Below are 51,012 nucleotides of genomic sequence, written 5' to 3' on the forward strand. Positions count from 1 at the left end.
GGGTACCCGGATCACGCGCAGGCCGAGCGCGACATCGGGGCCTACATCGACAACTTTTATAACTACAGGCGCATCCATTCGGCGGCAGGCGGTCTGCCACCGGCACGGTGCGAAGCTTCGCTTTTTTAAAAATTCGCCTTTGGGGTGTCCAGGTTTGCTTGACCACTACAGTGCCGCCCCGCACAGGGGCAACGCTAATAGACCACTAACAAATCAGGCAAAGGCCAAAGGCAGCAAAGGCACAGGCACGCAGCCAATTCTAATTCCGCCAATTAGCCTCATAAAACCTCACATACCCACTCCGCAACACAAGACACTGCGCCCGAGTCTCCGACAACAACCGCCGCGTAGCGGCCTCGATCCTGGCCCGATGCGTATCGAACGCCCCAACCATATCCTCCAGCCGCGGCGACGCCGCACCGAAATGATCTTCCAGCGCCTCCGCCGTGATCATGCATTCCACCCTCTCTCCATCGACCATCGCCGGGAAGGCCAACGTGAGTTCGCGACCTGAATATTCAGGAGTTTCATTCGGGAAAAGGATCTGCATGGGGTTCACCTGGAAGGTTGATGCTGCGCATGAAGTCGCCGGGTAACGCGCACCCGGGTTGCGTCTGTCGCGCCGGCAGCTCCATCCTCCTTGTCCAATGCTGGTGGCGCGGGCTCGTCACTTCACTGCGACGGCGCCGTCGTTCGCGCTCCGCGGAAGTGATTTGATTCACTTTAGACGAGTTCGGCCGCTCCGCAAGTTTTCCTTTCGTTTGCTTGATCTCAATGCAAGGCGCGGCCCGTCGGACGTCATCGCGAGCGCCGCGACTCCGTTCTTTCCCTGCCATGCGCTTCCCGCCCGGTCCTGTAATATCGGTGTTCGGCCGCGCGCCTATGTTGCGCTGCGGCATGCAACGGCGGGCAATGTACCCGCCGCATCCGAACACCGGAGACATGCCTTGACCCTTCGTCCTGCCACGCCGCCCGCCATCGGTCGGCCAGATGTCATCGCGCAAGCTCATGCCCGTTCGCTTCAGATCGGCCTGCGCGCGTCGGAAACGCCGGACTTTCATCCGCTGCGCCGGCCCGCGCTGCGCGAACTGGTCGATCGCAATCAGTCGCTCTATACGCATGCGCTGCCCGTCATGGAAACGCTGCATGCGCAGATCGTCGACACCCAAAGCATGGTGCTGCTCACCGACAATCGCGGGCTGATCCTGCACAGTCTCGGCGACAGCGACTTCGTCGAAAAAGCCAATCGCGTCGCGTTGTGCCCGGGCGTTTCATGGGCGGAAGCGGATCGCGGGACGAACGCGATCGGCACCGCGCTGGTCGACGGGCAGCCGACCGTCGTGCACGCCGACGAACACTTTCTGCACGCGAACCGGATTCTCACCTGCTCGTGCGCGCCCATCGCGGACCCGTTCGGGCGCACCATCGGCGCACTCGACGTGAGCGGCGACACGCGCGGCTTTCATAAGCACACGCTCGCGCTCGTCAGAATGTCGGCGCAGATGATCGAAAATCATCTTTTCTCCAATCAGTTCGCCGACGCGATTCGCGTGCGTTTTCATGCGCGCGCGGAATTCATCGGCACGCTGTTTGAAGGACTCGCGGCGTTCGCGCCGGACGGCACCTTTCTGTCCGCGAATCGCAGCGCTTTGTTCCAGTTCGGGCAACCGCTCGCCGATCTGCAACGGCAATCGTTCGAGGCGCTGTTCGGCGTCGCCTTCCCCAAGCTGTTGCAGCAGCTCACTCGCGCGCCAGGCGAAAGCATCGTGCTGACGCTGCCGAGCGGCGTGCGCGTGCTCGCGCGCGGCGAGTATTCGGCGCCGCGTCATGTCGCGTCGGCTGATGGGGTGGCTCCTGCATTGGCGTCCGCCGGGGCGCGCCGCGCGGCACGGCTGGGTGAGCCGGCGCCGCTCGCCACGCTCGAAACGCTCGATACCAGCGACGCGCAGATGTCAGCGGTTCTGCGGCGCGTCGCGAAACTGCGCGGACGCGACATTCCGATTCTCGTCCTCGGCAAAACCGGCACCGGCAAGGAGTGGCTCGCGCGCGCGATCCACCAAGACTCGCCGCGGCGCAACGCGCCCTTCGTCGCGCTGAATTGCGCGTCGTTGCCGGAGACGTTGATCGAAGCGGAATTGTTCGGCTATGAAGACGGCGCGTTTACCGGCGCGAAGAAGCGCGGCAGCGTCGGCAAGATCGTGCAGGCGGATGGCGGCACGCTGTTTCTCGACGAAATCGGCGACATGCCGCTCGCCCAGCAAGTGCGCTTGATGCGCGTGCTCCAGGAGCGCAGCGTCGTGCCGCTCGGCGGGACGGGAACGGTTCCCGTGGATCTGCGCATTGTCTGCGCGACCCACCGCAATCTGCGCGAGATGATCGAGGCGGGCACCTTCCGCGAGGACCTCTATTACCGGATCAACGGACTCGTCGTGACCTTGCCGCCGCTGCGCGAGCGCACCGATCTCGCGGCGCTCGTCACGCGCATGCTGGCCTTGCAGCCCGACGGCGAGCGCCTGCCGCGCCGCGTCTCCGACGCCGTGCTGGAGCGATTCACGCAATGCCGCTGGCCGGGCAATCTGCGGCAACTGGCGAACGTGCTGCGCACCGCGAGCATCATGGCCGAAGGCGCGGAGCAGATCGAACTGGAGGATTTGCCGGACGACTTCCTGCAGGATTGTGTCGAGGCTCCGGCTAACGAACCTGCGCGATTGCCTGCGGCGTCAGCGTCAGCGTCAGCGAACGATGATGGCGCAAGCGTGGCCATTGAGCCGCCCGCTCAGGCATCGCCCGCCCGGATGGAGGAGTGGCAAGCCACGTTGATCGCGCAAACGCTCGCGCGACTCGACGGAAACGTCTCGGCGGCGGCCCGCGAGTTGGGGTTGGCGCGCAATACGGTGTACCGGTATTTGCGGCGCGGCGGCACGACGCATTGAAGCGGCGGACGGCTGAGGCGTACAGGTGCCGTGTGCATGCTTGCGCGTTCGCATGACATGAAGCGCTGCGACGCTCCAGACGCCGGAACGTCCGCGCATTCCACGCGCCGTGTAAAGTGACGCACTCCGTCACCGATTCACACGATGTCCGACTCCACTCGCCCGCCTCTCGTTCGCGTCGAGCCGCTCGGCACGAGTTTCGAAGCGCCCGATTCGCTCACGATTCTCGAAGCCGCCGGCTTTGCCAATCTGCGTCTGCCGCGTTCGTGCCGTAACGGCACGTGCCGCACGTGTCTATGCAAGATGACAACCGGACGCGTGCGTTACACGATCGAGTGGCCGGGTTTGAGCCGGGAAGAAAAAACGGAAGGCTATATTCTGCCGTGCGTGGCGATCGCGGAAACCGACGTGGTGATCGAAACGCCGGAGGCGGTCGAATTGCCGCCCCGGTAAATCCGCTCGCCGCAAGTCAGCGAACGCCATCAGCCCACCTATTGCGCGCTTTAACGCCCGCCCATCGCCCGGGCGATTTTCTTATCGGTGTTGTACTGGCTCAGCGCATAGACCGACCAGATCGCGGCCGGAATCCAGCCGATCAGCGTGATCTGCAAGATCAGGCAAATGATGCCGGCAAACGGACGCCCGATCGTGAAGAACTGGAACCACGGCAAAATGATGGCAAGCAATAAACGCATGCGGATTTCCTGTTTGTAATGACCCGTTAGTTGATCGGTGCGAAGCGCGGCACCTTCACGCCGTCCTGTTCGACCAACTCGAAAAACACCGAAGCCGGACGCGTCCAGATCGTACCATTGCTGGCTTTATAGACGATCATCGTGACGCTCGGATCGGACTCCAGCGTCGCCTCGCAAACCAGTTCGTAAATGCCGCCTTTGTAGTGCCGGTAGCGCACCATACGCATCTCCTTGAATTGATAACCACTGCGCGCTGGCGCCGCGGTTAAAACGTTCAACCGCCCTCTTTCATCTGCTTCAGAATCTTGTAGACGGTGGCGCGTCCCATCGTCAGCACGGCGGCCACGTAGTTCGCGGAACTGCGGCCGCGAAACGCGCCTTGCGCATGCAGCGCCTCGACGATTTCCCGCTTGTGTTCGCGCGTGAGCGCGTTGATGCCGATTTGCCGCTCGCGCAGCCACGTGTGCAGATACGTGTTGATGCGGTCCTGCCAGTCGTCGCGGAACAGATCTTCCGCCGGCGCGTCCGTCAGATTGCCGCCCTTAATGAACAGATCGAGCGTGGAGCGCACGTCCTCGAACACAGCGATATTGAAGTTGATGCACAGCATGCCGGCCGGCTTGCCGTCGTCGTCGAACAGGATGTTGCTCACGCAGCGCATGCGCCGGCCGTCCCAGTTGAGCTTCTCGTAGGGACCGATGGTCCGCCCGCGCGCCGCATAGTGGACCTCGTCGAGCACGGACGGCCCGCCCACTTCGAGCTTCGACAGATTGTTGACGAGATAGGCGATGGTCTGATCGCGCAGGTCGTGAATCACCACTTCGGCGCAGGGATAAAAGAGCGCCGCGATGCCGTCGGCGATGGGTGCGTAGCGGTCCAGCAGCAGGTCTTTCACAGGCGGCACGGTTGTCTTGCGCATTGGAAAATCGCAGTGTTCTGGAGATGCCGCGCCGCCTTTCCGCCAGCGAGGCGACGGCGAAGCGCGACGATTGAGCCGGCGACCCGGCCACGCGCGGAGCTTGTCCCAAGGCGACCTGCTTCGCGCGACGACTCGCCATTGTAGCGACCCCGCTTAAGGTGCGGCGACCGCGGCATCGGTCACGTCCTCAAAACCAGCAAGCCGCGCGGACCCGCCTGCTCATGACGATTTTTGTCCGCTTGGCGAGCGATTTTTTTTCGTGCGATAAAAGAACCCTCTATTTCACGGAGCAACAGATGGCCACGCTCGAAGCGTTTCGCGCCGTGCTCGACGACGAAGGCACGCCTGAGATCATCCGCAATCACATCATCGATTCGCTGCAATACGCGTTGCGCAATCACGGGCAAATCTTCACGTCGAAGGAAGTCGAATGGCTGGCCGTGTGGGACGACGCGCGCATTCCGCTCGCGGCCTCACGTGAGTTGCAAAAGCGCGTCGCCGAAACTTCCCGCTGAGCCATCGGGCCCCCGCCGGTTCTCGCCGCCACGGCGAGAACCCGCACCCGGCGCACCGCTCATGCGCCCCGCCATTCAGCGCGCCGCCCTCTCGCACTCAAAGCCCCGCCACATGGGCGGCTTGCCGGTGCGCGGAACATTTCGCTATCCAATCAGGCCCATTTAGTGCATCATATTGGAATAGCTGTATCCGCATTCGCAGCACTGGCAGCACCAGGCAGTCTCAAACCGGCATCTCCGCACTACCCCCGACTGTTCGACCGCCGCCCGTCGGCGATCCCGTCACTCCGGCAATGCGCCGCATGCATTCGCCGCCGCGAGTTGTGCAGCTGAGTCGTTCAGCTTTACGCGTCCGGTGTCCGCGCGACATCAGCGTGTTTCTTCTCCATCGAATCCGCGCTCAAGCCCTTGCCATCGGGCCTGCTGCGCCAATCTTTTTCCATGGCGGCGCGCCCCTAGGCGCTGCGCCGCCGGCCTGTCGTGCCGCGCGTAACACGCGTGACACGCCGGCCACGTAATACAGGACACATGCTTCATGAATTCAGTTGTCAAGACGTACAAGGGTTACGAAATTCATCCGCTCGTCTATCCGCGCCGCCCGGCGGACGGTCAAACGAGCCGCAATGCCGACGCAGGCTACGACGCGTCGGTGCGCATCTGCCGCGTGGGCGCCAATCCGGCTGCCGACGGGCGCGTGTTCCGTCTGCAATACCTGTTTCCGTTCGACGGCACGGGCAAGGCGCGCATCGCGTGCATGGCGCATGCTGAACAATTGATCGACGGTCGCGTGGACGGCCAGTCCGTCGCCGATCTTTGAGCGGTTTACTATCAGCGCATGGGCTGATGCCGCACAAACAGCGGGCCCAGGAGGGTCTACTGTCAACCGTATCCGATGTTGCGCCGCGCGGCTTCGCCGGCGGTCAACACCCCTTATCCCATCGACCAGGAGTTATGCATGGCGAAAGAAGAACTGCTTGAACTTGACGGTATCGTCGACGAAGTGCTTCCGGACAGCCGTTACCGCGTCACGCTCGACAACGGCGTCGTGGTTGGCGCTTACGCGTCCGGACGCATGCGCAAGAACCACATCCGTATTCTCGCGGGCGACCGCGTCACGCTGGAACTGTCGGTCTACGACCTGACCAAAGGCCGGATCAATTTCCGCCACAAAGACGAGCGCGCCACCGGTGGCGGCGGCGCCCGCAATTCGCAGTTCCGTCGCCGTTAAGGCCGACGGCACGCTGAGCGCGTCCCGCGCGTTCCTTGCGTGACCCATGCAGCTCGTTGCAGCTGTGCTGTTCGCGAAGCCTTTCGCGCGCCTTCTCCGGCTTGACTCGTTGACTCGAGCCTGAGCGGCGCGCTGCGGCGGCGCCGCGTTTCGTCCAGATGTGGTGCTCGATGGTGCATCGGCTTCGCGCCGCTGGCCGACTAGCGCTCCACTCTCTCTCGTTTCCCCTACTGTCCGAACACCGCTCCGAGCTTCTTCCCGGCGGCGCCTTCGCGCGCCTGCTCGAATCTGCCGAGCCGATCGGCAAGCGGCCACACGATGCGCCGCTTCGGTGCATCGCTCGTACATGCCCCGCTTCGGTGCGGCGGCGTCTGCCGGCATCGTGGATAAGTCCGTGATTGCGTTGCTTTCGATGCATCACGACCCCGATGGCACGCTTCTCGCTTAATTGATGTTCAGCCGTCGACGATTCCTACCCCATGCTGCGCGTTCTCCTCGTAACCGATACCGACAAGCCCATCGGCGATCTCCGTGACGCCCTCGCCCGCCTCGGCTACGAGATGCTGGCCGGCACCGCCACGCCGCAAGCGCTGCATCGCGTGGTCCAGAGCGAACGGCCCGACGTGATCATCATCGACACGGAATCGCCCTCGCGCGATACGCTCGAGCAACTCGCGGTGATGAACGCCACCGCGCCGCGCCCGGTGCTCATGTTCAGCCACGACGACAACCAGCAGTTGATCCGCGACGCGGTCGGCGCGGGCGTGACCGCGTATCTCGTCGAGGGTCTCGCCACGGAACGGCTTGCACCGATCCTCGAAGTCGCGCTCGCGCGTTTCGCGCAGGAGTCGCAGTTGCGCGAACGCCTCGCGCAGGCCGAGAGCGAACTCGCCGAACGCAAGCTGATCGATCGCGCCAAACGCCTGCTGATGGATCAGCAGAAAATCACCGAACACGCCGCCTACGCCAGTCTGCGCAAGCGCGCCATGAACCAGGGCGTCAAACTCGCCGAGGTCGCGCGCGCCATCGTGGCGGCGGCCGACCCGCCCAAATGAAGCGCCGCCCATGAACGCTCCCACTTCCCTCGCCTCGCCGCTCGCCTCGGGGCCGCTCGAAAAAACCCATCTGCGGCTCGGCTTCGTCGCGCTCTCCGACGCCGCGCCGCTCGTCGCCGCGAAGCTGCTCGAATTCGGCCACGCGCATGGCCTGACGCTGGAGCTTTCCCGTCAGCCGTCGTGGGCCGCCGTGCGCGACAAGCTGCTGTCGGGCGATCTCGATGCGGCGCACGCGCTCTACGGGCTCGTCTACGGCGTGCAACTCGGCCTGGGCGGTCCGCAAACGGACATGGCCGTGCTGATGGTGCTCAACCGCAACGGCCAGGGCATCACGCTGTCGAACCGACTCGCCGACGCGCTCGCCGAGCAGCGCACGCTGCCCAAGGCGCTCGCGACGCTCGGCCGCAAGCCCGTGTTCGCGCAGACCTTCCCCACCGGCACGCATGCGATGTGGCTGTACTACTGGCTCGCGTCGCAAGGCGTGGATCCGTTGCGCGACATCGAAAGCGTGGTGATTCCGCCGCCGCAGATGGTCGCCGCGCTCGCCGACGACAAGCTCGACGGCCTGTGCGTGGGCGAGCCGTGGAACGCGATGGCCGAAGCCGAAGGCGTCGGCAGGACGATCGCGTATACGAGCGAGGTGTGGCCCGATCATCCCGAGAAAGTGCTGGCCTGCCGGCGCGATTTCGTCAGCGCGAATCCGAACGCCGCGCGCGCGCTCGTGCAGACGATGCTCGAAGCCTGCCGCTGGCTCGACGGCGCGGGACATCGCGAGGAAATCGCGCGCTGGCTCGCGCGGCCCGAGTACATCGGCATCGACGAAGCCCTGATTGCCGCACGCCTCGGCGACGAGATCGCCGCCTCCACGCCGCGCGGCCTGCCCGTACGTTTCTTCGACGACGGCGCCGTGAACTATCCGCATGCGTTCGAGGGCGCGTGGTTCGTCACGCAGTTCGAGCGCTGGGGCATGATCGACGCGCGCGCGGATTACGCGCAGATCGCGGCGCGGGTCAATCAGACGCAGTTGTATCGCGAGGCGGCCGCAGGCGTGGGCGTGGCGGTGCCCGCCGGTCACACCGCGCAGGTATTCATCGACGGCAAGGTGTGGGGCGACAGCACGCCCTCCGCGGGATACGCGCAAAGCTTCACGATCCGCCGGTAAGGCGCGGGAAACGTCACGCCGGCTCTAATGCCGGAAACAGCACGCTCACCACCAGCCCGCCACCGGGCGCATCGCTCAACGCGATCAGCGCGCCGTGAACGCGCGCGATTTCCCGCACGATCGACAAGCCCAGCCCGCTGCCCTCGACCGTCTGCGTCGCCTCGCTGCGATAGAAGCGTTCAAAGACCGCCTCGCGTTCACCAACAGGAATGCCGGGGCCGTTGTCGATCACTTGCAGCAGCGGCTGCCCGTTCTCGCTCGCGACGCGCACGGTGATCACCGCGCCGTCGCCCGAATAACGGATCGCGTTGTCGATCAGATTGCCGACCAGCTCCGCGAGCAGATCGGTCTGACCCATGACCTCGATGCGCTCGTCCTGTTCGAAGCCGAGATCGATGCCGCGCGAGCGCGCCACCGGCGACCAGTCGAGCGTCACGCTGCGCGCCACCTTATGCAGCGGCACCGCGGCATGCTTGACCGTATAGCCGCTGTCCGCGTCGAGCCGCGAGAGCGACAGCAACTGCTGCACGATGCGCACCGCCTGCTGCACCGCGCGATTCAACCGCCGCAAATGGACGCCTTGCCGGCGATTGCCGCTCGGGTTGTCCTCGCCGCAAGAAGCGGAACCCACACCGACGCCAGCACCCACGCCGTCGCTGTCGCGCAGCGCCAGTTCCGCTTCCGCCTGAATCACCGCCAGCGGCGTTTTCAACTGATGCGCGGCGTCGTTGAAAAAGCGCCGGCGCGACAACTGCATCAACTGCGTGCGGCCAATGTACTGATTGATCGAATCGACGAGCGGCGCCACTTCGCTCGGCAAGCCCACGGTATCGAGCGGCGTGGGGTCGTCCTCGGCGCGCGCGGCGACTTTCGCCGACAAGCGGTTCAACGGCCGCAAGCCACGCGCGACCCCCAGCCATACGATGCCGAGCGCGAGCACCACCAGCAGAAATTCCTGTTGCAGCGAGCCGGTGAGAATCTCGCGCGCCAACGCCTGGCGCTGCTCGATCGTTTCGCCGACCCTCACGAGCACCACGCGCGTCTGCGCGCTCGGCACGTCGTGCACGGGCAGCCTCAGCATCGCGATGCGCAGCGGCCGGCCGCGAAACACGCCGTCATAGAACCGCACGCTGTAGGGCTCGGCCGGCGCTTTTTTCGCGTCCGGCAGATCGGGATAGCCCGTCACCACGGCGCCGCCCTCTTCACGAATCTGATAGTAGATATTGCCGCCGCCGTTCGACTCGAACATCTCGAGAGCAAGGTACGGCAGATCGACTTCGATCCTGCCGTCGCGCAAGCGGATGCCGTCGCGTATCGAACGCAACGAAAATTCCAGCGTGCGATCGAAGGCCGCGTGCGCCGCGTTCATCGCGCGCTGATACGTGAGCCATGCGTCGAACGCGAGCAATAACAGCAGCGGCAACAGCAGCCATAGCGCCACCCGCACGCGCAGATTCGGCCGCGTCATGGGCCTTTGGCTTCCAGCAGATAGCCGAGCCCGCGCAGCGTCACGATGCCGACCGAACTGTGTTCGAGTTTCTTGCGCAAGCGGTGCACGTAAATCTCGATGGCGTCCGCATTCACCGATTCGTCGAGCCCGAAAATTTTCTCCGACAACGTGTCCTTGTTGATCGCGCGACCGTTGCGCAGGATCAGCACTTCGAGCACCGAACGCTCGCGCGGCGTCAACGCGAGCGGTTCGCCGTCGAGCGTGAAGCCGCGATCCACGCTGTCGTAAAGCAGCGTGCCGCATTGCGCATGCAAGGGCTCCTGCCCATGACTGCGGCGCAACAATGCACGTGCGCGCGCTTCCAGTTCGGTGAGCGCGAAAGGCTTGGCGAGATAGTCGTCGGCGCCCAGATCGAGACCGCGCACGCGCTCTTCCACCGAACCGTGCGCGGTGAGGATCAGCACCGGCACCGCGTTGCGGCGCGCGCGCAGACGGCGCAGCACTTCGAGCCCGTCGAGCTTCGGCAAGCCGATATCGAGAATCACCAACGCGTAGTCTTGCGTGCGCAGAACGTGGTCGGCGGACTCGCCGTCGTGCATGCAATCGACGGTGAGTTTCGCGCTCGTCAGCGCGTCGGTCAGCGAGCGGGAAAGGATCGGATTGTCTTCGACGAGCAGCACACGCATGAGCAAAATCCCAGGGAAATCCATGAGGCGAATTCGACCATTGTCACTCATTTCTTTCAAAAACTGAAAGCGTTCAGAAAGCGCGCGTCTCTTACCATTCGCTCACACAAAACAAACACAGTGTTTTCTGGAGGAAGACGTGAAAATCTCTTTGAAGTGCCTCGCAGTTGCTGTTGCCTTTGCCGCAAACTCAGTGTGGGCGGCGTTTCCCGCGGGTTATCCCGGTGACTATCAGAGCACCGTCGACGCGGCGAAGAAGGAAGGAAAGCTGATCGTCTATTCGGTCACGGACACCGCGCTCGTGCGTCCGCTCATCAAGGACTTCGAAAGCCTGTACGGCATCAAGGTCGAATACAACGATATGAACAGCACGGAGCTGTACAACCGCTTCATCAGCGAAAACGCGGCCAGCAGCACGAGCGCCGACGTGTTGTGGAGCTCCGCGATGGACCTGCAAGTGAAGCTCGTCAACGACGGCCTGATGGCGACCTACGACTCGCCCGAGGCGAAGCAGTTGCCGCAGTGGGCGCAGTACCAGAAGCAGGCCTACGGCACCACGTATGAGCCGCTCGCGATCGTCTACAACAAGCGGCTGCTCGCGGCCGGCGACGTGCCGCAAACGCGCGCCGACCTCATCAAGCTGCTGCAAAGCAAGCCCGACCAGTTCAAGGGCAAGGTCACGACCTACGACATCGAGAAGTCCGGCGTCGGCTTCAACTATCTGACGCAAGACGCGCGCGTCAATCCGCAAGTCACGTGGGATCTGGTGAAGGCGATGGGCGCCACCGGCCCGAAGCTGCAATCGAGCACCGGCGCGATGATGGAGCGTATTTCGTCGGGTGAAAACCTGATCGGCTACAACATTCTCGGCTCCTACGCGCTCACCAAGGCGAAGAAAGACCCGTCGATCGGTTATGTCTATCCGAAAGACTACACGCTGGTGGTGAGCCGCCTCGTGACGATCTCGAAGAAGGCGAAAAGCCCGAACGCCGCCAGGCTGTGGGTCGATTATCTGCTGTCGCAACGCGGCCAGACCTTGCTCGCGAATCAGGCGAGCCTGTTCTCGATCCGCTCCGACGTGGAAGGCGAAACGTCGATGGCCGGTCTGACGAAACAGCTCGGCGATTCGCTCAAGCCGATCCCGATCGGCGCGGGCCTGCTGGTCTATCTCGACCAGTCCAAACGGCTTGAATTCCTCAAGCAATGGCAACAGTCGATCAAGCGCTAAACCTCGCTTGACCTGACGGCGTCCACGCGAAAAGCGCGGGCGCCGGGCCTTCTCTCACTACCTGTCGATATGCGGCTTCATTCGCCGCAGGGGGACACTCATGCTTTCTACTAGCGCACCCGCACGCCGCGATAGCGCGCCGCTCGCAGCCGACGGCGGCCCGATCGGCGCCTTGCCGCGAGGCGGCTTGCAGCCGTTCGCGGGACTGCTGCGCTGGCTCGTCGTCGCGGTGCTCACCATCGCGGTGGCGCTGCCGCTCGGCTTCATCCTGTTTCAGAGCGTGCTCAATGCGCCGTTCTTCGACGCCAACCGCACGCTCGGCCTCGCCGGCTTCCAGTTCATTTTCAGCGACCCGGATTTCTGGTCCGCGTTGAAGAACTCCTTCATCATCGCGGGCGGGATGCTGTTCATCTCGATCCCGCTCGGCGGCATTCTCGCGTTCCTGATGGTGCGCACCGACCTGCCCGGCCGCCGCTGGCTCGAACCGATGCTGCTCACGCCCGTATTCGTCTCGCCGATGGTGCTCGCGTTCGGCTACGTGGTCGCGGCCGGCCCGGTCGGCTTCTACTCGGTCTGGTGGAAGGCGCTGTTCGGCACCGCCGAAGCGCCCTGGACCGTGTACTCCGTTCTCGCGATCACGATCATCGTCGGCCTCACGCATGTGCCGCACGTGTACCTGTATTCGTCGGCGGCGCTGCGCAATCTCGGCTCGGATGTCGAGGAAGCGGCGCGCGTCGCCGGCGCGCGGCCGTTTCGCGTCGCGCTCGACGTGAGCCTGCCGATGACGCTGCCCGCGCTGCTGTTCGCCGGCGTGCTGGTGTTCTTCCTCGGCTTCGAGGTGTTCGGCCTGCCGCTCGTGCTGGGCGACCCCGAAGGGCACCTCGTGCTGGCCACCTATCTGTATAAGCTCACCAACAAGCTCGGCGTGCCGTCCTATCACCTGATGGCCGCGGTCGCGGTGTGCATCGTCGCGATCACGTTTCCGCTGGTGCTGTTGCAACGCTGGCTGCTCAAGAGCGCGAACCGTTTCGTCACGGTCAAGGGCAAGGCGGGACGTCAGACCGTGCTGCCGCTCGGCGCATGGCGTTGGGTGGCGCTCGCGATCGTCGCGCTGTGGCTGATGCTCACCGTCTTCGTGCCGCTCTCCGGCATCACGTTGCGCGCGTTCGTCACCAACTGGGGCGAAGGCGTGAAGCTCGCCGAAGTGCTGACGCTCGCCAACTTCACCGACCTGTTCGAGCAGGACAACCTGGTGCGCGCGATCCTGAACACGCTCGGCATCGGCGTGTTCGGCGGCGCGCTGGCGGTGGGCTTCTATTCGCTGGTGGCGTTCGCGGGCCATCGCCGCAACGACTGGGCCACGCGCCTGCTCGATTACCTCGTGCTGCTGCCGCGCGCGGTGCCGGGCCTGCTCGCCGGTCTCGCGTTCCTGTGGATCTTCCTGTTCGTGCCGGGCTTGAAGGAACTGAAGAGCTCCATGTGGAGCATCTGGATCGCGTACACGGTGGTGTGGCTCGCCTATGGCATGCGCCTGATTCAAAGCGCGCTGCTGCAAGTCGGCCCCGAACTCGAGGAAGCGGGACGCAGCGTCGGCGGCACCCGCGCCCGCGTGAGTCTCGACGTGACGCTGCCGCTCGTGCGCTTCGGTTTGCTCGCGGCGTGGCTCCTGATCTTCATGATCTTCGAGCGCGAATACTCGACGGCCGTCTATCTGCTCTCGCCGGGAACGGAAGTGATCGGCGCGCTGCTGGTGTCGCTGTGGGCGACCGGCGCGGTCGATCAGGTCGCGGCGCTTTCTGTCATCAACATCGCGATGGTCGGCGTCGGACTCGGCGTCGCCCTGCGCTTCGGAGTGAAATTGCATGGATAAGCTCTCGGTCGACAACCTCTTTCTCAGCTATGGCGACAACCCGATTCTGAAGGGCGTGTCGTTCCAACTGAACCCCGGCGAAGTGGTGTGCCTGCTGGGCGCATCGGGCAGCGGCAAGACCACGCTGCTGCGCGCGGTCGCCGGGCTCGAACAACCGTCGTCGGGCCGCATCGAGCTGGACGGCAAGGCTTTCTTCGACGGCGCGGCGAAGGTCGATCTGCCGGTCGAGCAGCGCTCGCTCGGTCTCGTGTTCCAGTCGTATGCGCTGTGGCCGCATCGCACCGTGGCGGACAACGTCGGCTACGGCTTGAAGCTGCGGCGCGTATCGGGCGCCGAGCAGAAAAAGCGCGTGCAGGGCGCGCTCGATCAGCTCGGCCTCGGCCACCTCGCCGCGCGCTATCCGTATCAGCTTTCGGGCGGACAGCAGCAGCGCGTCGCGATCGCGCGCGCGCTGGTCTACAACCCGCCGGTGATTCTGCTCGACGAGCCGCTGTCGAATCTCGACGCCAAGCTGCGCGAGGAAGCGCGCGCCTGGTTGCGCGAACTGATCGTGTCGCTGGGTTTGTCCGCGTTGTGCGTCACGCACGACCAGACCGAGGCGATGGCGATGTCCGACCGCATCCTGCTATTGCGCAACGGCCGCATCGAACAGGAAGGCACGCCCGCCGAACTGTACGGCTCGCCCCGCTCGCTTTACACGGCGGAGTTCATGGGCAGCAACAACCGCATCGACGCGCGCGTCGCCTCGGTGGACGGCGAGCGCGTGACCCTCGCCGGCGACGGCTGGCAATTGCAGGCCCAAGCCCGCGAAGCGCTCACCGCCGGGCAAAACGCCCAGGCCGTGATCCGCCTCGAACGCGTGCAGGTCGCCGACGGTCCGGGCGCGAACCGGCTCGAAGCCGAACTCATCACCTCGATGTATCTCGGCGACCGCTGGGAATACCTGTTCCATTGCGGCGCCCTGCGCCTGCGCGCGTTCGGCCCGGTGCCGCGCGCCGCCGGCCGTCACTGGATCGAATTCCCCGCCAACGACTGCTGGGCCTTCGCGCAAGCCAGTTGAAACGCGGGCGGCAGCGCCCCAACCGAAGCAAACAAAATCAACCACAGGAGACTCTTGATGAAGTGGAGCATGAAGAAAGCAACCCTCGGCGCAACCTGCATGGGACTCGCCGGTTTCGCGGCGAGCGCGCAGGCGCAATCCAGCGTGACTTTGTATGGGATCGTCGATGCGGGCATCGAATATGTGAATCATGCGAGTGCGGACGGCAGCGCGACGCGCCTCGTGTCGGGCGGCAAGAACACCTCGCGTTGGGGCCTGCGCGGTGTCGAGGACCTTGGCGGCGGACTGAAGGCGGTGTTCCAGTTGGAGAGCGGCATCAACATCGCCAACGGCCAGTTCGACGACAGCGGCGGCGCGATCTTCGACCGCCGCGCGACGATCGGCCTGAAAAACCGCTTCGGGCAGATCACGCTCGGCCGCAATTTCACGACCACCTACGACTACATGCTGCAGTTCGACCCGATGGGTTACGCGCCGAACTACTCGTGGGCGACCTCATCCACCGCGACGGGCGGCCGTAAAGACGGTTTGTTCTCGCGCTCGTCCAACGCCGTGCGTTACGACGGCACGTTCTCCGGCTTCAAGTTCGGCGCGATGTACGGCTTCGGCAACGTGCCGGGCAGCATGAAGTCGAGCTCCAAATACGACTTCGCGCTCGGCTACGAGACCGGTCCGTTCGCCGCCGTCGTCACCTTCGACCGGCAGAACGGCGCGAACGACAGCGTGACCCCCGCGGATACCACGAATTACATTCAAGGCATTCATGCGGGCTTGAGCTACGACTTCGGGCCGGTCAAGGCGATGGCCGGATATCGCAACTACCGCCGCACGTTCCACACCGCCACGCCGACCTTGCGCAGCGACATGTACTGGCTCGGCGGGCAATACGAGGTGACGCCGTTCTTCTCGCTGTTTGCCGCGGTCTATCATCAGAACATCAAGGACGGCAGCGACGCCGATCCGACGCTGTTCTCGCTGCGCGCGCAGTACGCGCTCTCGAAACGCACTGTGCTGTATCTGGCGGGCGGCTATGCAATGGCGAAGCATGACAACGCGGTTAGCCTGTCGCGCGATCTGACCGGCGCGGCGGATACGCAGGCGGGTGTCACGGCGGGTCTTCAGCACCGTTTCTAAGGCGGTTCGACGCTTGGAAACAGAACGAGGCGCGCGGGCGGTTCATCGCCCGACGCGCCTCGCGCGTTTCATGGCGCCGCGCGCAGCTCATGGCGTCGCGCGCGGCGCACGTTGCCGCTCAGAAGTTGAAGTTGTCGATATTGCTCGAATCGAACGTGGTCGGCGGTCCGAGAATGATTTCGCCTTGCGGGCCGATCGTGCGTTTGCCGAGCTTGCCCGCGTCGAACGACTCGCCCTCCTTACCCGTGATCGCGCCGGAAGCGAGGCTCGCCGCCGCATAGCCGGCCAGATAACCGAGCTGGTTCGGGTCCCACAACTGGAACGCCTTGACCGTGCCGTTCTTGACGAACGCGCGCATCTGGTTCGGCGTGCCCAGGCCCGTCACCGCCACCTTGCCCTTGCTCGACGACGACGAGATATAGCGCGCCGCCGCCGCGATGCCGACCGTGGTCGGCGCGACGATCGCCTTCAGGTTCGGATACGCCTGCAACAAGCCTTGCGTTTCGACGAACGACTTCTGATCGTCGTCGTTGCCGTAGGCGATTTTCACGAGCTTGATCTTCGAATACTCGGGCTTCTTCAACTCCTCCTGCATCCACTTGATCCACGTGTTCTGATTGGTTGCGTTGGGCGTGGCCGACAGCACCGCGAACTCGCCCTCGCCGCCGATCAGCTTCGACACGAGTTGAATCTGCCCGCGGCCGATGCCCTCCGCATTCGCCTGATTGACGAACAATTGCCGGCCCTCGGGCGCGGTGTCCGAGTCGAAGGTCACGACCTTGATGCCTTGCGACATCGCTTTCTTCAGATACGGCACCACCGCGTTGGCGTCGTTGGCGGCGATCACAATCGCGTCCTGCCGTTGCGTGATGAGCGTATTGATGTATTGCACCTGCGACGACGCGCCCGCATCCGACGGTCCCACCACCTTGCCCACGCCGCCGAACTCCTTGATCGCGGCCATGCCGCCGTCGTCGGCGATTACTTCATAGGGATTGTTGATCTGCTTCGGCACGAACGCGATCTTCAGGCCGTTTTTCAGGCCGGCGGCCGAGGCGGCGCAACTGATCGCCACGAGCGCCACGCAAAGCGCGGCCGTGCCGGTGTGACGTAGAGGTTTGAACATGAAGTGTCTCCTGCCTTGTTGTTGGACGTGATGGTGTCCGGGTTGTCGATCTGACGTTATAAAGAAGCGGACTTCGCGATGAAACGCCGGTCGCGCGCCGCGCGCCAGCGGGCAACCAGATTGGGAATCAGCACGGAGGCCAGCAGCAGCGCGCCGGTGACGATCGTCAGCGTTTCGCTCGATACGTCGTCGAGCGTGAGCGCATTTTTCAGCACGCCGATGATCAGCAGCGACAGCAGCACGCCGATCATCGAGCCGCGTCCGCCGAAAATGCTCACTCCGCCGAACAGCACCGCCGCGATCACCGACAACTCGAAACCCTCGCCGTTGTCGCCGCGCGCGCTGGTGAAGCGCAGCGTATAGACGACGCCCGCCAACGCGCTCATCGCGCCGGACAGCACGAACAGGCGCAGCCTGATCCTCGCCACTTCGATGCCGGAAAACGCCGCCGCCGTGGGATTCGCGCCGATCGCATAGAGGCTGCGGCCGAACGCGGTGGCTTGCAGCAGCACCGTGAACAGCACCGCGCCGACGATCACGATCACGAACGGCAACGGAATGAAGGTCGAGCCGAGCGTTTCCATGCCGAAGGCCGTATAGCCAGGCGGAAAATCCGCGACCGCCTGGTCTCCGAGCAGCACGTAAGCGAGGCCGCGAAACAGCGCGAGCGTGCCGATCGTGACCGCGAGCGAAGGCAGGTTGAGCTTCACGATCGCGAGGCCGTTCAGCCAGCCGGCCAGCGCGCCGGCAATCAGCACCAGCACGATCACGAGCGGCATGGGCAGGCCCATGTGCCATAGCACGCCCATCAACGCGCTGGACGCGCCCAGTACGGACGCCACCGAAAGATCGATTTCCGCGGCGACGATGATGAGCGTCATCGGCAGCGCCATCAACGCGATCTCGGTGAGGTCGGCCAATACGTTGCTCAGATTCGCGCCGGTGAGAAATACCGGCGACAACCAGCGCCCGAGTCCGAGCGACAACATCAGCACGATCATCAGCAAAACTTCCCATTGCAGCGGCGTTTCGCGTTTGCGCGTGAGCAGCGCGGAATCCGGTTTAGCCATGATCGCGTTTCCTCATCATGCGTTTGGCGACGGAGCGGGCCAGCAAGGTATCGGCGGTGATCGCCGCGACGATCAGCGCGCCTTCGATGGCCTGCTCCCAGAATGGCGACACGTGCAGCACGACGAGCGCGATGCTGATCACGCCCAGCACCAGCGCGCCGAGCGTCGCGCCGAGTATCGTGCCGACGCCGCCGGTAATCGCCACGCTGCCGATCACCGCCGCCGCGACCACCTGCAATTCGATGCCCTTCGCGGTGCTCGCGTCGACGGTGCCGAAACGCGCGAGCCACAGCGCGCCCGCGAAGCCGGCAATCGCGCCGGAGAGCAGAAAGCCCGCCATCACGCGGCGCTCGACGTTCACGCCGGCGAGTCGCGCGGCCTCGGGATTGGAGCCGATCGCATAGTGCTCGCGGCCGCCGCGAAACTGCTTGAGGTACACGGCGAGGCCGGTCAGCACGACGAGCGCGATCAGCGCGAGCGTCGGAATGCCGAGCCACGTGCCGGTCGCGAGACCGGAGAACGACTCGGGCAGACTGGTGGCGTTGATCTGCCCGCCGTGCACCCACGCGTAGTCCGCGCCGCGAAAGATGTATAGCGTGGAGAGCGTCGCCACCAGCGAGGGCACGCGCCCCACCGCCACCAGCAGCGCATTGATGCCGCCGGCCATCAGCCCGATCGCGAGTCCGGCGGCCAGCGCGACCAGCACCGGCATATGCGGGAACGCGACGTACAGACTGCCGACCGCATACGCGCTGACGCCGACCGTCGAACCCACCGAGAGATCGATGTGCCGCATCAGGATCACCACCGTCATGCCGGCTGTCAACAGGCTGATGATCGACACGTTGAGCAGCACGTCGCGCAGATTCTGCAGATTGAGGAACTGCGGTTTTGCGAGCGCCGTGCCCACGATCAGCAGAATCAGCACGACGAAGAGGGTCGTTTCGCGGCTCTTCGCGACGCCCGCAACGAAGCCGCCCGGCGCGTTGGTTGAGCGCTTTGCCACCGGCGCCTGCACCGGCGCGGGATGAGTCGATGAATGGCGCATCATGCGGCGTGCCCCAACGGTGGAACCGGTTGGCCGAGCGCGGCGCCCATGATGCGTTCCTCGTCGGCTTCGGCGCGCGCTATTTCCGCGCTGATCCGCCCTTCGTGCATCACCAGCACGCGGTCGGCCATGCCGAGCACTTCGGGCAATTCGCTCGAAATCATCAGCACGGCCATGCCCTCGCGCACCAGTTCGGCCAGCGCGCCATACACCTCGGCCTTCGCGCCGACGTCGATGCCGCGCGTGGGTTCGTCGATGATCAGCACTTTCGGCCCGGTTGCGAGCCATTTGCCGAGCACCACCTTCTGCTGATTGCCGCCCGACAGCGTGCCGACTGGCGCGTTGGGGTCGCCCGCTTTCAGACGCAAGCGCGTGCCCCATTGATTCGCGAGTTGCGTCTCGCTGCGCGTGGAGATGAGACCATGTTTGACGAGCCGGCCGAGCACCGTCATCGACGCATTGCGCGCGATGCTCAGTTCCAGCGCGAGCCCCTGCTGCCGACGGTCTTCCGGCACCAGCGCGAGGCCGGCGCGCACCGCCGCGGCCGGACTGCCCGCCTTGAGTGGCTGGCCGCCGATCCAGATCTCGCCCGAATCGAGCGGATCGATGCCGAAGATCGCCCGCGCGACTTCGCTGCGCCCCGCGCCCACCAGACCGGCCAGCGCGACGATCTCGCCGGCGCGCACGTCGAAGGAAATGTCCTTGAATACGCCCACGCGCGTGAGGCCGCGTACCGACAGGCGCACGTCGCCCGGCGGCAGATCGGCTTTCGGATAGAACGTCTCCAGATCGCGGCCCACCATCTTCGTGACGATTGCCTCGGTGGTGAGATCGGCGGTGAAGCCGTCGAACACCTTTGCGCCGTCGCGCATGATCGTGACACGCTGCGTCAGCGCGAAGACTTCGTCGAGCCTATGCGTGATGAAGAGAATCGCCACGTCGCGCTCGCGCAGCTTGCGCACGATCGCGAAGAGCCGTTCCACTTCGGGCAACGAGAGCGCGGCGGTGGGCTCGTCCATGATCAGCACGTTCGCGTTCAGCGACAAGGCCTTGGCGATTTCGATCACCTGCTGATCGGCAATCGACAAGCCGCGCACCAGTTGATCCGCGCGCAGATCCACGCCGAGCGACGCCAGCAAGCCGTCCACCTCGCGGCGCATCGCGTCGTATTGGATGCGGCCGATCCGATCGACCGGCTGCCGTCCCATGAAAATGTTCTCCGCGATCGACAGATCGAAGAACAGCGTCGGCTCCTGGTAGATCACCGCAAGACCCGCGTCGCGCGCTTCGGCAGGCGTCGCAAAACGGCGCGCCACGCCGTCCACCAGCAGCTCGCCGCTATCCGGCTGATGCACGCCCGCGAGAATCTTCACGAGCGTCGATTTGCCCGCGCCGTTTTCGCCGAGCAGCGCATGCACTTCGCCCGGCCATAGCGCGAGGTCGCCGTCCGACAACGCTCGGACCCGGCCGAATGATTTACTCGCGTGCCGCAGTTCGAGCCTGGGCACGGCGGATAGGGGTTGCTGCACTGCTTGTCTCCTTTCTTTTTGGCTTCTGTTCGCTTACCGCGGTTTTCGTGCGGTTTTAATGCGGTTTTCGTGCGGCCTCAGATGCGGTAGAAGCGCTCCGCATTACGGCGAAACAGCGCTTCTTTCTCGGCGACGCTCGCACCCTCGACGATCGCCGCATAGGCGCGCCATAGATCCGTGTAAGAGCCGAACAAGCGATCGACGGGGAAATTCGACGCGAACATCGCGCGCTCGACGCCGAACGTGTCGATCGTTTCAAGCACGTAAGGCCGCAGGCTTTCGACAGTCCATCGATGATCGAACATCGCAAGCCCGCTGATTTTCACCGCGATGTTCCGACAGCCGGCCAGCAGGCGCATGCCGTCGCGCCACGCGCGATAACCGGCCACGCTGCCGCGATCCACGAACATGCCCGCATGATTGACGATGAACAGCGTGTCGCCGTGCGCGCGCGCCAGCGCGGCGGCTTCTTCCATCTGCGACGGATACAGTTGCAGATCGAACGACATGCCATATCGGCGCAGCAAGGCGAAGTGCTCGCGCCATTGCGGCTCGCGCATGAAATGACGGCCGACGTAGTCGAACAGCCTGTTCTCGTGCACGTTCAGTATCTGCCGTATGCCGCGCGTGTTGGCGAACGACGCGTGCGCTTCGAGCACGGCGGGCGCGTTCGCCGCCGAGAGATCCACGGCGGCCACGATCGCATTCGGCATGCCGCGCGATTCCTTGCGATCCGCGATGGACTGCAACCAGCGGGTCTCCTCGACCGGATCGGCGGGATCGTGATTCGCCTCGACGTGCACCAGTTTCAGCACCTCGATATCGCCCGTCTCGCCGAGCAGGTCGTCGAGCAGATAGTCGTGCTTCAACGCGCGCGCGTCGCCGACGAACGACACGCCGGGGTTTTCCAGCCACGGATAGCGATGCGTCTTCAGATCCCACAGATGGATATGCGAATCGACAACCTGCATGCGACACTCTCCGCCGTGTTGTTGGCCTTGCGTTGGCAAGTCAGCAACGTCAATTCATTGAACTCAAACGAAAGACCGGTTCGAGCGGCTGTTGAAGCGGTGTATGGTCCGGCGCGGCCTGCATGATGTCGGCCATGTACTCCCACCATTTGCGCATCACGTCGAGTTGCGGCAACTCGTGCATCGCGTGATTCGTGGTGCGCGTGAGAATGGCGAAGAGATGATTCGACTCCGCGTCGAAGAAAATCCGGTACTCGCGCACGCCGGCGTTGTGCAATGCGTCAACCAGTTCGGGCCAGATTTGCGCGTGACGTCGTTCGTATTCCTCGCGCATGCCGGGGTTGAGCACCATACGGAAAGCGATTGTTTCCATGCCTGTCTTCCCTCGAAGGCGGGCATCTTCCCGCCGAAACGTGCAAGCACCCGATGCGACTATAATTCCTGCGTCGATAGCATCTCAATCCGTTGTTGGGATTGGGCGATCCACAAACCGAATCGCACCGGAACCATGAGCCAACACGCAGCCACCGTCGCCCTCGTCAATCGGCTCAAGTTCAAGCACCTCGCCCTGCTCGTCGCGCTCGACGACGCCCGCAATCTCCATCAAGCCGCCGAAGCGGTCAACGTCGCGCAGCCCAGCGCGAGCCGCATGCTCGGCGACATCGAGGAAGCGTTCGGCTTCCTGCTGTTCGAGCGCAACGCGCGCGGCATGACGCCCACGCCGCTCGGTGTGGTCACGTTGGCCTACGCGCGGCGCGCGCTCGCCGAGTTGACCCGTTTCGCCGAAGACCTCGACGTGAAGCGCCGCGGCGGCCATGGACAGTTGACCGTCGGGGCGATCATGGGCGCCGCGCCCGATCTGCTCGCGATGGCGGTTGCCGCGCTGAAAACCGAAAGCCCCTTGCTCAACGTGCGCATTCTCGGCGAAACCAGCGACCAGGTCGTGCAATTGCTGCATCGCCGCGAGGTCGACCTCGCGCTCGGACGGCTGACCAGTCCGCTGCAACACAACGATTTCAGTTTCGAGCCGCTCGCGCGCGAAACCTTGCTGCTCGTCGTGCGTTCGGTGCATCCGCTCGCGCAGCGCACGCGCGTCACGCTGCGCGAACTGATCGACTGGCCGTGGGTCGCGCAACCGGTTACGAGCCCGGCGCGCGTGTTGTTCGAAGAAGAACTCGCGCGCGCGGGACTCGCGACGCCGGTGAACCTGACCGAATGCGCGTCGATCTTCGCGACGCTGCAATTGCTTGAAAACTACGATGCGGTGGCGATGCTGCCGGAGTCGGTCGTGCGCGATCATGTGCGCGGCAAATTGCTGGTCGCATTGCCGCTCGAAATCGGCAAGAGCCTCTCCGGCTTCGGCATTCTCACGCGCAAGGAAGAACCCCTCGCCGAACCGGCGCTGCGTTTCATCGACCTGTTGCGCGGCTTCTCGCGCAAGCTCGCACGCGACGATTCCGCGCCGTCCGCGGCGGACCCCGCCAGCGCGCCGGCTACGACTCATTGAATTCGGCATCGCGCGTTATTTCAGCGTTATTGCAGCGTGATTTCAACGTCATTGCAGGTTGACGAACAGGCCGCCGTCCACCAGCAAGGCCGCGCCCGTCACATAGCGCGCGCGGTCGGAGGCGAGAAACACCACGCAATCGGCGACGTCTTCCGGGCGGCCCAGGCGGCCGAGCGGAATGCGCTTTTCGAAGTAGGCTTTTTTCGCTTCGTCGGCAAGATCTTCCGCGTTCAGGTCGGTAGCGATGGTGCCCGGCATCACCGAATTGCAGCGAATGCCGAAGGGCCCCAACGCGACCGCGCACGATTGCATCAGCGAATGCACGCCCGCCTTGGTGGGCGTGTAATGCGTCTGCATGCCGCCGCCGACTAGCGCGCTGATCGAACTCGTCGCCACGATCGCGCCGCCCGTGCCCTGCGCCTTCATCTGCTGGGCGGCCGCTTGCGTGACGTAGAACGCGCCGTTCAGATTCACCGCCACCGTCGACTCCAACACTTCCGGCGGCATGTCGAGAAAGGCGTGAAACGGACAAATACCGGCGTTGCTCGCGAGCACGTCCACCTTGCCGAACGCTTCGACCGTATGGCGCACGAGCTGCTGACCGGTTTCGCGCGCGGCCACGTTGCCTTCGATCGCGATCGCGCGCCGCCCCAGCGCCTCGATTTCGCCGACCACTTCCGCGACGGCGGAACGGCGCCCATACGATGCGTCGTTATCGCCCCAGTAGTTGATCGCCACGTCCGCGCCTTCCGCCGCGCACGCGACGGCGATCGCGCGGCCGATGCCCCGCGAGCCGCCGGTGACGATCACGACCTTGTCCTTGAGCAGCACGTCACTCTCCTTTGCCTGGATCCATGGTGCGCGAGTGCGCCGCGCCGCGTTCAACGCGGGTACGGCCGCACCAGCTTGCATTCGGGATTGAGTCTCACGCCGAAGCCCGGCGTGTCCGGCACCTTCATTCGTCCATTCACGGGCACCGGTTCGTCGAGCAGCAGCGGCGTGAACATCGGCACGACCTGATCGGCTTTCGGCGCCATCATCAGAAACTCGGCGAACGGCGAGTTGTGCCGCGTGACGACGAAATGATAGCTATACACCGACGAACCGTGCGGCACCACCATCACATTATGCGCATCGGCCAGCGCGGAAATCTTGATCAACTCGGTGATGCCGCCGCACCAGCCCACGTCGGGCTGAATCAGATCGCAGCATTGCATTTCCAGCAGCATGCGAAAACCCCAGCGCGTCGCCTCGTGTTCGCCGGTGGACACCATCATGCCGCGCGGCACCTTGCGGCGCAGTTCGGCGTAACCCCAGTAGTCGTCGGGCGGCAGGCATTCCTCGATCCACTTCAGGCCGTATTCGTGCGCCGCTTGCGCGAGACGCGTCGCATACGGCACGTCGAGGCTCATCCAGCAGTCGATCATCAGCCAGAAGTCGTCGCCGACGCGGCTGCGCATCTCCGCCAGCTTCTCGATGTTCTGCCTGAACCCTGCTTCGCCTTCAGCGGGACCATGCTGCAACGGCAGCTTGCCGCCGATGAAGCCCATCTCCTTCGCAAGATCGGGCCGCGCGCCGGTCGCATAGAACACGAGTTCGTCGCGCACCGGTCCGCCCAGCAGTTGATACACCGGCTCCTTGCGCACCTTCGCGAGCAGATCCCACAGCGCGAGGTCCACGCCCGAGATCGTATTCAGCACCACGCCCTTGCGGCCGTAGTACAACGTGGAGAAGTACATCTGATCCCACATCTTCTCGATGTCGGTAACGAGTTGCCCTTCGAGAAAACGCGCGAGATGCTTCTCGACGATGAACGCGCCGATCTCGCCGCCCGTCGTCACCGCGAAGCCGACCGTGCCGTCGCTCGCCTCGATCTCCACGACGAGCGTGCCGAGCACATTGATGCCGAACGACTGGCGGCTCTGGCGATACTCGGGGTAACGCGCCATTGGCGTGGCAATGTGATCGTCGATCCAGTGTCCGCCGGGTTGGTCGTGATAGTCCGCACCGCCGCCGCGGACGATGAAGGCACGCACGTGCCGGATAGTGGGCATGGCCATGAAAGGGGCTCCGTGATTGATGCGTCGAACGTGCAACCCGAAATACGCCTAGCGGGCGCGGTGCAGTAAGTGTTGGAAAGCGCCGCTCGCCGGTGCGCCGTCGCGGCGCAGCAGCGTGCCGATCAGCAGCGCGGCCAGCAGACTCGACACGCCCAGCACGACGAGTCCCGCCGAGGTCGACGCAAACGCCCTTTCGGCCGCGGTACGCAAGCTCGGTGCGATGAAACCGCCGAGGCTGCCGAGCGAATTGATCAACGCGATGCCGCCTGCCGCCGCGGCGCCGGTGAGATAGCGCGTGGGGAACGTCCAGAACAGCGGTTGCGCCGCGATGAAACCGCTTGCCGCGCAGCACAGCGCGATGAGTCCGATCGACGGGTTAGGCGCGAGCCCCGACACGCCGATGCCGAGCCCCGCGACGATCAGCAGCGCGACTGCCCAGCGCCGATGACCGCCCGTGCGATCCGCGCGGCGCGGCACGTACCAGGTGACGGCGAGCGCGCACAGCCACGGCAATGCGGCGACGACGCCGACCCGCAAACCGACCGTCGTGCCGAGCAACGCGGCCACCTGTTGCGGCAGATAGAAGATCACGCCGTACACGCTCATCTGGATCAGCAGATAGATCGCGGACAGCAATAACACGCGGCGGTCCACCAGCGCGGCGAGAATGCGATGCGGACCATGAGCCGACGCGGCGCGCGCATCTTCGTCGAGCGCGTTGCGCAAACTCGTGCGTTCCCGTGCGTCGAGCCAACGCGCGTCTTCCGGGCGGTTGTCGAGATACCAGAACGCCCACACGCCGACCAGCGAGGCCAATACGCCTTCGACCAGAAAGAGCCACTGCCAGCCGGTCAGGCCCAGGGCGCCGTGCAATTCGAGCAACGAACCCGACAACGGACTGCCGAAAATGAACGCGAGCGGCGCACCGAAATAAAAGAGGCCGACAGCGCGAGCACGCGCCGCTTGCGGAAACCAGTGCGTCAGGTAATAGATCACGCCGGGAAAGAAACCCGCTTCGGCCACGCCGAGCAGAAAGCGCAGCGTATAGAACGCGGTGGGCGTATGCGCGAGACACATCGCCGCCGACACGAGCCCCCACGTCACCATGATCCGGCACATCCACGCTCGCGCGCCGACCCGGTGCAGCAGAAGATTGCTCGGCACCTCGAACAGCGCATAGCCGACGAAAAACACCCCCGCGCCGAATGCGAACGCCGCGTTCGACAAACCCGTATCGTGCTGCAACGCCTTCTGCGCGAAACCGATATTGGCGCGATCGAGAAACGCGAGAACGTACATCAGCAACAGAAACGGCAACAGCCGGCGCATGACCTTGCTGTTGATCGCCTCCAGTGAAACGGGCGCATGCGGGTTCATGTCGTCTCCTTCGCTGGGACGCGGCCAGCGGTTTTGGGCCTTTATATGCGCTGCTGCAATGAGGCTCGCAGGCGATGAGCGCGGCTCAGTAAGTCGCCCGGCCGCCCGACAGATCGAACACCGAGCCGGTGCTGAACGCGCAGTCTTCCGATGCCAGCCACAGAATCAGCGAGGCTGCTTCTTCCGGCAACAGAAAACGGTTCATCGGGATCTTCGAGAGCATGTAGTCGATATGCTGCTGCGACATCGAATCGAAAATTTCGGTCTTGGCCGCGGCGGGCGTGACCGCGTTGACGAGGATGTTCTTCGTCGCGAGTTCCTTGCCGAGCGATTTGGTCAGGCCGATCAGCCCCGCCTTCGAGGCGCTGTAGTGCGACGCGTTCGGGTTGCCTTCCTTGCCGGCCACCGAGGCGATATTCACGATCCGGCCATAGCCCTGCTGGAGCATGTGCGGCACGACCGCGCGGCAGGTGAGATACGGGCCGATCAGATTCACGTCGATCACGCGGCGCCACACGTCGGGCTCCAGTTCCCATGTGGCGCCGTTGCCGCCCGTGATGCCCGCGCAATTGATCAGCACGTCGATCGCGCCGTGCCCGGCGACGGTTTGCGTCACCGCCTGCGCGACGCTCGCTTCCTGCGTGAGTTCGACGGTGACGGCGGTGACCTTGCCCAGCTCGCTCAACTCGCGCTGGCTGCGCGCGAGACGTTCGGCGTCGATGTCCCAGAGGGCGACCGACGCCCCTGAGTTCAGCGCCCGTTGCGCCACCGCGTAGCCGATGCCGCGCGCGCCGCCGGTAATGGCGACGACGCGCCCCTCCAGATCGATTCGATTCATCGCTGTGCTCCTGTGGCACGCCGGGCGGCGTGCCTTTGCGTTGTTGTAGGTCTGCCGGCTGCTTACCGTTCAGCCAATATACGAGCGCGGCGATGCGATAACAATTCGAGTATTTGAAAGGGTGATAACAAAAGCGAATCGGGTGACGTGGGCAGCGCCACTATCGACGTGCGGCCCTCATGCCTTTTCGGCAAGCGAGGTCGCAACGGTTTGGATAATCAATGTATAGGGCGGGCGCGTTCGGGGGCAGTTCTTTAGAACGGTCCGCGGCTGGCGAGGTGAGCGTATTCATCCTTGAGCATTTGAATGCGGTGCCGATACGCCGCGACAAGACATGCCTCGTTCGCCCCGCATTTCTTGCGCACATTCAGCCATGCCTGCTGCTCGTCCTGCATGTTGCCGCGCGCGCCCATGGCAACGAGGCCCGTCAAGGTTTCGTAGCGAACGGTCATTTCGACGTCCAGTTCGCTCAGTTGCCGGGACGCGCATATCGCTTTTTCGTCAGGCAGACGCGCCTCGTTGCAGTCGAAGCCGGCAGCCAGTGCGGGAACCGACGCCAGCGTGAACGCGGTAAGGAGCGCCACGCGCGCGAGCCGCCCGATGCCTCGTTCAATCTCGTGTTCAATGCCGTGATTGCGTTGCGCGTTCATCATTCTTCCTGGCATGGCCGGACAGATTGTCCTGTTCATGTTGACCGCGCCTGCCATGCGATGTTCCGCGCAACGCGCGGTTCACGACTGCCCGTCGGCACACGCCGGACATGCGATCGTCCCCGCAGCCGCCTTTCGCGCGCTTCTGCCGAAACTGGCCAGCGCGGCCAGCCCCAGCAACGCGAGGCCGCTGCCGAACAGGAAGTCGACGGCAATGCCCACATGATCGACCACCATGCCGCCCACCAGCGACCCCAGCGCGATAGCGACCTGAATGATGCTGACGAACAGCGCCGAGCCCGCTTCCGGCGAATCCGGCGTGGCGCGTTGAATCCAGATGCTGAAGCACAGCGGCAGCGCGCCGAAGGCAATGCCCCACGCGAGCACGAGCGCCACGACGCCGAGCGGCGAATGCTGCAGCAGCGGCAACGAGACCAGCGCGAACATCAGCAGCGCGATCATCACGCCCAGCGAAATTTTCAGGTTGCGCGTGACCGTCGACGACACGGCGAAGTTCGAGATGAATCCAATCATGCCGAAGCCGAGCAACAGCCAGGTGATGGTCGGCATCGTCAGATTGGCATTGCGCAACAGGAACGGCGTGATGTACGTGTATGAGGAAAAATGCGCGCCGAACACGAGCGCCACCATCAGCATGCTTTTACGCGGATGCGGCCGGCGCAAGAGCCCCACCAGATCGCGCAGGCGCAATGCCGCGCTCGACGGCAACGAAGGCACGAAGACGAACTGCGCCACCAGCGCGAGTGCGACGAGCACGCCGGTCGCCATGAACGAGGCGCGCCATGACGCGAAGCTGGCAATGAACGTGCCGAGCGGCACGCCGATGACGGTGGCGCACGTTACGCCGGTGAGGATCGTGGCCATGGCTTTCGCCGAGTCTTTCGGCCGCACGAGGCGGGCCGACGCAGCCGTGGCGAGCGTCCAGAAACCGCCCAACGCGGCGCCGAGCAATGCGCGGCCGATCAGCATGACAACAAAGCTCGGCGCAAAGGCCGAAATCAGATTCGACGCCAGCAGTAACGCGGTGAGTAACAGAAAGACTTGCCGGCGATCCATGCGCCCCGCCACCAGCATCAAACCGGGCGCGGAGATTGCGGCGATCACGCCGGGCACGGTGACCATCAAGCCAGCGGTGCCGGGCAATACACCCAGTTCCGCCGCGATGCGCGGCAAGAGTCCGACCGGCAGAAACTCCGTGGTGACGAACGCGAACGCGCCGATTGCAACGGCCACGACCGCGAGCCACGAACGCAGGGACGACGCGGCCCCATCGTCGGACGAGGCGCTGCTCGCCGACAGGTTGTCTTCCATCAACATAGGATTGTTTGCGAGTTATTCAACAACGGGTGGAATTAGAGCGGCTTCACCTGACTAATCGATTCACGCACCGTAACCACGATTAAAAAAGCAGGCTCTTAATGGCCTGCCTGTGATTGCGATTCGGAAAATCAGCGGATGAAAACGAGAACGGAACACACCATAACATCGTATTAATTCGCCCGCTGACGACGCCGGAAAATCGCAGTCGGGGGTGGGGTTATTCGAAGGCGAGGCGCGAGACTTGCTCATCCCGCGCCTTGCTGCCTGCTGACGCTTTAGCGACCGAAATAGATCCTGCATTGCGAGCCGGAACCACACGGGCGGCTCTGTCCGCCGCCGGCTTCCGAACGGCCCGCGGCCACGCCGCCATATCCCACCGTTCCCGCGGCGGGCGTCGCGTTCTGCCCGGTGCCGCCGAGCGGCACATCGGTCGTGGCTTGCGCCGATTCGTTCGCGTCCTTCATCAGCGTCTGGCCCGACGTACCGGCGCCCTGCTCGCCCTGGGCCGCACCGGCCGCTGTCGGCGCGAGAAAGAGAACGGCGCTTGCCAATGCCATCAATAGAGCTAGTTTCATGTCCAGACTCCCTGCAATCCGGCGCAGCAGTTCCCGTCCTCCACAAAGAATCGGTCTGTGAAAAAGCGCCTCGTGGCCCGATCGAGCCGGCGGGCGAATCAACCTGATACGTGACTGCTGCGGCGAGTCACCGAACTAAACGAGTGATTAGTTGCCACACCTGTAACCGATGTCGAACGCTTGCAGATAGTCGGAATCGGACACTCAGGCCGGCAACGCGGAATTTTGCTCCGCAATTTCGTTATAGATCGGCCAGCAAGGAATTCAATCCCGGCGGTCCCGGCCCCTGTCGGCATCTATTTGGTGCGATAGGCCGCACGCGAAAACAAAAACCGCGCGGCCGGCGTGCATTGCTTCAACAGTGCGTTATGATGCTGGCATAATGAAAAAAATCGGCGTTCGCGCCAAACCCGCCGGGAGACGGGCGCGGAGATCAAGCCGGCCGTTCGTTAATCAGTGCATCGTCAGCATCGTTTTCCCAATTGCGCCGTGAGGCTCATCCAGCGTGATTGCCGCGCGGCGGAACCGGTGCGCTTGTCCATCCATTCACTGATTGGCATAGCCAGATTCATGGCGGCACGAGCGGGCATTAGCCTTATGCGATTTCTTTTGAACGATGGTTTTTTAACGCTGCCAGTGGCATTTCCTTCGATCAATCACCTACCCGCGGGCCGGCCCCATTCAGATGGGTTCCACGCTTTCGCGGCTTTCCCTTGCAATCTGTAATTGACAGAACGCCGGACGCTTTAGAAGGACGAATATCTTATGGACGAAAGGAAGCGAGATAGCATGATTGCGTATCTCCGCCACCGCATGGAAGAGTTTGGTATCGAACCGGAAGACCTTGCCGCCGTGCTGGCCGCCGAGCCGGCAGCGCAAAAGGCCGAACGCTACCGGAGCGCCACGGGAGATAGCTGGGACGGCCAGGGCGAAATGCCCCAATGGCTCAAACAGGCAATCAGCGCGGGTCAATCAATCGACCACTTCGAAATGTCGGCCAAGCCGTCGCCCCCACCGCAATCGAAGAAAAGGGTGGACTGGCAAAACGACCCCTTCGCGGGCAGCCCGCTCGCGCGTTCGAATAACGGCTAAGCCGCCGGGTGGCCGGGGTTGTCATTGCGCCAGCAAAATGCCGCTGTCGCGCGCCGGCGCCTCGATGCGTGAGGCTGCTTCCCGCATCGGTGCGGCGTACTGCGGCAATGCAATGAATGCGCTCACTCGGCGCACGATCTGCCAGAACATCTTTTCGAACAGGCGGAGTCGCTGCGCGTCCGATACGCCGTCCACCAGCGGATCAGCAAGGGCCCAGTTCAAAAGCTCGGGTTCGCCGGGGAAAAGAGGCGCATGATGTCCGGCGACGCGCTCGTCCATGGCGATGACCAGATCCATCCGCGGCGCCCATTCGCCGGTGAACTCCAGCCAGCTTTTCGGGCTGAGCGCGCCGAGCTCAGAAATGCCGGGACGCAATTGCGCGAGCGCGAACGGATGAACCGCCGCGGCCGGCTCGGGCCCCGCGCTGAACGCATCGAATCGATGTCCCGCCAGTTCGCGCAGCAAAGCTTCGGCAATGATGCTGCGCGCTGAATTCTCGCGACAGAGAAACAGCACCTTATATTTTTTGGTCACGCTTACCCCGTACCCTTGGTCTTTTCGTGTTTTTAGTGTTTTCGTGTTCCTGCGCGCCACTGTACCGACCGAGTCTTGCGCCCTCGTGACACTACGATGTCTCGATTTTTGACGCCACGGGATTTTTACCAGGGTTTCGACTAGCTGTGCAAAAGGCAAGTCTCAGCGCGCGCGATCAGTCGCGCGTCATCAAAGGTCACCAAAGATCACCAAGGGGCTTCTCTTCAGACGGAAGCGTCGGTATCGGTTCCGCCTGATACGGTGCGGTTGGCGGCATCGGTTCCGCCTGATACGGTGCGGTTGGCGGCATCGGCGGCGGCGTCTGCCGCGGCTGCCGGCAAGGGCTCGAACAACATGGCCGCCGGCTGTTGATTGATCGCCTTGACGCCATTGGCGATGCCGGGCGCCGCCACGTAGGGAATGAACGCCGCGAGCGCGACCACAACGATGAAAGTGAACATGGCGGTTCGCCTCCCAGGACATTTTATTAATTCTAGAGTCCCGGATTCGAAGGCCGAAGGCCGCCTTCCATATCAATTCGGTCTATTTCTATCGCCTGACGGCCAGTGAATGAGCCGTGCATGGCCTCATCAAAACCGCAAGCCATTCAGGAACTGGAACCAGAGGCTGCCCAATGCGCCGGCCGGATGTGCGTCGCTGGCGGGTTCTTCGCGTTTGCCTTGATCGGCGCGGGGGCTTGCCGCTTCATGAGTCGTTGCAGCGTGCTTTTTCAACGAGGTGGCCGCGGCCTCGGTTTCGGCCTGAACCTCTTCGACACCCTCGGCCCGCTCAGCCTCGGCGGCGAGGTCCGCCTTTGCGGCCTCGCGCCGCGCCGCCTGCAAGGCCGCCACGCTGTCCGCGATCTGCGCGGCTCGCCGCGCCTCGCAGCGACGCCCCAGCAGCACGCCGAATAGCACGTCGCGATTGTGGCCTTCGTCGGCGAAACGCATGGCGAGCGAGACCATTTCCGCATACGCCGCTTCGTCGGCCGCGCGCGCCGCCGCCTCGCGTTTCGCTTGCGCCTCCTGCCGGCGTGCGCGCTGCGCTTCCCAGCCGCGCATCTGCTCGGCATAGACCGCGTCGTAGACCTTGCGCTGCGCGGCGTCGGAGAGGATCGCGTACGCGTCCTTGATGTCCTGGAAGGCGGCGCGCGCCACTTCTTCCGCGCCGCTGTTGCGATCGGGATGCCACTTCATCGCAGCCTTGCGATAGGCGCGCTTGATCTCTTCGTGGGTGGCGTGCATGGGCACGCCGAGCGTGTCATATAGGGTTGTCATCGCTTGCTCGACCTCGCCTGGAATCGCTTCGCGGAGCATCGTAGCATGCGAAAGACAGCCTTATCGTGAAGCGGCCGGCGTTCGGGCCGCGCAACATCCCAGGCAAAAAAAGGCCTCGCCACTGACGCAGCGAGGCCCAATCCCATGTCAAGGAGATGTCATGGAGGAGACGATCCGATCATAGCCGCGCGTCGTCGCGCGCCCAAACAATCGTTCTCCCTATGCTTATTCGGTCTCGATGGAAGTGCATTGCAGCGCTCGTCGCGCCTGCCTTCCGGCGCTCGCGGCAGGGCCGTGAGCGTGTCGTAAGCCGCGCGGTTATATCGTTAGAACAAAAAGTCGCTTCGCTCGGCTGCCCGCGATCATTAACATGACACTTCAAAGTCCGGTTCGCCCCGGCCCGTCTGCGCGCAAGCCCGCGCCAGCGTACCGTGAGCCGCTACCGAAGGAGCGTTTTCGTTGACCAGTTTCAATCATCAGCACCGGCCGCTCGTCGTCGGCATCGGCGGCACCACGCGCGCCGCCTCGTCCACCGAGCGCGCGCTCGGCTTCGCGTTGCGCGGCGCCGAAGCCGCCGGCGCGGACACCCGTCTGTTCGGCGGCACGTTCCTGCATAGCCTGCCTCACTACGCGCCGGAAAACCCGCAACGCACCGCCGAACAGCTCGAACTGATCGAAGCCGTGCGCCACGCGGATGCGCTGATCATCGCCACGCCCGGCTATCACGGCGGCGTATCCGGTCTCGTCAAGAACGCGCTCGACACACTGGAAGAACTGCGCGCCGACGAGCGTCCGTACCTGGATGGCCGCGCGATCGGCTGCATCGTCACCGCGTATGGCTGGCAGGCGGCCGGCTCGGTGCTGACGTCGCTACGCTCGATCGTCCACGCGTTGCGCGGCTGGCCGACGCCGTTCGGCGCCGGCATCAACACGCTGGAGACGCGGTTCGACACGGTCGATACCTGTTCCGATGCGAAGGTCGTCGATCAGCTCGCCACGGTCGGACAGCAGGCCGCGCAATTCGCGCTGGCGTTCAACGGGCATCGCACGCCGAGCGTGGCGGCGGTTGGCGGCGCGTCGATCAAGGAGGCGCAACCGGCTCGGTTGCTGCACGCGGTTTAGCGTCTTTTTTGCATGGCGTCGCGGCGCGGTGGGCCTCCGCGCTTGCGACCGGGCAATAGGCCTGGGCGTTTGCCTGGCCGCTTTCGTTGTTTCGCCCGTTCTCCGTTCTCCGTTCTCCGTTCTCCGTTCTCCGCTAACCGCTCTCCGTTCTCCGTTCTCCGCTAACCGCTCTCCGCTCTTCCGTTCTCCGCTGTTCCGCTAACCGCTCGCCCGCTTCGAGCCCACCCGCAGACCGTTGCCGCCCTCGTTCTTCCACAACCACCGGTTCCACGCCACACCCCGCTCACCAGAACAGTGCGCCACACAACAGACCGTGCCCGCGCAACGCCGGATAGTGTCCAGAACCTCGCTGATTTGCTTACGACGAAACATTGGTTCACCCGCTGCGCGCCACGGCCTACGCTTGACCCTGTCCGCTGATTCAGCGGCCGCCCGACGCCATGCAACGGTGTCGCATGCGCCGGCATCCGGGCATCGCATGCGTGCACATTCACCGCCACGATCATGAACGCACATATCCGCTACAAGGGCTACGAAGTCGCACCGGCTGCGCAACAACTGCCCAATGGCCTGTTCGCCGCCAACCTGACCATCGAGAAAACCACCGCGAGCCACGGCCAGGCCTACTCGTTTGACGCGCTCGATTATTTCTTCGACGAGGAACACGCGCTCGCCTACGCATTCCGCTGGGGACGCATGTGGATCGATAACCACCAGTAGCGTCGGCGACCGCCGATAGCGGCGGCGATCCGCACACCGTGGCGCGGCAAGCGCAACCTGGCGCAATCGGGCGAGCGACCACCAAGCATGCGGCGGCAAACAGCGGCAAGCAGCGGCAAGCAGCGGCCCGCATTGCGTCACTCCGGCATCCTGTTTCAAGCGGTTGTGCCAGAATAGGCGACACATCGAGCTCGCTCTCTCTGTACGCCGCCATGTCCGACAGACTGATAGAAGATGTTGCCGACGACCGCACCCTGCGCCATTGGACATTCACCGGCGCCGCCCGCGTGAAGTTCGGTTCAGAAGCGCACAAGCAGATGTTTTGCCGCATGCTGCTTGAAACCCACAACCCCTATAAACCAGCCGTACTCGAATGGCCAGCGCTCGAGCCGGACGCGCTCGAACGCCTGTGTTCACTGCCCATCTGGGACATCGCGGTGCAAACCGAAGGCCGCGCCTCGATCAACGTCCACACCTATGCCGCCCAAGTGAGCGACCCGCTGCTGCGCGAAGCGATCCGCATGGATGGCGACGAGGAAGCGCGCCACAAGCGCGTGCTCTCCAAACTGATCGCCGCTTACGGCATCGAGATCGCCCCCGAGCCGGCCTATCCGGCGCCGCGCGACCCCGAGTGGGCGTGGATGCGCACGGGCTATAGCGAGTGCATCGACAGCTTCTTCGCGTTCGGGCTGTTTCGTTCGGCGCAGCAGTCCGGCTATTTTCCGGAGTCGCTCGTCGAGACCTTCGAGCCGGTGATTCAGGAAGAGGCGCGCCACATTCTGTTCTTCGCCAACTGGGTCGCATGGCATCGGCGCACCATGCCGCTGTGGCGCAGGCCGTGGCATGCGCTGCGCGTGCTGGCGATCTGGACCGTGCTGATCTGGGAGCGCGTGGCGATCGCCAAGGGTATCGACGCCAACGGCGTCGTGCACGATTCGAATTTTCTGCCGGCCAACAGCAGCGTGATCGGCGAGGCGCTGAACGCGCGCGAGATGATCGAACTATGCATCGCGGAAAACGAGCGGCGCATGAGCGGCTACGATGCGAGACTGCTGCGTCCGAAGCTGGTGCCGGCGCTCGCACGCCTAGTGCTGCGCTTCATGAAATCCTCGCGCCGACCAGGCACGCCACCTTAAGGAGACGCAGGCCATGCCATGGACCGTCGATGCACAACTCGCGCTCACCGCCACCGAAGCCGTCGCCGCGATCCAGTCCGGCCGCCTCAGCGCCACCGACTATGCCGCCACGCTGCTCGCGCGCGCGGCGGCGCTCTCGAGCCTCAATGCGCTGACCGTGATCGATCTGGACGGCGCGCTGGCCGCCGCGCGGCGCATCGACGCATTGCCGGCATCGGAGAAAGCACGCTTGCCGCTCGCCGGCTTGCCGATCGTCGTGAAGGACAACATCCATACCGCGGGCTTGCAAACCTCGGCGGGCACGCCCGCACTCGAGCGCTTCGTGCCGAAGACGAACGCGCCGTCGGTGCAACGGCTCGTCGACGCCGGCGCGATCGTGCTCGGCAAGTCCAATATGCACGAGCTGGCGTTCGGCATCACGAGCACCAACCTCGCCCCGCATGCGGGCCCGGTGCGCAATCCCTACGATCCCTCGCTGATTCCGGGCGGCTCGTCGGGCGGCACCGCGGCGGCGATTGCCGCGCGCATCGTGCCCGCGGGTCTGGGCACCGACACCGGTGGCTCGACGCGCATTCCCGCCGCGCTGACGGGCACCGTGGGCTTTCGTCCGTCGGTCGGCAATGGCGGCGCCGAGCGGCGTTATCACGATCCGCTCGCCGTGGTGCCGATCAGCCACACGCGCGACACGGTCGGACCGATGGCGCGCACCGTCGCCGATATCGCCCTGCTCGACGGCGTCATCACCGGCGCCGGAGCGTTGCCGGCGCTGACGCTGAACGGCTTGCGCATCGGCTTGCCCGCGCCGCTTTGGGAAGGGCTCGAACGGCAGGTGGACGACGTGGCGCGCGCCGCGTTGAAGCGGCTGGAAGCGGCGGGCGTGGCGTTGGTGCCGCTTGCGATGAGCGAGCTGGAAGATCTGAACGCGAGGGTGGGCGGTCCCATCGCGATTCATGAACCGCGCGAGGACGTGCTGGCCTGGCTCATCGCCAACGACGCGCCGGTCAGGACGCTCGCCGACATGGCGGCCCGCATCGCGAGCCCGGACGTGCGGGCGATCTACGACGCCGTGCTCGACGACGCGCTCGGCGCACGCTACGACGCGGCGCTGAACCTGTGGCGTCCGCGCTTGCAGCAGTACATTGCCGCGACTTTCGCCGACGAGCATCTCCACGCGCTGCTGTTTCCCACCACCCGCCTCGCCGCGGTGCCGATCGACGAACTGAACGGTTCGTCGACGGTCTCGATCGACGGCTCCGCCCCCATCGACACCATGGACGCGTTCCTGCGCAATACCGATCCGGCCAGCACGTCCGGCATTCCCGGGCTTTCGCTCGCCGCGGGCATGACCGCGAGCGGCTTGCCGGTCGGCCTCGAACTGGATGGGCCGCTCGGCGAGGATCGCCGGCTGCTGGCGATCGGTGTCGCATTCGAACGGTTGCTCGGCGTGCTGCCGGCGCCGGTGCTGTAACGCCGACGCCGATGACACTGCCGATGAGAACAACGACAAGCGATACGCTCGCCTCCGCCCGCACCAGGCGGCCCCTGTTGCGCAGCGCGGCCGCATGGGCCGCGGCACTCGTCGTCGCGCTCGCCGCCGGCGCGTGCGCGCGCCTCGCCGCGGTCGACTCCAATGCGTTGTGGAAGATCGTCGATCTGCGCTGCGTGCCGTCGCAACAGGCCACCGGCACGCCGGGCCAATGCACCGCCGTCGATCTCGACAAGCGCTATGCGATTCTGAAAGATATCGTCGGCCGCTCGCAGTATCTGCTGATTCCGACCGACCGCGTCACCGGTATCGAAAGCCCGCTCCTGTTCGCGCCGCATGCGCGCGACTATTGGGCCGACGCGTGGGCGGCGCGGCGTTATGTCGAGAAGTCGGTCAAGCGCTCGCTGCCCGACAACCAACTCGGCCTCGAAATCAACTCGAAGTACCGCCGCACGCAAAACCAGCTGCATATCCATATCGATTGCATGCATGCCGAGGTGAGCGCCGCGCTCGCGCGTCACGCGAAAGACGCCCCCGGCGAATGGCGCTGGGATACGCTCAACGGCAACCGCTACCGAATCATGCGCGTCACCACCCTCATGCAAGCAGGCAATCCGTTCAGCCTCGTCGCGCGAGACAATCAGAATGTCGAGGCGATGGCCATGCAAACCATCCTCGTGACGGGCGCGGGAGCATTCGCCGACAAGGACGGCTGGCTCGTCGTGAACAGCGGCATGGAGGTCGACAACGGCACCGGCTCGGCGGAAGGCTTGCTCGACCACGCGTGCCGCGTGGCGGACGGCGCCTGAGCGCCGGTCGCTTCGTCATTGCAGCGCCCGTGTAGCGTGGCGCAAGCGGTTGCCTATGCACGATCGGGCAGATGCATTGCCGAACAAAATGGTTCTGCTGCCGCGCATTGGTCCGTAGGATCGGTCCAAACATGCACTCCGACCGATCCGGCTCATGGCGACTTACCTCGACGATACGCAACGCAAGGCGCTCGCCCGGCTGGCGACAAGCTGGACGTGGCGCACCCAATGGCCCACGTGGACGCTGATCGTCACGATCTACAGCGGATGGTTCGGGGTGGCGACGCATGCGCGCGATTTCGGCTTGCCGCTGACCACGGTGCTGCTCGCCTTGTTCGGCACGTGGTACATGTCCTTGCAGCACGAACTGCTGCACGGTCATCCGACCCGTTCGCCGTTCGTCAACGCCCTGCTCGGCGTCGCGCCGCTGGCGGTGTGGTTTCCCTACGGCGTTTATCGTGATTCGCATCTTCAGCATCACGACGATCCGCATCTGACGAATCCGCAGCGCGATCCTGAAAGCTATTTCGTCAGCCACCGCATGTGGCAACGCGCGCCTCGGCCAATTCGCATGCTGCTGATGTTGCGCAATACGTTTATCGGGCGTCTGCTGGTCGGCCCGGCATTCGCTATCGCGGCATCGGGCGTGGATGCGTTCCGAAAGATCAATCGCGGCGATTGGCGCGACGTGCCGGCATGGCTCGCGCATTTCGCCATGCTGGCCGCGCTCACGTTCTGGCTGCAACGATCATGCGGAATACCGGCATGGGTGTTTATCCTCGGCGCGGGGTACGGGTCGTTGTCGCTGGGCTCGATCCGCTCGTTTCAGGAACATCGCGCGGCGCATGCTTGCGAACATCGCACGGTCATTAACGAAGCCGCGTGGTGCTGGCGGCTGCTGTTTCTGAACAACAACTATCATCTGGTTCATCATGATCTGCCGCACGTGCCGTGGTTTGCACTTCGACAGGTTTATGAAACCTCCCGCCAGCACTACATCGATCGATCTGGAGGCTTTCTGGTCAAGGGTTACAGCGAATGGTTCAGGCTCTACGTGTTCGCTCCGGTTGCAAGTCCGGTTTATGGAGACCTGTCCCGCTTGATCCCGAACGACCCCACTGCTTCCCGCAGATTTGCGGGTAAATTGCGGGTAAAATTCATGGTAGTTGTCCGTCAAGGTGAACTCCATGAAGCTGACCTACCTACTCCTGCTGAACGCCAAACCGCAAGACAAGCCCTATAAGCTCCGTGACCGCGACTCCATGTACATGCGGGTGTCGACTTCGGGTTCGAAGGCATGGAAATTTGACTACCGGCTGGATGGCAAGGATTGCAGTTATACACTTGGGCGATTCCCTGATCTGTCGATAAGCGACGCCCGCCAACGTCGCAACGAAGCGGCCAAGCTGGTGGCGTCCGGCATCCACCCCAAGGCCTATGAGAAGCAGTTGCAACTGCAGACGATCACACACAACAAGAATACCTTTTGGTCCGTCTGCGAGGACTGGATTGAAGAAAATCGCGACAGGTGGAGCGAATACTACTGCGGGCAGGCCATACGCTTTCTCTCACGCTATGTGAAAGATTCGCCGCTCGGGAAGATGCCCGCACGCGATATCAAGGTGGCCCACGTCTATGACCTGCTGCAGTCGATTGCCAAGCGCAAATCCCTTTCAGGTGATGAACGCAAGGCCGGGGGTGCGCCGCACATTGCAGTGCGACTGCGTCAGCACCTTAACGCAATTTTCAGGCTGGCGATTATCAGCGGGCGAGCCGATAACAACCGATTGCGGCTCTGAAGGTCTCAGACGTACTGACACTTCCAGCTACGCGTCACAATCGTGCGCTAGAGACCGATGAACTGATATGACTTTCCGTGTCAATTGGAATCGGTTTTCGTTTTCCTTTGGTGGATGCATGAATTTCCTGGAGGCGGCGTAGCAGTAAGTCTCGACGGTGGATCGCACTGAATTTCCGGACTCACGCGTACCGGGTATCTGTAGCTCCAGGCGGCCTCGACGAGCAGCTTTCTTGCATAGCTGTTACCGTTCTTCGTGATGCTGCCCTGGCGCCGCCGCTCACCCGAAGAATGTTCTGACGGCGTCACGCCCAGCCAGGCCATCAGCTGGCGCGGGTGCTCGAAGCGGGAGAAGTCCCCCAATTCGGAAAGCATGCCCACGGCGGTGATGAACTGTATGCCGCGCATGGTCTGCAGACCCAGAATGGCCGGATAGAATCGCCAGCCGACGACAGCTTCGTGCAAGGTCGCCTCGAGGCGCTCACATTGCGCAAACCTGTCTTCAATCGTGCGACGGCACTCGTCGAAGGCCAGTTGCTGCCAGTGGTTTGGAAATGCAAATACGCTTATCCATCGCCGGTGCGCGGGACCCCAGTTGGCGTTACCTGAGTAGCGGACTCCATGCGATAGCAGGAAGGACTTCAATCGCTGGCGGGCCTGTCTGAGATCTGCTTTCGCTGCCGCCCATGTGCGCGCCAGATCCCGGAATGCCTCATCTTCAACATCCGGTACGTGTACCGCTGACAGGTCGCCAGCGCGCAGTGCGCGTGCGAGCTTGACCGCGTCGCGTCGGTCCGTCTTGACACGCTCACCCGGTTTCTTCGGGATCAGGGACGGCGCGCATACCATGCAGTCGAATCCTCTCTCGACGAATTCCCTGTAGAGTCCATAGCCGCAGGGGCCGGCTTAATAGACAACGCGGACATGGTGCGCCTTCGACTGAACGCGCTTGCACAATCGATCGATATCCGCCTTCAGCGTTCCGATCTTGCCCAACAGTTCCACTTCGCCCATATCGATCGCGTACGCCACCGTGATCGACTCCTTGTGAACATCCAGACCGACAAACACCGTGCTATCGTGGTTCACGCTGGCCTCCGCGCTGGAAATCGCCGGGGTGTGCCCTGTGCACATCGTGCGGCTCTGGCAGTGATGCTAACCCGCGTCTGGTTCCTCACGGCGGGCCAGCCGCTGACTCACGGAAAGTCATACTGCCTAAAACGCGTGTTGGATGCCTTTACCGTCGTAGGAACACTACTCACGCGACAGGCCATGCGCCTGCTCTTGCTAACTTCGGTACGGACTGCAGAGCTGCGAGGCGCGACGTGGAAGGAAATAGACTTCAATACCGCGACATGGATCATTCCGATTGAGCGCATGAAAATGAGGCGTCCGCATATCGTGCCACTGAGTGCGCAGGCAGTTCAGGTTCTGGAGCAAATTCAAAAAATAACTGGTACTAAGGCCGCAGACGACCATCTGTTCCCGAATGTAAAAGACAAGTCTCGCCCGATGGCGGCGACCACAATTAATGCTGCGCTCATTCGCGCTGGATTCAACAACGAACGGCTATTCAGGGCGCATGGCGCACGTGGTACGTTTAGTACATGGGCGCACGAACAGGGATTTGCTCCACTGGCGGTTGAACGTCAGTTGGCCCACGTCGAGAAGAACCGGGCGAGCCGAGCATATAACAAAGCAGAGTTACTTCCTGAACGACGGAAAATGATGCAGGATTGGGGCGACTATCTCCAGAGCGTAAGCGGTTGATCGGTTTCCAGCAGTCGCTTGCGTCTCTGCAGCTCTTTAGAGCATGTTTCAAAATGAGTCGTCCGAGCGCTGAAGCGTTCGCCAGCAGATCAGGCAACAGGCGAGTTTGAGGAGCCCTTCATGGATGTCGGCACGACGCTCAAATCGCGTGCGAAGACGGCGGAATCCGTGCAGCCACGCATTGGTGCGCTCGACGACCCAACGTACTTTGCCAAGTCCGCTGCCGTGAGGTTCGCCGCGCCGGGCAATCGATGTAGGAATCCCGGCAGCGTGCAACGGCCGGCGATACCTGTCGTGATCGTAAGCCCGATCCGCATAGATTCGGCCTGGCTTGCGCAGTGGCCGACCACGCATACCGCGAACCGGTGGGATGGCGTCGACCAGTGGAAGCAGTTGCGTGATGTCGTTGCGGTTCGCGCCCGTCAGGATGATCGCGAGCGGCGTGCCGTTGGCGTCGGTGGCGACGTGATGTTTGGAACCGGGTCGCGCACGATCGGTGGGGTTCGGTCCAGTTTTTCGCCCGTCCCAACCGCTCGAACAGAAGTGGAATCGATGACGACGCGAGAGAAGTCGATCCGATCGGCAGCGCGCAACTTCGCGAGCAGGATCTCGTGCAGTCGGTCCCAAACGCCAGCCTGTTGCCAGTCGCGCAGGCGACGCCAGCAACTGATGCCCGATCCGCAGCCCATCTCGGAGGGTAGTTCGCTCCAGCGAATGCCGCTCTTGAGCACGAACAGTATTCCGGTCAGCGCAGCCCGATCGGCTACAGGCTTGCGCCCCGGATACCGGAAGCGCCTCGGCCTTGCTGGCGGCAAGAGTGGTTCGATCAACGGCCACAATTCGTCGTCGATGATTGGCTTGGCCATCTCCTCGTTCCGCTTGTCACAACGGTCGAGGTTAACAGCTTTGCGTTTGAGTTAACAGGGGGTTAAAGCTCTTTTTGAAACACTCTCTTAGACGCATAGCGTTCCTCTCTTTGGCTTGCGCCTTAATTTGCTGGAAACGCCTAAAGACTCTGTTTAACTAATTTCGCAACAGCCTCTTAGGCTAGTCCACTGCAGCGATAGCCGGCTAAAACCTGTCGTCCACCGCGTGCGCCAAGGACATTTCGGCCATCTCCGTGGGATAATTCGTACACTCGGCCACCCGGTCGCGAAAAGTCGAGCGGAGACGGAGGGATGCCGAATCGCCCGGAAAGCCTTTACAGGCAAGGCTTTTATAAAACGCCCTTCCACTACCCATACTTCTACCCATACTCAAAAGACCCGTTTTTCCGATTTTTGGAGCGGTCCCATTCGTGATTTCACCGGGCCGAAACACGGTTTTCCGTCCCCGCCCCCGGCGATCAAGTCACAGACCAAAATCATCCCGGAAACGATCGATTTGATGCATCCGCTCGTGCAGGATGGTGACGATGCCTACGTTACCGTCGGAGAGAAGGCGCCAATAGACGAAATGGTGTTCGTAACGGAAAAAATAGCCCTGAATGCCGAATTCCGCCGGAACGGGACGTGAAGGCGTTCGGTGATCAGCTATGCCGTCAAAGGCATCGAACAAACCAGCAATGTAGCGATCGGCCTGCTGCCCGCCCCACCGATCCCGCGTATACCGATAGATTTCGTCGATTCTGAAAGACGCCGCTTCCTGTATGCGGACCTGTACCCTTGGCATTCCTGTCAGGTCCGATTGCGCGCGATCACATCGGCCGCCGTCAATGGCTTATACGACGATTCAGGAGCGGCGTAGGCATGGGCCAGTTCAGCCTTGAGCCGCTCGAATTCCTTCGCCTCCCTCTGTTCCTTATCGCGACGAATTAGATCCCGAACGTACTCGCTGACATTCTCGTAGTCGCCATGTTCACCGACGTTCGCGGAAACAAAGTCGCTGAGCGGGCCGCTAAGGCGAACCGTCATCGTGGTAGGGGTCGTCCGAGACACAGTGCACTCCTAGTACATTATCGTATTCAATATACTCAAAAACGAATACGAAGGCAACCATACGACCGTCCGCGGACGGCCCCCGTATCGGCGGAATAGATACGGTAGTCTGGCCTTACCCATTGCGTCGCGCGCAGCTTTTGCCATCCAGCGTGTCGACTGACATTAGATACGGATACAAAACGACATTAGATCGGTATCGTGTTGGCGCGTACCCGGCAACCACCCACCAGACAGGCTGTATCCGCAAGTCATGTTACGGAGCAACTCGTCGACGAGTAAGGACGCGTACACTGAATGAAAGTCTATGCCGGACGCCCGCGTGCCAGACGTAGGTTGTGGCGCCAATCGTGCGTGACCAAACGGCTCCGAGCCTTGTCTCGTAAGGCTCTGCAGCTCGGCCCGAAGTGGCCGTACCGACACCTTTTACTCACACTAGCTACCCACACCCGTCGAAAATAGGCACGAGCGCTGAACATCGATGCGCCTTAACTTCACTATTTAGATTCCTTCTTCATGGATTTCGAGATTTTCTCAAATATGACAAGCGGCAGTTTGTTCGTGACGATGCAGCCATTTTTCCCGGCAGCTTTAACGGCAAGTACAACCGAATTTTTTTGAGACTCTGCGAGTGACCGGCCTTTTTCCGGATTGGCCTCTTTGACATGACTCAAGGCTTTCTTCGCAGCAACTTCCTCGTCTGCCGCCGACACAATCATTTCTAGGACGTGAGGATGATCCAGCGTCTTTACGTACGCCTTATAAAGCTTTTCGGCCATTTGACCCCTGACTTCGGTTTAAATGCAATATCGTGAAAAACGTATGATCACCCAAATTGCGAATTGTTAGGCATCTTCCTGCTCTTCGGGATAGGCCAACGGCTCCACTGCTATCCAGCCTTCCCTTTTGGGTGCATTATGGCCAGTTCTTTTGTCACCATCCTCGGTGGTGATAACCTTGCCTCCACGATGAATCATTGCCCTCACAACGGAATTTCTTGGATGGTGTTCATCCATTTTTGCCGCACTTATAATTGCAGTAAACAATTCCTTGCCCTTTTCCGGCATTTGAGCGAGCCGTTTCCCCAACCAGCGATCGAGAACCTCGGTAGAAACATTTCTACGTGATCCGTGATGAGGCACTTGGAAACGATCGACACCAGGAATGGCAAAGCCTGCCATGGGTGCAAAATCAGCCGCTTCAGTTAAACCGCCTCGCCCAACATCACCAGTCAGCAGAATCCGGTGACCGTGAAGAATTGCATACTGCACAACACTCATTTCGTTCTCGGCGCTCGTTTCATTGGACGAGAAAATTTCGTCGCCCCAGGCTCCCTTGACAAAAGCGACGACCTTTTTAGCTACGTCCAGGATGCCTTTAAACAGTTCATCCAAGGCACTCGATTCCTGCACTGCTTCCGGCGTGCGTTCGGAATCAACGATAAGATCTAGATAACGTGCTTTGGAGGGTGCCAAAACGGTAAATTCGCCGATTTTTGCGCCTTGAAATGGCTCAGAAATCGCAATCCCCTGCTCGTCAGCAATCTCTTCCAGAGCAGCAAGATTCGGATATAGCTCTTTCAAGCGTGCTTTGAGGTTTTCAACCGAAGTGAACCGTGAGAATCTATCAATCAGTTCGTCGGCGTAAAGCCAAGGCCGGAGCATCCATAGCTCACCAACAGTAAATTTTTCTAAAACCGTTTTAAGGCCAGCCGCATGATCCCCATCGGGATGGGTAACAACTACGCGATCGACATATACCGGGCTGTCGTAATGCTTATTAATATAGTCAACAATCTTATCGCCCGTGTCGCCATAACCGCCATCAACCACATGTATCGTAGAGTTCCCATTTATACAATATCGAATTGTTACGGCATCCCCACTCTTTGGAGATTCGACATCGAGAAAATCTATTTCAAAGAAATTTGTCATGGCCTCTCGCTCTCAATTTTTTCCTGCTGTTTTGATTGACGTGATAGTTCAATGCCCCACACGCTTTGTCCAACCGCTTCGATTTTTGTTAAAAATTTGTCAACGTTCAATCCCGCAAGAAAGGTCATTGCCCAAATTCCGAGTTGATTTTGACCCGAGCCTGCATCGTGAGATGCGCCCAGCAACAACAGACCCGATTGAATGAATAAGTAACTTACCCCACCGAGAATCAAACTTACAACGGGGCGAATGAAATACCACGGCAACCACGCAATGTCCCATCGTCTATGGACGCACGCGTTCAGATAAACACCTCGGAGGCAATACATGCACCCACCAAGCCCCCCGAACAATATGCACACGGCTACGCTCTGGAGGTTGTCGGGAAGCCAAGGCGTTTTACCCAACGCGATACCGACCAGTCCAATGGTTACGAGGCTAAGCTCCATCAGTAATCCGACCGCTACAAGCCAAACGGACAAAGCGCCACCCCCGAGAACCAGCAGTGCTGTGAATCAGCAACTATTGCTCGTCAATGTACTGCTTTTCGTTAGATTTAGAAAGATTTACCGTGACGAAGGGCATTTTTATGCGAATTAGGTAAGAAGTGCCTCCCGAAACGGGCGAAATCTAGACGGTTCCTTGCGGGTGTCCTTCCTTACCCGCTTCAACGCCAAACCGTTACTCATACTTTTTGCCTGTTTTGCAAGCAGGTAAAGCGATGTAGCTATTGATTTGTAAAGGCTTTTTGGTAGGGCGAGTTACTCTCCCATGGCCCGCCCCAAAATGGCTCTGAGTCTTGTCCGATAGGGCTCTGTCGGTCGGCCCAAAGTGCACGACCCACAACGGCGGCGCAAATTGCGACCTTTCCCGCATTGCCAAGACAGAACTGGCACCACAGCAGCGCGATTATGCTCAAGCGGTTTCTACAACACACGATGGAGCGCGCTGCCTTCAATCAGAGCAGTTACGCATCCAGCAGAAGTCAAGGCGCTATAGCCTACAGCCATCTTCATGGCAGCATCTTTCGACGCCGATCGGCCGCCATCTACGACCGACGAAATCATTCTATCCGCGCGATAGAAAAATTCAACTACTTTTTATGACCACGTATTTTTAATTACGACGTAAAATTAGTCTTGGTCTACAATGCTGTGCGGAGGACGGCCTAAATGAATCTGCCCCGAGACACTCAGCGTGAGCGCCTGTATTACATCGAGTTTCTGGCCCTATTTTCTGGACAAGTGAGCAGGAAGGATCTGACTTTCCGATTCGGAATCAGCGAACCTGCTGCAACCAAGGACCTCTCGCTTTACGCGGAACTAGCGCCTTCGGTGCTGAGATACGACCTACGACGGAAATGCTACGTTTTTGATGGCGGCCAGCCATACTTCGAGCACAAGGTCGAGCAGGCGCTCCATGCGCTAGCAGGAGACGGAGCTGTCGATTTCGACACTGCGAGAACGAAACGAATTCCGGGTTGGGTAAGTACAAGCATCAAGCGATACGTTCCGCTCGAAATCGTTGCCGCTCTCACTCGTGCAATCGACCAGCAGCAGTCTGTTACAGCTCAGTACACCTCACTAACGACTGGACCTCGCCCCCGAAAACTCTCACCATTGGCTCTTGTGAATGACGGCCTACGCTGGCACATCCGGTGTTTCGACCACGAAAAGAGAGAGTTTCGAGATTTCGGGCTCACGAGATTCGCGAGCGTCGAGGTGAGTGGAGGATCCGAAGTTAAGTTGTCAGACGATCGTGACTGGAACACCGAAATTGCGCTGCGCCTCACCCCTCATCCCAAGGCGCTTCACCCAGAAACGACATGCACCGACTATGACATGAATGATGGCGTCAAGACGATCACACTCCGCGCTTGCCTAGTGGGATATTTTTTGCGTCACTGGCATATTGATTATTCCGCAGATGCGTCCGGTAACCCACGCGCGCAACAGCTCTATCTCGCAAATCGGAACGAAGTGCTGGACGCTGGGGTCCCGGGATGGACGTTGCAGCCGTAGAGTATGCGCTTCCAGGGGGCTCGTAAAACGACGGTTATGCGGCCCAAAGTAAGCGACCAGCGCCCCTCTTGGAGAGCGAGCTTTGGGTGGCAGTCGTGAGCGGCTGCTAGCGATGCGGTACCAGTGTCCCCTGCCTAGCTGGCGGGTTCGGTCATCGAAGTTTCGGACCTGATGCGCGTGCTCACCGGATTGCTCGCGAGCACCGCGCAGACTTCGCCCCGCCACCGGCCCCTCGCCATGCAGCTGCTGCTCGAGGAAATCCGCGCGGCGCCCTCGCTGCCTCTCGGCCTACCGTTGCCCCCGGAGCGGCGGCTGCGCACGCTGTGCGCCGCCATGATGGAAGAGCCGGGCTCAGACCGCACGCTCCAGGAATGGGCCCGCGTGGTGGGCGCGAGCGACAGGACGCTGGCCCGGCTTTTCCAGAGCGAGCTGAATACGAACTTCGCAATCTGGCGCCGGCAGCTGAGGCTCTCACGCGCCATCCACCTCATCGGCCGGGGCATCCCGCTGCACGTGGTCGCAGCCGAGCTCGGCTATGCGAATGCACTGGCTTTCTCCACCATGTTTCGGCAGGCACTCGGCTTTCCGCCCTCACAGCTCGCAGGCACGTCCGGGGTCTGGCCTGATCATCCTGCGTGGCACAACTGCCTCTGCCCTCTAACGCCTTTGCAGCCACCGCAGAATGACGACGTTCAGCAATGCGACCGCCCAACAAACCGCTCGTCTACCCGATCGTGTAACCGCGGGCGGGGTTCGCTGCGGTGCCGTCGGTCACTTCCGCTTCCGCCCCCGCCGGCGAGTCCGGGGATATTTGCTGGTCGCCAAGTGGCCGCCGCCTGGCGTCCAAGTCCGGCGGCACAACGCAAGATACAGCAGCACTCAAGGAGCTACGGGAAGGGATTAGAATCTCGACTCATTGACGATCAGTAGCCTTCGCATGCTGGTCGAACAATCGTCGCGCTATAGCAATCTGCCAACATCGGCCGGGGACGAGGGTGAAAACAATGTCGACCAATATCCAAGAAAAAAAGAAAATCCGGAACTTGTCGCTGAATAGCCTTTCCGAGCGCCATCCCGGACTCACGCGAGCCGTCGGCGACGGATATGCAGAAGCCGCCGCCGTTTGCCTGAGCCGTCATCACCGGCCGCCCACAACGGTGTCAGTCGGTGTTGATGAGAACTCGTCGGAGTGTAGTGCCGATTGGAACGTACCCGACGACCGAACGCTTCGGGCGTGGGCTAACGAAATCGATACGACCGAAGCAGGCGCCTACGGACTCACGCTTGCTGCGGTGGAGCTTGAACATGGATTAGTAGCTGTCCGACGCGCGGAAACACTCACTGGCGCAGATTATTACATTGCCCCAGCAGGCACCGATCTTTCTGATCTCGAAGCGTGCATACGACTCGAAGTTTCAGGAACCGATCGGGGCGACGAAAAGGTCATCGAACAACGCCTTAAAAGCAAGCTCAAACAGGCTGCCGCTGGCGCTAGTAACCTGCCGGCCATCGCATCCGTTGTCGGCTTCCAGGCTCGCGCGATCGTCATGGCAAAGCTCGAGGATACCCAATGAGCTGGGCCGACTTTCATACACAAAGCGAACTATTGGCCTCTGAGGCATTCGTCGCGTTAAGAGCCGGAAACGCAAGTTCCGCGGAAGCTTTGTACGCGAACGCTGCGGAATTGGAGGAGACAGCACTCCACGCTGTCGAGTCCGGCAAGCCTCGCACCTTGGGAATCACCGCGGTAAGCGCGGTGTCGCTCTGGTTCAAGGCACGAGCCTATCGGCGGGCGGAACAGCTTGCCTGTCTGATGCTCGGCAATAACGCCTTGCCTGAATTCGCAGCAGATAACCTGCGGTTGCTGATTCAGGCAATCTGGACCGAGCAGTCGAAACTTCAAGCAGGAGTTACGTTTCTTCCGGGGCAGGTGATGATCTCCGTGAAGGGTGGAGAGGTGGTTACCGGCGGAGCACCTCTAGATCTGATTGTCGATAAGGTACAAACGGTTCAATCGATTTTCTACCGGACCATTGAATTTTTGAAGAACATGCCCCATCGCTCGCGCGGAGGACCGCAACGATCAATTCAGGAAGCCTGCCGACCCTGGCTATTTCAGGCGCCCCCTGGAAGCTACCAATTCTCAGTCGCCATCCAGGAGCCAGCACAGAAGGATTTTTTCGACGAAGCCATTAAGCCTGATGAGGTTGCCCTTCATTTTTTAGCGGTTCTCAAGGCCTCGTCCTCCGATGAACGTGAAGCACTTGAAAAACTCATCCCGGATCGGGAATATCGGGCCACCTTCCTGAAACTGACGCGCAACCTAGCCCCCACCGGGAAGTCGTTTGAGCGTCTGGAAATCAAGGCAGCGGGCGAATCAGGAGGAGTCGTTCTCGCTCCAGAAAACCGGACCCTGATTAACCAGTCCTTACGTGAACAGAAGCCGCCTGTCTCATCCCAAGGGGAAGCGACAACGGTTGTCGGCACCCTGCGTGCGGTCCATCTGGATAAGGACTGGCTGGATCTCAACATGAGCGGAAAATCTGTCCACATTGACGGCGTCAAGGACTCCATTGATGACATCATCGGTCCCATGGTGAACAAGCAGGTAGTCGTGCATGTCCTCAAGCTACCCAAGGGCAAATTGAAGTTCGTCGACATTGAGCTGGAGGAGTAAGGCACGGCACGCGCATAACCGGGACATTCAAACCGGGGCACGCCAGACTTCTGAGAGATCGTCGGCAAGGTCTGCAAACGGGTTCGGCAGGATGCGGCGGGCCGCGAAGTTTCCGATCATGGCCGCGTTCGGATAGTGGAGCGCCAATCGTCGCGTTGCTGCGACGTAATACGCTCCGGAGGTCAGCATATCGCCAAACACGAAGATATGGGTTGGCTGATTCCCCACATTGCCGACGCGGGCGTCGAAGCTGAGATCCTGTGTACGGCGGCCCAACGGTTGAGCCCATCGCCGGGATAGGCGGACATCCGCTTTTTCCGTGCGGTCTCGATCAACCGCATGACGAACCCGAGCTTCGTCTTGTCATGTACAGAGGGCGGCAGTCAAACGACCGTGGCGTTCACGCCGGTCCGCGCGAGATCCAGTGCTGCCTGCTCGGATCGCGCCCTCGCGCCGCCTACGGCAGCGCAATCGGCATCGTCAGTTTCCTGGGCCGCCCGCCCCGGCGCCATCGCCATGGTCGGAAAGGCGATGACAAGAGAGCCCTTTCGTTCGTAAGCGACTCGGCCCGACCGTTTCCCCGTTCGCGCGCGCGTGAGGCATGGTGGTGATGGTTGTGTCGGAGTCAGTGTAGATCAAGTGAGATCGTGTCCACGATCGGCGATCGTGGGC

54 protein-coding genes and 1 pseudogene are annotated in these 51,012 nt (G+C 62.3%); 25 read left to right on the forward strand and 30 right to left on the reverse strand.

From position 1 onward, the window contains the following. Window positions 1-259: 259 nt before the first annotated feature. Window positions 260-550: a DUF1488 domain-containing protein gene (locus ACTJLC_RS28150; RefSeq protein WP_073432126.1), complete on the reverse strand. Its 291-nt coding sequence runs from the start codon at window positions 548-550 to the stop codon at window positions 260-262. Window positions 551-947: 397 nt separating this feature from the next. On the opposite strand from ACTJLC_RS28150, the gene ACTJLC_RS28155 reads away from it, so the two are divergent. After that, window positions 948-2,933 (forward strand): sigma-54-dependent Fis family transcriptional regulator, encoded by a 1,986-nt coding sequence (locus ACTJLC_RS28155; RefSeq protein WP_440845884.1) that lies wholly within the window; start codon window positions 948-950, stop codon window positions 2,931-2,933. Window positions 2,934-3,077: 144 nt separating this feature from the next. After that, window positions 3,078-3,386, forward strand: coding sequence for a 2Fe-2S iron-sulfur cluster-binding protein (locus ACTJLC_RS28160; protein WP_114164484.1), 309 nt, complete (start codon window positions 3,078-3,080; stop codon window positions 3,384-3,386). Window positions 3,387-3,436: 50 nt separating this feature from the next. On the opposite strand, the gene ACTJLC_RS28165 is transcribed toward ACTJLC_RS28160, so the two are convergent. Genes ACTJLC_RS28165 through ACTJLC_RS28175 form a run of 3 tightly spaced genes read right to left on the reverse strand, consistent with a single transcriptional unit; the run spans window position 3,437 to window position 4,547 of the window. After that, window positions 3,437-3,628 (reverse strand): YqaE/Pmp3 family membrane protein, encoded by a 192-nt coding sequence (locus tag ACTJLC_RS28165; protein WP_073432123.1) that lies wholly within the window; start codon window positions 3,626-3,628, stop codon window positions 3,437-3,439. A gap of 26 nt (window positions 3,629-3,654) precedes the next feature. Continuing rightward, on the reverse strand, window positions 3,655-3,849 hold the full coding sequence (locus tag ACTJLC_RS28170; protein ID WP_073432122.1) for a DUF1653 domain-containing protein: 195 nt from the start codon (window positions 3,847-3,849) through the stop codon (window positions 3,655-3,657). A 53-nt stretch (window positions 3,850-3,902) separates the two neighbouring features. Then, window positions 3,903-4,547 (reverse strand): helix-turn-helix transcriptional regulator, encoded by a 645-nt coding sequence (locus ACTJLC_RS28175; RefSeq protein WP_073432121.1) that lies wholly within the window; start codon window positions 4,545-4,547, stop codon window positions 3,903-3,905. A 296-nt stretch (window positions 4,548-4,843) separates the two neighbouring features. Between ACTJLC_RS28175 and ACTJLC_RS28180 the strand changes: the two genes are divergently transcribed. From ACTJLC_RS28180 to ACTJLC_RS28200, 5 genes are all read left to right on the forward strand, one after another. Further along, window positions 4,844-5,062 carry a hypothetical protein gene (locus tag ACTJLC_RS28180; protein ID WP_073432130.1) on the forward strand — a complete coding sequence of 73 codons (219 nt, stop codon included), beginning with the start codon at window positions 4,844-4,846 and terminating at the stop codon, window positions 5,060-5,062. 535 nt (window positions 5,063-5,597) lie between these two features. Next, window positions 5,598-5,879 carry a hypothetical protein gene (locus tag ACTJLC_RS28185; RefSeq protein ID WP_073432120.1) on the forward strand — a complete coding sequence of 94 codons (282 nt, stop codon included), beginning with the start codon at window positions 5,598-5,600 and terminating at the stop codon, window positions 5,877-5,879. A gap of 138 nt (window positions 5,880-6,017) precedes the next feature. Further along, the gene (infA, locus tag ACTJLC_RS28190) at window positions 6,018-6,290 is read left to right on the forward strand and encodes a translation initiation factor IF-1 (RefSeq protein WP_007177610.1); all 273 of its coding nucleotides are present in this window, start codon (window positions 6,018-6,020) and stop codon (window positions 6,288-6,290) included. A gap of 479 nt (window positions 6,291-6,769) precedes the next feature. Next, window positions 6,770-7,345, forward strand: coding sequence for an ANTAR domain-containing response regulator (locus ACTJLC_RS28195; protein ID WP_073432119.1), 576 nt, complete (start codon window positions 6,770-6,772; stop codon window positions 7,343-7,345). 10 nt (window positions 7,346-7,355) lie between these two features. Continuing rightward, a complete protein-coding gene (locus ACTJLC_RS28200) occupies window positions 7,356-8,507 on the forward strand; it encodes a CmpA/NrtA family ABC transporter substrate-binding protein (protein WP_310135829.1) in 1,152 nt (383 codons plus the stop codon). Window positions 8,508-8,520: 13 nt separating this feature from the next. Here the strand turns inward: ACTJLC_RS28200 and ACTJLC_RS28205 are convergent, their stop codons facing one another. Both ACTJLC_RS28205 and ACTJLC_RS28210 read right to left on the reverse strand, forming a co-directional pair. Further along, window positions 8,521-9,975, reverse strand: coding sequence for a sensor histidine kinase N-terminal domain-containing protein (locus tag ACTJLC_RS28205; protein ID WP_244745169.1), 1,455 nt, complete (start codon window positions 9,973-9,975; stop codon window positions 8,521-8,523). After that, window positions 9,972-10,667, reverse strand: a complete 696-nt coding sequence (locus tag ACTJLC_RS28210; protein ID WP_310135832.1) for a response regulator — start codon at window positions 10,665-10,667, stop codon at window positions 9,972-9,974. Before ACTJLC_RS28210 ends, ACTJLC_RS28205 begins: the two co-directional genes overlap by 4 nt. A gap of 115 nt (window positions 10,668-10,782) precedes the next feature. On the opposite strand from ACTJLC_RS28210, the gene ACTJLC_RS28215 reads away from it, so the two are divergent. From ACTJLC_RS28215 to ACTJLC_RS28230, 4 genes are all read left to right on the forward strand, one after another. Further along, entirely contained in the window at window positions 10,783-11,871 is a 1,089-nt protein-coding gene (locus ACTJLC_RS28215) for an ABC transporter substrate-binding protein (protein WP_083086338.1), read from the forward strand. A 100-nt stretch (window positions 11,872-11,971) separates the two neighbouring features. After that, complete coding sequence (locus tag ACTJLC_RS28220; RefSeq protein ID WP_440845890.1) at window positions 11,972-13,741, forward strand: ABC transporter permease; 1,770 nt, start codon at window positions 11,972-11,974, stop codon at window positions 13,739-13,741. Continuing rightward, on the forward strand, window positions 13,734-14,801 hold the full coding sequence (locus ACTJLC_RS28225) for an ABC transporter ATP-binding protein (protein WP_073432114.1): 1,068 nt from the start codon (window positions 13,734-13,736) through the stop codon (window positions 14,799-14,801). Before ACTJLC_RS28220 ends, ACTJLC_RS28225 begins: the two co-directional genes overlap by 8 nt. A 57-nt stretch (window positions 14,802-14,858) precedes the next feature. After that, on the forward strand, window positions 14,859-15,935 hold the full coding sequence (locus ACTJLC_RS28230; RefSeq protein ID WP_310135835.1) for a porin: 1,077 nt from the start codon (window positions 14,859-14,861) through the stop codon (window positions 15,933-15,935). 118 nt (window positions 15,936-16,053) lie between these two features. On the opposite strand, the gene rhaS is transcribed toward ACTJLC_RS28230, so the two are convergent. The 6 genes from rhaS to rhaM form a co-directional block, all read right to left on the reverse strand. Continuing rightward, on the reverse strand, window positions 16,054-17,061 hold the full coding sequence (gene rhaS / locus ACTJLC_RS28235) for a rhamnose ABC transporter substrate-binding protein (RefSeq protein ID WP_073432112.1): 1,008 nt from the start codon (window positions 17,059-17,061) through the stop codon (window positions 16,054-16,056). Between the two features lie 56 nt (window positions 17,062-17,117). Beyond that, window positions 17,118-18,131, reverse strand: coding sequence for an ABC transporter permease (locus ACTJLC_RS28240; RefSeq protein ID WP_310135837.1), 1,014 nt, complete (start codon window positions 18,129-18,131; stop codon window positions 17,118-17,120). Then, window positions 18,124-19,182 carry an ABC transporter permease gene (locus ACTJLC_RS28245; protein WP_310135839.1) on the reverse strand — a complete coding sequence of 353 codons (1,059 nt, stop codon included), beginning with the start codon at window positions 19,180-19,182 and terminating at the stop codon, window positions 18,124-18,126. Before ACTJLC_RS28245 ends, ACTJLC_RS28240 begins: the two co-directional genes overlap by 8 nt. Beyond that, window positions 19,179-20,708 carry a sugar ABC transporter ATP-binding protein gene (locus tag ACTJLC_RS28250; RefSeq protein WP_073432109.1) on the reverse strand — a complete coding sequence of 510 codons (1,530 nt, stop codon included), beginning with the start codon at window positions 20,706-20,708 and terminating at the stop codon, window positions 19,179-19,181. The genes ACTJLC_RS28245 and ACTJLC_RS28250 overlap by 4 nt, the downstream gene beginning before the upstream one ends. Window positions 20,709-20,785: 77 nt before the next feature. Continuing rightward, the gene (locus tag ACTJLC_RS28255) at window positions 20,786-21,679 is read right to left on the reverse strand and encodes an amidohydrolase family protein (RefSeq protein ID WP_310135845.1); all 894 of its coding nucleotides are present in this window, start codon (window positions 21,677-21,679) and stop codon (window positions 20,786-20,788) included. Between the two features lie 49 nt (window positions 21,680-21,728). Continuing rightward, window positions 21,729-22,052, reverse strand: coding sequence for an L-rhamnose mutarotase (gene rhaM / locus ACTJLC_RS28260; protein WP_073432107.1), 324 nt, complete (start codon window positions 22,050-22,052; stop codon window positions 21,729-21,731). A 135-nt stretch (window positions 22,053-22,187) separates the two neighbouring features. Here rhaM and ACTJLC_RS28265 point away from each other — a divergent pair, with 135 nt between their 5' ends. Beyond that, window positions 22,188-23,186, forward strand: a complete 999-nt coding sequence (locus ACTJLC_RS28265; protein ID WP_073432106.1) for a LysR family transcriptional regulator — start codon at window positions 22,188-22,190, stop codon at window positions 23,184-23,186. Window positions 23,187-23,234: 48 nt separating this feature from the next. Here the strand turns inward: ACTJLC_RS28265 and ACTJLC_RS28270 are convergent, their stop codons facing one another. From ACTJLC_RS28270 to ACTJLC_RS28300, 7 genes are all read right to left on the reverse strand, one after another. Then, window positions 23,235-24,017, reverse strand: coding sequence for an SDR family NAD(P)-dependent oxidoreductase (locus ACTJLC_RS28270; RefSeq protein WP_073432105.1), 783 nt, complete (start codon window positions 24,015-24,017; stop codon window positions 23,235-23,237). 50 nt (window positions 24,018-24,067) lie between these two features. Beyond that, window positions 24,068-25,246, reverse strand: coding sequence for an L-rhamnonate dehydratase (gene rhmD / locus ACTJLC_RS28275; protein ID WP_073432104.1), 1,179 nt, complete (start codon window positions 25,244-25,246; stop codon window positions 24,068-24,070). 48 nt (window positions 25,247-25,294) lie between these two features. After that, window positions 25,295-26,623, reverse strand: a complete 1,329-nt coding sequence (locus ACTJLC_RS28280; RefSeq protein ID WP_073432103.1) for an MFS transporter — start codon at window positions 26,621-26,623, stop codon at window positions 25,295-25,297. An 85-nt stretch (window positions 26,624-26,708) separates the two neighbouring features. Further along, a complete protein-coding gene (locus tag ACTJLC_RS28285; RefSeq protein WP_310135849.1) occupies window positions 26,709-27,461 on the reverse strand; it encodes an SDR family NAD(P)-dependent oxidoreductase in 753 nt (250 codons plus the stop codon). 254 nt (window positions 27,462-27,715) lie between these two features. Beyond that, a complete protein-coding gene (locus ACTJLC_RS28290) occupies window positions 27,716-28,150 on the reverse strand; it encodes a lysozyme inhibitor LprI family protein (RefSeq protein WP_310135851.1) in 435 nt (144 codons plus the stop codon). Between the two features lie 42 nt (window positions 28,151-28,192). Further along, window positions 28,193-29,449 (reverse strand): MFS transporter, encoded by a 1,257-nt coding sequence (locus ACTJLC_RS28295; RefSeq protein ID WP_310135853.1) that lies wholly within the window; start codon window positions 29,447-29,449, stop codon window positions 28,193-28,195. Window positions 29,450-29,727: 278 nt separating this feature from the next. Beyond that, entirely contained in the window at window positions 29,728-30,027 is a 300-nt protein-coding gene (locus tag ACTJLC_RS28300) for a hypothetical protein (RefSeq protein WP_073432100.1), read from the reverse strand. A gap of 765 nt (window positions 30,028-30,792) precedes the next feature. Between ACTJLC_RS28300 and ACTJLC_RS28305 the strand changes: the two genes are divergently transcribed. Beyond that, entirely contained in the window at window positions 30,793-31,119 is a 327-nt protein-coding gene (locus ACTJLC_RS28305) for an H-NS histone family protein (protein WP_073432099.1), read from the forward strand. A 21-nt stretch (window positions 31,120-31,140) separates the two neighbouring features. On the opposite strand, the gene ACTJLC_RS28310 is transcribed toward ACTJLC_RS28305, so the two are convergent. From ACTJLC_RS28310 to ACTJLC_RS28320, 3 genes are all read right to left on the reverse strand, one after another. Beyond that, entirely contained in the window at window positions 31,141-31,653 is a 513-nt protein-coding gene (locus tag ACTJLC_RS28310) for an arsenate reductase/protein-tyrosine-phosphatase family protein (protein WP_073432098.1), read from the reverse strand. A 224-nt stretch (window positions 31,654-31,877) separates the two neighbouring features. Beyond that, window positions 31,878-32,114, reverse strand: a complete 237-nt coding sequence (locus tag ACTJLC_RS28315; RefSeq protein ID WP_083086330.1) for a hypothetical protein — start codon at window positions 32,112-32,114, stop codon at window positions 31,878-31,880. Window positions 32,115-32,243: 129 nt separating this feature from the next. Further along, entirely contained in the window at window positions 32,244-32,930 is a 687-nt protein-coding gene (locus ACTJLC_RS28320; RefSeq protein ID WP_083086411.1) for a J domain-containing protein, read from the reverse strand. 459 nt (window positions 32,931-33,389) lie between these two features. Here ACTJLC_RS28320 and ACTJLC_RS28325 point away from each other — a divergent pair, with 459 nt between their 5' ends. From ACTJLC_RS28325 to ACTJLC_RS28355, 7 genes are all read left to right on the forward strand, one after another. Further along, window positions 33,390-34,052 (forward strand): NADPH-dependent FMN reductase, encoded by a 663-nt coding sequence (locus ACTJLC_RS28325; RefSeq protein ID WP_310135861.1) that lies wholly within the window; start codon window positions 33,390-33,392, stop codon window positions 34,050-34,052. A 504-nt stretch (window positions 34,053-34,556) separates the two neighbouring features. Continuing rightward, window positions 34,557-34,772, forward strand: a complete 216-nt coding sequence (locus tag ACTJLC_RS28330; RefSeq protein ID WP_073432095.1) for a transcriptional regulator — start codon at window positions 34,557-34,559, stop codon at window positions 34,770-34,772. Window positions 34,773-34,984: 212 nt separating this feature from the next. Beyond that, complete coding sequence (locus tag ACTJLC_RS28335) at window positions 34,985-35,908, forward strand: ferritin-like domain-containing protein (RefSeq protein ID WP_310135862.1); 924 nt, start codon at window positions 34,985-34,987, stop codon at window positions 35,906-35,908. Window positions 35,909-35,921: 13 nt separating this feature from the next. Then, a complete protein-coding gene (iaaH, locus tag ACTJLC_RS28340; protein ID WP_440845900.1) occupies window positions 35,922-37,376 on the forward strand; it encodes an indoleacetamide hydrolase in 1,455 nt (484 codons plus the stop codon). Window positions 37,377-37,399: 23 nt separating this feature from the next. Next, a complete protein-coding gene (locus tag ACTJLC_RS28345; RefSeq protein ID WP_114164734.1) occupies window positions 37,400-38,203 on the forward strand; it encodes a CDP-diacylglycerol diphosphatase in 804 nt (267 codons plus the stop codon). 154 nt (window positions 38,204-38,357) lie between these two features. Next, window positions 38,358-39,446 (forward strand): fatty acid desaturase, encoded by a 1,089-nt coding sequence (locus tag ACTJLC_RS28350; protein ID WP_083086323.1) that lies wholly within the window; start codon window positions 38,358-38,360, stop codon window positions 39,444-39,446. Next, window positions 39,391-40,002, forward strand: a complete 612-nt coding sequence (locus ACTJLC_RS28355) for a tyrosine-type recombinase/integrase (RefSeq protein WP_083086321.1) — start codon at window positions 39,391-39,393, stop codon at window positions 40,000-40,002. The genes ACTJLC_RS28350 and ACTJLC_RS28355 overlap by 56 nt, the downstream gene beginning before the upstream one ends. A 167-nt stretch (window positions 40,003-40,169) precedes the next feature. On the opposite strand, the pseudogene ACTJLC_RS28360 reads toward ACTJLC_RS28355, so the two are convergent. Beyond that, window positions 40,170-41,135: pseudogene (locus ACTJLC_RS28360) on the reverse strand (IS110 family transposase); the annotation flags it as partial. A gap of 18 nt (window positions 41,136-41,153) precedes the next feature. Here ACTJLC_RS28360 and ACTJLC_RS28365 point away from each other — a divergent pair. Continuing rightward, on the forward strand, window positions 41,154-41,771 hold the full coding sequence (locus ACTJLC_RS28365) for a tyrosine-type recombinase/integrase (protein WP_083086320.1): 618 nt from the start codon (window positions 41,154-41,156) through the stop codon (window positions 41,769-41,771). Window positions 41,772-41,819: 48 nt separating this feature from the next. On the opposite strand, the gene ACTJLC_RS28370 is transcribed toward ACTJLC_RS28365, so the two are convergent. The 6 genes from ACTJLC_RS28370 to ACTJLC_RS28395 form a co-directional block, all read right to left on the reverse strand. Beyond that, a protein-coding gene (locus tag ACTJLC_RS28370) for an IS5 family transposase (RefSeq protein ID WP_310135866.1) occupies window positions 41,820-42,637 on the reverse strand; the annotation gives its coding sequence in 2 pieces (ribosomal slippage) (window positions 41,820-42,295 and window positions 42,295-42,637; 819 coding nt in all). 484 nt (window positions 42,638-43,121) lie between these two features. Beyond that, entirely contained in the window at window positions 43,122-43,442 is a 321-nt protein-coding gene (locus ACTJLC_RS28375; RefSeq protein WP_006051390.1) for a type II toxin-antitoxin system RelE/ParE family toxin, read from the reverse strand. Between the two features lie 5 nt (window positions 43,443-43,447). After that, complete coding sequence (locus ACTJLC_RS28380; RefSeq protein WP_006051389.1) at window positions 43,448-43,684, reverse strand: ribbon-helix-helix domain-containing protein; 237 nt, start codon at window positions 43,682-43,684, stop codon at window positions 43,448-43,450. Between the two features lie 521 nt (window positions 43,685-44,205). Beyond that, window positions 44,206-44,487 carry a hypothetical protein gene (locus ACTJLC_RS28385; RefSeq protein ID WP_310135869.1) on the reverse strand — a complete coding sequence of 94 codons (282 nt, stop codon included), beginning with the start codon at window positions 44,485-44,487 and terminating at the stop codon, window positions 44,206-44,208. A gap of 66 nt (window positions 44,488-44,553) precedes the next feature. Continuing rightward, window positions 44,554-45,642, reverse strand: a complete 1,089-nt coding sequence (locus ACTJLC_RS28390) for a ComEC/Rec2 family competence protein (protein ID WP_310135872.1) — start codon at window positions 45,640-45,642, stop codon at window positions 44,554-44,556. After that, a complete protein-coding gene (locus ACTJLC_RS28395; protein ID WP_440845905.1) occupies window positions 45,639-46,091 on the reverse strand; it encodes a hypothetical protein in 453 nt (150 codons plus the stop codon). Before ACTJLC_RS28395 ends, ACTJLC_RS28390 begins: the two co-directional genes overlap by 4 nt. A 723-nt stretch (window positions 46,092-46,814) precedes the next feature. Here ACTJLC_RS28395 and ACTJLC_RS28400 point away from each other — a divergent pair. The 4 genes from ACTJLC_RS28400 to ACTJLC_RS28415 all read left to right on the forward strand — a co-directional run bounded on the left by ACTJLC_RS28400 (window position 46,815) and on the right by ACTJLC_RS28415 (window position 50,340). Beyond that, on the forward strand, window positions 46,815-47,663 hold the full coding sequence (locus tag ACTJLC_RS28400; protein WP_440845907.1) for a WYL domain-containing protein: 849 nt from the start codon (window positions 46,815-46,817) through the stop codon (window positions 47,661-47,663). A 336-nt stretch (window positions 47,664-47,999) separates the two neighbouring features. Continuing rightward, window positions 48,000-48,593 (forward strand): helix-turn-helix domain-containing protein, encoded by a 594-nt coding sequence (locus ACTJLC_RS28405; RefSeq protein WP_440845911.1) that lies wholly within the window; start codon window positions 48,000-48,002, stop codon window positions 48,591-48,593. A 74-nt stretch (window positions 48,594-48,667) separates the two neighbouring features. Then, entirely contained in the window at window positions 48,668-49,237 is a 570-nt protein-coding gene (locus tag ACTJLC_RS28410) for a hypothetical protein (protein WP_425185714.1), read from the forward strand. Then, window positions 49,234-50,340 carry a hypothetical protein gene (locus ACTJLC_RS28415; RefSeq protein ID WP_425185713.1) on the forward strand — a complete coding sequence of 369 codons (1,107 nt, stop codon included), beginning with the start codon at window positions 49,234-49,236 and terminating at the stop codon, window positions 50,338-50,340. Before ACTJLC_RS28410 ends, ACTJLC_RS28415 begins: the two co-directional genes overlap by 4 nt. A 27-nt stretch (window positions 50,341-50,367) precedes the next feature. On the opposite strand, the gene ACTJLC_RS28420 is transcribed toward ACTJLC_RS28415, so the two are convergent. Continuing rightward, the gene (locus tag ACTJLC_RS28420) at window positions 50,368-50,616 is read right to left on the reverse strand and encodes a hypothetical protein (RefSeq protein ID WP_161553735.1); all 249 of its coding nucleotides are present in this window, start codon (window positions 50,614-50,616) and stop codon (window positions 50,368-50,370) included. Window positions 50,617-51,012: the final 396 nt, after the last annotated feature.

This window comes from Paraburkholderia sp. 22099 (assembly GCF_052045835.1).
Lineage (GTDB): Bacteria > Pseudomonadota > Gammaproteobacteria > Burkholderiales > Burkholderiaceae > Paraburkholderia > Paraburkholderia terricola.

Coding starts and splice junctions, on each gene's coding strand:
- ACTJLC_RS28335 (WP_310135862.1), top strand. CDS start 34,985: ATGTCCGACAGACTGATAGAAGATGTTGCCGACGACCGCACCCTGCGC.
- ACTJLC_RS28160 (WP_114164484.1), top strand. CDS start 3,078: ATGTCCGACTCCACTCGCCCGCCTCTCGTTCGCGTCGAGCCGCTCGGC.
- rhmD (WP_073432104.1), bottom strand. CDS start 25,246: ATGGCCATGCCCACTATCCGGCACGTGCGTGCCTTCATCGTCCGCGGC.
- iaaH (WP_440845900.1), top strand. CDS start 35,922: ATGCCATGGACCGTCGATGCACAACTCGCGCTCACCGCCACCGAAGCC.
- ACTJLC_RS28220 (WP_440845890.1), top strand. CDS start 11,972: ATGCTTTCTACTAGCGCACCCGCACGCCGCGATAGCGCGCCGCTCGCA.
- ACTJLC_RS28175 (WP_073432121.1), bottom strand. CDS start 4,547: ATGCGCAAGACAACCGTGCCGCCTGTGAAAGACCTGCTGCTGGACCGC.
- infA (WP_007177610.1), top strand. CDS start 6,018: ATGGCGAAAGAAGAACTGCTTGAACTTGACGGTATCGTCGACGAAGTG.
- rhaM (WP_073432107.1), bottom strand. CDS start 22,052: ATGGAAACAATCGCTTTCCGTATGGTGCTCAACCCCGGCATGCGCGAG.
- rhaS (WP_073432112.1), bottom strand. CDS start 17,061: ATGTTCAAACCTCTACGTCACACCGGCACGGCCGCGCTTTGCGTGGCG.
- ACTJLC_RS28415 (WP_425185713.1), top strand. CDS start 49,234: ATGAGCTGGGCCGACTTTCATACACAAAGCGAACTATTGGCCTCTGAG.
- ACTJLC_RS28390 (WP_310135872.1), bottom strand. CDS start 45,642: ATGACAAATTTCTTTGAAATAGATTTTCTCGATGTCGAATCTCCAAAG.
- ACTJLC_RS28380 (WP_006051389.1), bottom strand. CDS start 43,684: ATGACGGTTCGCCTTAGCGGCCCGCTCAGCGACTTTGTTTCCGCGAAC.
- ACTJLC_RS28375 (WP_006051390.1), bottom strand. CDS start 43,442: ATGCCAAGGGTACAGGTCCGCATACAGGAAGCGGCGTCTTTCAGAATC.
- ACTJLC_RS28230 (WP_310135835.1), top strand. CDS start 14,859: ATGAAGTGGAGCATGAAGAAAGCAACCCTCGGCGCAACCTGCATGGGA.
- ACTJLC_RS28150 (WP_073432126.1), bottom strand. CDS start 550: ATGCAGATCCTTTTCCCGAATGAAACTCCTGAATATTCAGGTCGCGAA.
- ACTJLC_RS28395 (WP_440845905.1), bottom strand. CDS start 46,091: ATGGAGCTTAGCCTCGTAACCATTGGACTGGTCGGTATCGCGTTGGGT.
- ACTJLC_RS28365 (WP_083086320.1), top strand. CDS start 41,154: ATGCTAACCCGCGTCTGGTTCCTCACGGCGGGCCAGCCGCTGACTCAC.
- ACTJLC_RS28295 (WP_310135853.1), bottom strand. CDS start 29,449: ATGTTGATGGAAGACAACCTGTCGGCGAGCAGCGCCTCGTCCGACGAT.
- ACTJLC_RS28410 (WP_425185714.1), top strand. CDS start 48,668: ATGTCGACCAATATCCAAGAAAAAAAGAAAATCCGGAACTTGTCGCTG.
- ACTJLC_RS28320 (WP_083086411.1), bottom strand. CDS start 32,930: ATGACAACCCTATATGACACGCTCGGCGTGCCCATGCACGCCACCCAC.
- ACTJLC_RS28180 (WP_073432130.1), top strand. CDS start 4,844: ATGGCCACGCTCGAAGCGTTTCGCGCCGTGCTCGACGACGAAGGCACG.
- ACTJLC_RS28255 (WP_310135845.1), bottom strand. CDS start 21,679: ATGCAGGTTGTCGATTCGCATATCCATCTGTGGGATCTGAAGACGCAT.
- ACTJLC_RS28165 (WP_073432123.1), bottom strand. CDS start 3,628: ATGCGTTTATTGCTTGCCATCATTTTGCCGTGGTTCCAGTTCTTCACG.
- ACTJLC_RS28350 (WP_083086323.1), top strand. CDS start 38,358: ATGGCGACTTACCTCGACGATACGCAACGCAAGGCGCTCGCCCGGCTG.
- ACTJLC_RS28170 (WP_073432122.1), bottom strand. CDS start 3,849: ATGGTGCGCTACCGGCACTACAAAGGCGGCATTTACGAACTGGTTTGC.
- ACTJLC_RS28200 (WP_310135829.1), top strand. CDS start 7,356: ATGAACGCTCCCACTTCCCTCGCCTCGCCGCTCGCCTCGGGGCCGCTC.
- ACTJLC_RS28280 (WP_073432103.1), bottom strand. CDS start 26,623: ATGAACCCGCATGCGCCCGTTTCACTGGAGGCGATCAACAGCAAGGTC.
- ACTJLC_RS28315 (WP_083086330.1), bottom strand. CDS start 32,114: ATGTTCACTTTCATCGTTGTGGTCGCGCTCGCGGCGTTCATTCCCTAC.
- ACTJLC_RS28290 (WP_310135851.1), bottom strand. CDS start 28,150: ATGAACAGGACAATCTGTCCGGCCATGCCAGGAAGAATGATGAACGCG.
- ACTJLC_RS28385 (WP_310135869.1), bottom strand. CDS start 44,487: ATGGCCGAAAAGCTTTATAAGGCGTACGTAAAGACGCTGGATCATCCT.
- ACTJLC_RS28185 (WP_073432120.1), top strand. CDS start 5,598: ATGAATTCAGTTGTCAAGACGTACAAGGGTTACGAAATTCATCCGCTC.
- ACTJLC_RS28355 (WP_083086321.1), top strand. CDS start 39,391: ATGAAGCTGACCTACCTACTCCTGCTGAACGCCAAACCGCAAGACAAG.
- ACTJLC_RS28345 (WP_114164734.1), top strand. CDS start 37,400: ATGAGAACAACGACAAGCGATACGCTCGCCTCCGCCCGCACCAGGCGG.
- ACTJLC_RS28330 (WP_073432095.1), top strand. CDS start 34,557: ATGAACGCACATATCCGCTACAAGGGCTACGAAGTCGCACCGGCTGCG.
- ACTJLC_RS28195 (WP_073432119.1), top strand. CDS start 6,770: ATGCTGCGCGTTCTCCTCGTAACCGATACCGACAAGCCCATCGGCGAT.
- ACTJLC_RS28285 (WP_310135849.1), bottom strand. CDS start 27,461: ATGAATCGAATCGATCTGGAGGGGCGCGTCGTCGCCATTACCGGCGGC.
- ACTJLC_RS28210 (WP_310135832.1), bottom strand. CDS start 10,667: ATGGATTTCCCTGGGATTTTGCTCATGCGTGTGCTGCTCGTCGAAGAC.
- ACTJLC_RS28305 (WP_073432099.1), top strand. CDS start 30,793: ATGGACGAAAGGAAGCGAGATAGCATGATTGCGTATCTCCGCCACCGC.
- ACTJLC_RS28240 (WP_310135837.1), bottom strand. CDS start 18,131: ATGGCTAAACCGGATTCCGCGCTGCTCACGCGCAAACGCGAAACGCCG.
- ACTJLC_RS28300 (WP_073432100.1), bottom strand. CDS start 30,027: ATGAAACTAGCTCTATTGATGGCATTGGCAAGCGCCGTTCTCTTTCTC.
- ACTJLC_RS28400 (WP_440845907.1), top strand. CDS start 46,815: ATGAATCTGCCCCGAGACACTCAGCGTGAGCGCCTGTATTACATCGAG.
- ACTJLC_RS28225 (WP_073432114.1), top strand. CDS start 13,734: ATGGATAAGCTCTCGGTCGACAACCTCTTTCTCAGCTATGGCGACAAC.
- ACTJLC_RS28265 (WP_073432106.1), top strand. CDS start 22,188: ATGAGCCAACACGCAGCCACCGTCGCCCTCGTCAATCGGCTCAAGTTC.
- ACTJLC_RS28245 (WP_310135839.1), bottom strand. CDS start 19,182: ATGATGCGCCATTCATCGACTCATCCCGCGCCGGTGCAGGCGCCGGTG.
- ACTJLC_RS28205 (WP_244745169.1), bottom strand. CDS start 9,975: ATGACGCGGCCGAATCTGCGCGTGCGGGTGGCGCTATGGCTGCTGTTG.
- ACTJLC_RS28405 (WP_440845911.1), top strand. CDS start 48,000: ATGGAAGAGCCGGGCTCAGACCGCACGCTCCAGGAATGGGCCCGCGTG.